This window comes from Sphingomonas trueperi, from assembly GCF_040545665.1.
Lineage (GTDB): Bacteria > Pseudomonadota > Alphaproteobacteria > Sphingomonadales > Sphingomonadaceae > Sphingomonas > Sphingomonas trueperi_B.
Window position 1 is genome coordinate 56144 of record NZ_JBEPMH010000006.1, and the last position, 52323, is coordinate 108466.

A 52323-nucleotide genomic window follows, 5' to 3' on the forward strand; every position below is an offset into this window, starting at 1 on the left:
TCGAAGACGATGTCGCCGCCCTTGCCGCCGTTGCCGCCGTCGGGACCGCCATATTCGATGAACTTTTCGCGGCGGAAGCTCACGGCACCGGGTCCGCCGGCACCCGAGCGGACGAAAATCTTGGCTTGATCGAGGAAATGCATCGCGGGCCCATATACGTTCGGCGCAATTTCGTCACCCCCGGCAGCACCCATGCCGGCAATGTGGCGAACGACATGACACTTTCCGGGTGGCATCGGCGTTCAGCACGGCTATACGCGACCGGATCGTTTCCGCCCGTTTTCCGTTACAGGGGCGCAAGGATCCAAGCTCTGAAGGACGTTCAGCGAACAGCATGAAATCGATCGATCGCTATATGGCGCGGCTGATCGCGGTGCCGCTGATCTCCACCCTGATCATCTCCGCGATGCTGCTCGTGCTCGATCGCATGCTGCGGCTGTTCGAGTTCGTCGCGACCGAGGGCGGTCCGGTGAGCGTGGTGTGGCGCATGCTCGCCAACCTGCTGCCGGAATATCTCGGACTCGGCATCCCGATCGGCCTGATGCTCGGCGTGCTGCTCGCCTTCCGCCGGCTCGCCACCTCGTCCGAGCTCGACGTGCTGCGCGCGGTGGGCGTCAGCTACACCCGCCTGCTGCGCGTGCCCTATATGTATGCGATCGTGCTGGCGGCGGCAAACTTCGCGATCGTCGGCTTCATCCAGCCGACCTCGCGCTACAATTACGAGCAGCTCCGCTTCGAGCTGCGCTCGGGCGCGCTGGGCGCCTCGATCAAGGTCGGCGAATTCACCAGCTTCGGCTCGAAGATGACGCTGCGGATCGAGTCGAGCCAGGATGAGGGCCGCGACCTGCGCGGCATCTTCGTGGAGATGACCAACAAGGACGGCACGCCGCTGGCGGTGACCGCGCAGAAGGGCCAGTTCCTCCGCTCGGACGATCCCGACACGATCATCTTCCGGCTGACCAACGGCACGCTCGTCCATTACGACAAGAGCTCGCCGGTGCCGCGGGTGCTGACCTTCACCACCCATAACCTGCCGATCCCGCTTCCCAAGTACGAGCAGTTCCGCAAGCGCGGCGACAGCAATATCGAGCGCACATTGCCCGAGCTGGCAGTGATCGGTCGCAATCGCTCGGCGAACGAGATCGATCGCGAGACCAGCCGTTCGGCCTTCCACTACCGCATGGCGGAAGTGACGACGATGTTCCTGCTGCCGATGCTGGCGGTGGCGCTGGCGATCCCGCCCAAGCGCTCCACCTCGATGCTCGGCGTGTTCCTGTCGATCCTGATGATCGTCACCTATCACAAGGTGAACGAATATGCGCAGGGCGTTGGCAGCCTGGGGCTGATCGATCCGATCATCGCGCTATGGGTGCCGTTCTCGATCTTCGCAGGGCTGACCTTCTGGATGTACTATACCGTCGCCTATGTGCCCGGCGGACAGCCGATCGGCGCGCTGGAACGCGTCTTCGCCAAGACCGCCAAGCTGATCGGCCGGCTGCTGCCCGGCGCCAAGCGACGGCGCCGCAAGGCGGAGGCGGCGCGATGAGCCTGCGCGGCCTGTTCCCCTCGCCCACCGTGTCGCTGTACATGGCGCGGCTGTTCGTGTTCCGCACCTTTGCGCTGCTCGGCGCGCTGGTGCTGGTGCTGACCTCTCTCGACCTGCTGACCGAGAGCGCGAACATCCTCGCCCATCCCGGCAACGGCAATGCAGAGATCCTGCGCTATGTGACGCTGCGCGTGCCGCAGATCATCTCGACCTTCCTGCCCTATTCGGTGCTCGGCGGCGCGATCTTCACGCTCGCCCAGCTCAACCAGAACAGCGAGATCATCGCGCTCAAGTCGGGCGGGCTCTCGGCCCACCAGGTGCTGGCGCCGCTGATGCTGTCGGGCCTTGTGGTCGCCGGCCTGTCCTTCGTGTTCAATGACCGCATCGTCAGCCGCGCCACCTCGACGCTCGAGCAGTGGAAAAAGGTGGAATATGCGCCGCTCCCGATCGATCGCGGCGACCGCGCCAATGTGTGGGTGCAGGCGAGCGGCAATCTGATCAACGTCCAGCAGATCAAGGGCAAGGGCGAGGCCGCGCAGCTGTACGACATCACCGTCTACCAGCGCGACAAGGGCTCGCTCGCCTCGATCCTCACCGCCAAGCACGGCGTGCGCGCGGGCGACGGCTGGCGCGTCGATGGGGTCAAGCGTTTCGACGTGGCAAGCGCTACGCTGACCCCGGTCGGTGACACGATCATCGGCCAGGGCGTGCGACCGGACCAGTTCACCCTCGCCCATGTCGATCCCAACTCGAGCTCGTTTGGCGAACTCAGCGTCGCGATCGGCGAACTGAAGGCCGCCGGCCGCCCGACCAAGGCGCTGGAAGGCTCGCTGTGGCACAAGCTCTCCGGCCCGCTCTCGGCCTTCCTGATGCCGCTCCTCGGTGGCGTCTCCGCGTTCGGCCTGGCGCGTTCGGGCAAGCTGTTCGTCCGCGTGGTGATCGGCATGGCGCTGGGCTTCCTCTATTTCGTCGCCGACAATTTCGCGCTGGCGATGGGCAATCTGGGCGCCTACCCGCCCTTCCTCGCCGCCTGGGCGCCGTTCCTGCTGTTCCTGATGATCGGCGAAGCGGTACTGCTGCGGACCGAGGAATAGGCTATCCACACGGCGACACCCGCCTGAGGCCTTTCGCGATGGTCCTACGCACCGCCTTCTTCCTCGCCGCCACCATGCTGGCCCCCACCGTCGCCCGGGCTGCGCCGGAGCAGCTCTACCAGGGCACCGTGGGCGCGGCGCGCGTGGTGATGACGCTGAGCGAGGACAAGGCCGAGGTGTTCGGCCAGTATTTCTATCTCAGCGCGCGGCTCGACATCGATCTGTCGGGCAGCGTCCGCGGCCAGACGTTCGACCTCGAATCGCGGGTGACCGGCGACAAGCTGCACCTCACCCGCAGCGGCGCCACGCTCGGCGGCACGCTAACCACCGCCAAGGCGAAGCGCCTGCCGGTCAGCCTCCGCCCGGCGGGCGCGCCGGAGAACCTGCCCGCCGACCTCCCGCCCAAGCTGAGCGCCTATGAGCGCTGGCACCTCACCGGCCTCAAGCTCACCGCGCAGGAGGCGGAGACGATCGGCGGCAAGACGATCCGCTGGTATCGCGAGCCGCTGTCCGGCATCCGCCTGTTTCGCATCGAGAGCGGCTATGCCGCGCCGGCGCTGGCGGCGGTCAACCACGCGCTCGCCCGCAACCAGTGGCAGGACGTCTCCGCCTGGTTCGCCTGCACCGGCTATGAGGGCGGCCCCGGCACCGATGTCTCGGAGGCGCAGAAGCCCTGGCTGGGCGCGAACCACATGAGCTACATCTGGAATGCCAGCTGGAGCTGCGCCGGCACCGCGCATCCGGACTTCGCCACCGCCGGCCACAGTTTCGACATGCGCACGGGCCGCGAACTCCAGCTCGACGCTTTGCTCCACTTTGGACAGACACCGGTTCCCGCGGAAGAGAGCGACGCCTGGTACGCCTATCGCAGCAAGCGCTTCGCGCCCGGCGTGGTGACGCTGCTCAAGCGCTACCATCCCGAGGAAATGGCCAAGCCGTCCGAGGGCGACGAGGACGGCTGCGACTACTCGGATCCGGAGGTGTGGGACTTCCCCGGCTGGGCGCTCTCCGAAAAGGGCCTGTGGCTCGGCGCCTATTTCGCCCGGGTGCAGCGCGCCTGCGATGCGCCGGACTGGGCGGTCCTGCCCTGGTCCGCGCTGGGGCTGAAGCCGGGCGAGCGACCCTAGCGCTGCTCAGCGGTGCGTCTTCGCCCAATCGAGCGCGCCCTGCAGCGTCGTCACCCAGACCTCGCTGCGATGCTGTGCCAGCCAGGCGAGGAAGGCGCGGTGCTCGGCGTCGGGCACGGCCTGATAGTCCCCACCGACGCCGTGGAACAGGAACACCGCCCAGCCGCCGCCCTGCTCGGCCTCGCGGGCATAGGCGATCATCTTCGCCGCCGTCGCGCCCTCGCCGAAGCCCCGCGCGGGCACATGCATCGGATCCGCCCTGGCGACATGGGCGCGGGCGTCCGCCGGCGTGTCGACCACGCCGCGGACATAGGTGACGATGCCGGCCTTGCGCAGGCCCTCCAGATAGTCCGTGCCGCCCGCCAGGCTCTGCCCGCACGGCGTCGCGAAGCCGTGGCGGTCCTTGCCGTCGAGCGCGCGGAGCAGCACGTTCTGCTGGGCGATCTCGCGGAGCATGCTGGCAACAGTGTACGCCTCGCTCACATAGCGCGGATCGGCGGGATAGACGTCGTGCGTGCAGGGGTGGAAGACGGTGTGGTTGGCGAGCTCGTGCCCGCCTTTCGCCGCCGCGCGCCAGCGATCGACATCGGCCTCTTTCACATTGGCGAGGAAGAAGCTGCCCTTCAGCCCGGCGGCGTCGAGCGCGGGGATGGCGTGATCGAGCTGCGAGTCGAGCGCGTCGTCATAGGTCAGCACCACTGCGGCCTTGGCGCCGTTCGGCCATCGCGTCTGCGCTGCCGCCGGCAGTACCACCCATGCGCACAGCGCCACCGCTGCGAAAAGCTGTCGCATCACCCTCTCCTCCGGTCCTGCCACCAGCCTAGCCGGGGCCCACACTCACGCAAGGGACAATGCCTGAAAAGAAAAGGGCCGGCGCACCGCCCGGTGCCCGGCCCTCGTTCGTCGCCCGCGCCGATCAGCGCTGGCGCATCGTGCCCTGTGCCAGCTTCACCACCAACCCCGAGAGCGTCGGGTAATTGGCCTTGTGATAGACCGAGTCGGTGGAAAGTGCCGCGACGAGCCGGCGATGCGCCGTGCCGAGCGAATGATACGGCACCGCCGGCAGCAGATGGTGCAGCGCGTGGTAGCGCAGGCCCACCGGCGCCCAGAGATACGGCAGCAAGCCCGGCTCCGGCACGTTGACGCTGTCGAGATACTGGGCGGTGACGGTCAGCGGCTCGCCTTCGTTCTCCCAGAGGTGCGCGACCAGCGTGCGGACCTGGTTGATCACCGCCGAGCAGGCGACGATCGCGATGTAGGCGAGGAAGGCGCGCAGCGGCAGGATGCCCGCGACGGTGATGCCGATCAGCGTGATCGCGAACAGGCTGGCGCCCAGCTCCTGCCAGAACCACTGGCGGCGGAACTCACCCTCGGGCGCGCGACGCTCGAACTTCGGGTTGATCTGCAGCCCCGAATAGCGCGCCACGACGAGGCGGCGCAGCTTCTGCGAAAAGAGCGACAGCGGCGACAGCACCGCGAAGCGGAGCAGCAGCCCGATCGGCATCAGCACCGAGACGAGCAGGAACAGCGGCAGCGTCCACGGCTTCATCAGCGCGAGCGGAAGATATTCCGGATCCTGGTCCGTGCCATAGCGGGTACGGGCGTGGTGGATCGTGTGGATACCCTCGTACATGAACGAGGGCAGCAGCAGCGGCACGCCGACGAACGCGTTCCACGCGGTGCGGAAGCCCGGCAGCAGCGAATGCTTGAGATGGGTGATCTCGTGGATGAACAGCTCGGCGCGGTACAGCGCCAGCACCGCGACGATGCCGCCGATCACCGCCACCCAGGGCGAGGCCGCGAACATCGCGGTGGCCATGCCGGCATAGCCGATCGCTGCGGACAGGAAGCAGTCGGTCCAGTACATCGCCTTGTTGGGCGTGTGGAGATCGCGGGTCAGCTCCGCGGCGGCGCGCAGCATCGCGCGGTCATCGGGTACGCCCGAGAGCCGGATGCGCGCGATCGTCGCCGAGATTTCGGCGTCCGGGGCGTCCGGATGATCGAAGGCTAGCGATTGGGTCATGGGTACTGCCATTGGCCTTAGATAGTGGCTACAAGGTGGCATTACAGGGCCCGTAAAGGGCAAGGCGCTGCACTGCCGCGTATAGCTTGACAGGCGCCTCCCGACGCAAGACTGCATTGCGCCACATCAAGTTTTTCTGGGGATACTCCACGTGGCAAGCGCCGATCTCACGGTCCGGCCCGTTTCGGGCAAGGCGGATACCAAGGCTTTCATCGAACTCGCCTACCGCCTGAACGGCGACGATCCCAATTGGGTCGCCCCGCTCCGCGACGAAGTGGCGGGCACGATCGATCCGAAGAAGAACGGCTGGTTCAGCCATGCCGAAGGCCAGCTGTTCCTCGCCGAGCGCCGCGGCAAGGTGGTCGGCCGCATCTCCGCGCATATCGATACGCTGGCGCTGCAGATGCCGCCCGAGCAGGGCTTCGGCCCCGGCACCGGCTTCTGGGGCCTGTTCGAGGCGGAGGACCAGGAGGTCGCCGCCGCGGTGATCGCCCAGGCCGAGGACTGGCTGCGCGCCAAGGGCATGAGCAAGGCGCTGGGCCCGGTGAGCCTGTCGATCTGGGAAGAGCCCGGCCTGCTGGTGAAGGGCCATGACCATTCGCCGACGGTGCTGATGGGCCACCATCCGGCGCGCTACCAGGGCTGGATCGAAGCGCAGGGCTACGGCCCGGCCAAGAAGATCGTCACCTATGAGCTGGACATCAGCAAGGAATTCCCGCCGATCGTGCAGCGCATCGTCGCCGCCGGCGAGAAGAATGCCCGCATCCGCATCCGCGAGGTCAACAAGGCCAAGTTCGCCGAGGAAGCGGCGATCATTCTCGCCATCCTCAACGATGCCTGGGGGGACAATTGGGGCTTCGTGCCGCTCACCCAGCCCGAGGTGGACGATGTCGGCAAGAAGCTGAAGCCGCTGGTGTTCAACGATCTGATCCGCATTGCCGAATATGACGGCGAGCCGGTCGCCTTCATGGTCACCCTGCCCGACCTCAACGAACCGCTGAAGCCGCTCAAGGGATCGCTGCTGCCCTTCGGCTGGGCCAAGCTGCTGCTGTGGCTGCGCAAGCCCAAGGCGCGGACGATGCGCGTGCCGCTGATGGGGGTGGTGAAGCGGCTGCAGAGCTCGCGCATGGCGAGCCAGCTGGCCTTCATGATGATCGAATATATCCGCCGCGCGTCGGTCGCCAATTACGGCGCGAGCCGGGGCGAGATCGGCTGGATCCTCGACGACAATCAGGGGATGATCGCCATCGCCGATGCGATCGAAAGCAAGATCAACCGCGAATATCTGATCTACCAGAAGGCGTTGTAATCACGACGGCGGCAGCGGGCGGTCCTCCCGCCCGCTGCCGGCCGACGGCTCAGCGGGTCGCCAGCGGGTCGATGCCGGTGTCCTTGATCCACTGATCACGCGTCTTGCACTGGCGCTTGGGTGCGATGCGGGTGCCGGTCGGCGCCTCGGACTGTACGCACACCCGGACCGACCCGGCTTCCGTCTTCGCCGCGCTTTCGACGCGCTTTTCCTTGTCCGATGCGGCGTTGGCCGGAACGGCGGCGACCGCGACCAGGGCGCAAGCGCCGAACAGGGTGGCGCCGATGCGAGCGGTACGAGCGAAGTTGGTCATGTCTCTTCTCCTGAAAAAGGCGTGCGGGATCGTTCCGCCGCACGCGATGCGGGGGTTGGTACGCGTCTTGAAATGTCAGAGGTGGTTGCGGGCGATCAGTATTCGCGGAAGGGATCGTTGCCTTCGCGGATCCAGGCCTCGCGGGTCTTGCATTGCTTGATCTTCTTGTCCGAGCCGTCGGCCGCCTTGCGCTCGACGCACCAGACGAGACGTCGGGCGATCGGGTCCAGCGAGCGAAGGTCCTTCTTCGCGGCCGCCTTGGTCTGCTCGGGCTCCGAGGCAGCCTGGGCCGATGCAGCCGCGGTCAGGGTGGTGGCGAGCAGCACGGCGGCCGGTATCAGGCCTAGGATTTTGGGTGTGCGAATTGCGCTCATGTCAGGTTCCTGTCTGCTTTAAGGGCCGACGCTCCTTCGCTTTCGCCGGTACCTCGAAGTATTGCAGGACCCGTGCCAGTTTTCATCGACACTTGTTTTCAATGACTTAGCATAATTCACCGAAGTGTCATGGTGCCATAATACGGCGCAACCAACCAAGGGTTGGCGCGAGATGCCAACACCGTCGCCACTTCAGAAAAAAGAAAGCCGAACGCGCCGGGCCTAGCGCAGCGTCACCCAGGTCGGCGCATGATCGCTGGCCTTTTCGCGGCCGCGATGGTCCTTGTCGACGCCCGCGCCGGTGAAGCGATCCGCCGCTTGCGGGCTGAGCAGCAGATGATCGATGCGGAAGCCCGCGTCGCGCTGCCAGGCGCCCGCCTGATAGTCCCAGAAGGTCCACACACCGCCCTTGGGGAAGCGGGTGCGCAGCGCATCGGTCCACCCCTGCGCGAGCAGCATGCGGTAGCGCTCGCGCGATTCCGGCTGCATCAGCGCGTCCTCGGCCATGGCGCGCACCGAGAAGGTGTCGTCGTCATTGGGGATGACGTTGAAGTCGCCCGCCAGGATCGCCGGCCGCTCCTCCGCGAGCAGCTGCGCCGCGCGGTCGTAGAGCCGGTCCATCCAGCGCAGCTTGTAGTCGAACTTCGGCCCGGGCTGCGGATTGCCGTTGGGCAGGTAGAGCCCGCCGACGATCAGGTCGCCGACCTCGGCCTCGATATAGCGGCTGTGCGCATCCTCGGGATCGCCCGCGAGGCCGCGCTGGCGCTCGATCGGCTGCTGGCCCTTGGCGAGGATGGCCACGCCGTTGAAGCCCTTCTGGCCGTGCCATACCGCGCCGTAGCCCGCCGCCTCGATCGCCGCGACCGGCAGCGTGTCGTCGGAGCTCTTCAGCTCCTGGAGGCAGACGATGTCCGGCTGCTGCTCGGTGAGATACTCGACCAGGCGATCGATCCGCGCCTTGATGCCGTTGACGTTGTAGCTGACGATTTTCAAAGGCTTGCGCTCAGATCGAGAAGCTGGTGCCGCAACCGCAACCGGATGCCGCATTGGGGTTGGTCACCGCGAAATGCGCGCCGCCGAGATTGTCGATGAAGTCCACCTGTGCGCCGCGGACCAGATCGAGGCTGACCGAGTCGACCACCAGCTTCACGCCATCCACCTCGGCGATGCTGTCATCAGATTCCACCCCCTCGGCGAGACCGAAACGGTATTGGAAGCCCGAACAGCCGCCGCCTTCCACCGAAAGCCGCAGAATGGCGGGCTTGGCCTGCTTGGCGGCGATCGCGGCGACGCGCGCCGCAGCGGCGGGCGTCAGCGCGATGGTGGGCTGGTCGATAGTCGTCGTCATGGGCGTCAGATAATGCGCCCATGCCCGTCCGGCAATGCGCTCAGCGCTGGCCGCGCGGACCGCCGACGCCGCCGGCAACCGGTGCCTGCGCGATATACTCGCCCGACTGGATGAACGGGATCGGATTGATCGCACGGCCGTCGAGACGGACCTCGTAATGGAGGTGAGTGCCGGTCGAACGGCCGGTCGAGCCCATCAGGCCGATGATCTGGCCGCGGCGGACGCGGGTGTTGTCCGCGACCAGAATCTTCGAGAGGTGGCCGTAGCGCGTTTCCATGCCATGGCCGTGGTTGATCTCGACCAGATTGCCATAGCCGCCTTGGCGACCGGCGTGCGAGACGATGCCGTCCGCGGTCGCGTAGATCGGGGTACCCATCTGGCCGGGGATGTCGACACCGGCATGCATCGCCGCAGTGCCGCGGAACGGATCCGAGCGGACGCCATAGTGCGAGGTGAAGCTGACATGCTGCACCGGCTGCATCGACGGGATCGAGATCGTGCTCGATTCGATCGAGTCGAGCTTCTTCCAGGTCTCGAACAGCGAGCGGAACTGCGCATCGGCATCGGCGGTGGTGGCTGCCGCAGCATCCTCGTCGCTCACCGGCTCGTACGGGCCGCCCATCGCGACGTTCACCTTGACGAAGCGGTTGGGCGCAAGGCCGAGATGCTGGATGCGCGCGGCGGCCTGGCGCACGCGCGCCTCGCCGACCTTCTGCGCCTGCGCGGCCAGCGCGACCTGACGCGCCTCGACCTTGCGCAGCGGGGCGACGATCTCGTCGGTCAGCGCGCTGGTCTGCTTCGGCGCCGCGGCGAGATCGGCCTCGAGCACCGAACGATCGGCCTTGCCCGATACGACCGCGTTCAGCACCGCCTGACGCTGCTCGATCTTGGCGGCCTGCAGCTTGGCGGCTTCCTTGGCGGCGGCGACTTCGGCGCGCATGCGGGAAACCTCGGCGCGCATCGCGGCGACCTGCGCCTCGGGCGAACCCGCAACCGGCGCGGTATAGGCGATCGCGCCGGCCATCGCCTGCGACATGCCATAGCCGGAGAAGAGCACGGTCAGCGTCGCGGCGCTGGCGAACAGCGCCTGCGAGCGGCCGCCGACACTGAAGCGGCGCAGCTTGCCGCCTTCGTGGAGAATCACATCGCGGGTGGTGAAGAAGTCCCGGAACTTGCGTGCGAAATCGTCGTTCTTGCGTTCAGACGGTACAGCCATGAGTCCCCGGCGCATTCATGGAAGCGAAGCCGGTGCGACCCGACATTCTACTTCAGGATGATGCGGACGGATTGGGCAGCCCCTGACCTCGCCGTCCCGCTTGGGGACTCTTTTGGAGGATAATCAGCCAGCGGCAAGCGCTTGGTAGTAATCCCGCGTCAAACCGGCTGCTTCGCGCGCCGAGTCGTTGAACGGCGGCTTAACGGCCCCCCGAAAGTGCGTGCGAACCAATGCGCGCCAGGTCGTTTCGGGTGTGCAATCGTCGGCCTTGCAGGCCGACTCAAACCACTCCGTACCAGCCCTTACGTGACGTACCTCATCGGTGACGATGCGCGTCAGAATCTTCGACGTGACGGCGTCGCCGACAGCGTCGAACCGTTCGATCGTGGCCGGCGTGACATCCAGTCCGCGGGCCTCCAGCACCATCGGCACCACGGCCAGACGCGCCTTGACATCGTGCGCCGTTTCGGTTGCCGCGTCCCACAGCCCGTCATGCGCGGGCAGCGCGCCATAGTGGCTGCCGAGGCTGCGCAGCCGCCGGTCGAGCAGCGCGAAATGCATCGCCTCGTCGGCGCCGACGCGCATCCAGTCGTCGGTGAAGCCGGTCGGGAATTGCGCGCCGAACCGGCCGATCAGGTCGAAGGCCAGGTCGATCGCGACGAATTCGATATGGGCAAGCGCATGGATCAGCGCGATCCGTCCGCGCTCGGAGCCGCCCTTGCCGCGCTTGGGCATGCGGTTGGGCGGCAGCAGCTCGGGCGCATCCGGCCGCGCGGGGCGATCGGGCATGGCGACGTCGAAGCGGAAGTCGAGCCGACCCAGCCGCCAGTCGCGCGCGGCGGCACGGGCCTTCATCACCTTGTCGGTCGGGTCGGCGGCGTCGAGCACCGCCCGCACCGCCGCCGCCACGCTTTGCCTGTCGCTCACCCGAGCGCCTTTGCCGCGTCGAGCACCTCGACGGCATGGCCGGGCACCTTCACCTTGCGCCACGCGCGGACCAGCTTGCCGCCTGCGTCGAACAGGAAGGTCGAGCGCTCGATGCCCATATATTTCTTGCCGTACATCGACTTCTCGACCCAGACGCCCAGCGCTTCCATTAGCGCGCCGTCTTCGTCGGTGGCGAGCGGCACGGTGAGGTCGTACTTGGCGGTGAACTTCTGGTGCTTGGCGGGCGGATCCTTGGAGATGCCGAGGATCTTCACGCCCAGCGCGATGAATTCCGGCATCAGCGCGGTGAAGTCCTGCGCCTCGCGGGTGCAGCCCGAGGTATCGTCCTTGGGGTAGAAATAGAGGATGAAGGGCGCGCCTGCGCCCCATGCCGGAAGCGCGAGTGCGCTGCCGTCCGCCGCCACCAGCGCGCTGTTGGGGAGCGCGTCGCCCTGCTCGATGCTCATCATCTGGTCTCCGTCAGTTGCCGGCCTGGATTGCGGCCCAGCAGTCGCGCACCTCCTGCCGCGTTGCATCCAGCGTCGCAACCACCGCTTCCCAATCGGGCAGGCCGAGCGCGCGGGCGATCAGCGCGCGGGTGCGCTCGCCCGGCGGCTGCGCATCGGGGGCGACCAGCCGCAGCGTCACCAGCAGCCGGGTGAGAAAGTCGTGCGCCGGGCGCAGCGCCGCGGGCATGGTCCCCTGCCCCACCAGTGCATCGATCGCCTTGCCGAGCTGCGGATCGAAGCCGGTGCGATGGCAGAGCTGCTGGACGTGCACCGCGAACTCCAGATCGACCAGCCCGCCGTCGAGCAGCTTGGCGTCGAGCGGGCCCGCCGGCGGCTTGTGCGCGGCCATGTCGGCGCGCATCTTGGCGGCATCGGCGAGGATGTCGCGTTCGGGCCGGGCGCCGTGGAGCACGCGGGTAATGATCGCCTGCACCTGCGCACGCGCCTCCGCCGAGCCGAACACCGGCCGCGCCCGGGTGAGCGCCATATGCTCCCACGTCCAGGCGTCCTTTTCCTGATAGTTCGCAAAGCCTTCGAGCGAGACCGACAGCGGCCCCTGCGTTCCGGAGGGCCGCAGTCGGGTGTCGACTTCGTAGAGCGGCCCGGCGGCGGTGGGCACCGACAGCGCCGCGGTCACCCGCTGGGCCAGCCGGTTATAATAGGTCACCGCGCCGAGCGGCCGCCGCCCGTCCGATTCCGCGGCATAGTCGCCGGTGAACAGGTAGATCAGGTCGAGGTCCGAGGCGTGGGTGAGCGCCCCGCCGCCCATCCGGCCGAGCGCCAGGATCACCAGCTCGCTGCCGGGCACATGGCCGTGCTGGCCGGCGAACTCCTCCACCGTCGCCGCCGCCAGCACCTCGATCGCGGCCTCGGCAACCCGCGCATAGCCGGCCGAGACATCGAGCGGATCGCTCGCCCCCGCGACGATCTGCGCGCCGAGGGCAAAGCGCTTCTCGTTGACGATGCGGCGGACATGTTCGAGCCGCCACTGATAGTCCGCGCCGCGCTCCTCGGCGGCCATCGCCGCCATCAGCTCGGGCACGTCACCGACTGGTGCCAGCGCGCTGGCGTCGATCAACCCGTCGAGCAGCTCCGCCCGGCGTCCGAGCTGCTCGGCGAGCGTCGGCGCATGGCTGAGGATCGCGCTCAGCAGCCGGGTGAGCGCCGGTTGCGCCTCGAGCAGGCGGAAGATGTTGACCGCGCTCGGCAGCCGCTTGAGCATCGCGTCGAAGCGGGTGATCGCATGCTGCGGATCGGGCGCGCCGCCGAAGCCGCTCATCAAGGTCGGCAGCACCGCTTCCAGCGCGCTTTGCGCCGCCGGGCTGCGCAGTGCCGGATAGGTCGCGCTACGCCAGCCCTCCACCACGCGGCGGGCGATCTCGGGATCGGGGAAGCCGGCCTGGGCCAGCCGCTCGCCCAGCGTGTCGGGGTCGCTCGGAAGGCCGCTGCCGCCCGCCTCGGCCAGCGCGTCGTAGATGCGGCCGACCCGCTCGACATGCGGCTGGAGCAGCGCGACCAGCGCCGCGCCGTCGTCCAGCCCGTGCAGCCGCGCGACATGATCGAGCGCGACCGGGTCGCTGGGCAGCGTGTGGGTCTGGCGGTCGTCGATCATCTGCAGGCGATGCTCGATCGTGCGGAGCAGCACATAAGCCTCGTCGAGCGCCGCCGCCTCACCCGCATCGATCCGCCCCGCCGCAGCCAGCGCGGCGAGCGCATCGCGGGTGGCGGGCACGCGCAGCGCCGGGTCGCGGCCGCCATGGATCAGCTGGTGGATCTGCGCGAAGAACTCGACCTCGCGGATCCCGCCCCGGCCGCGCTTGAGATCGTAGCCGGGGCCGAAGCGCTGGCCCTGCTGATAATGGTCGCGGATGCGGCGCGAAATCTCCTGGATCTCGCGGATCGTGCCATAGTCGAGCGCGCGCCGCCACACGAAGGGGCGGATCGCATCGAGGAAGCTTTCCCCCAGCGCGCGATCGCCACCGGCAACGCGGGCGCGGATGAAGGCGGCGCGCTCCCAGGGCAGCGCCTGGCTTTCATAATAGCTGATCGCCGCCTCCACCGGCAGCGCGATCGGCGTCACCTCGGGCGAGGGGCGCAGCCGCAGGTCGACGCGCAGCACATAGCCGTCGCCGTCGCGCTGCTGGAGGATCTCCAGCACCCGCCGCGCGATCCGCACCGCCGCTTCCTCGGGCACCTCGCGCGGGCGGCACGGCAGCGTCGCGGGGTCGAAGATCAGGATCGGGTCGATGTCCGACGAATAGTTGAGCTCGCGGCTGCCCTGCTTGCCGAGCGCGATCGCGGCGAAGCCCCGCGGCACCGCATCGGGCGTGCGCTCGCGGATCGCGGCGCGGATAGCGCGGTCGAGCGCGTCGTCGGCGAAGTCGCTGAGCAGCCGCGTGGTGCGGCCGAAATCATAGGCGCCGGACAGGTCTCCGATCGCCGCGATCAGCGCGAGCCGCCGCCGCTGGATGCGCAGCGCCTGCGGCTCGGCCATGTCCCGGGTCGGGGCAGCCGAGACAGCGATCGGATCGGCAATGGCCGCGGCGGGATCGGCCGCGATGTCCCCCTCGCGCCCCAAGACGAGGCCAAGAAACGGGGAATGCTCGGCAATACGCGACAGCGCGGCGGAGAAGTCGGGATGAGTCACGGGGCAGCCTATCGTTCAAAAACCATATAACTGCGATGAACTGCAACTATCGCAGGCAACGAAACCGACCCATGGCCGTTGGGGGAGCGTGGTTCAGACGACTCCCTCCAAGGCCCAGGCGGCAGACACGGCGACTCCCTGTCGCATCGAGCCGCCGCGTGCGTGCGACGGGATCGGTCGGGCGATCGCCAACGCCTATGCGCGCGACCTCGGCTTGCCGCAGGATATGGCGGTGCTGCTCGCCAAGCTGAACGACCGCGATCCCCGCTGCCACTGGTAGGCGTCACCGCCCCCGCATGTCCCGGTGGGCGCTCGGCATGCGCACGGTCAGGCCATCCAGCGCGTCGGTAAGCAGGATCTGACAGGCGAGCCGGCTTGTCCGCACCGCGCCCATGGCCAGGTCGAGCATGTCCTCTTCCGCCTCGCTCGCAGGGGGCAAGCGATCGAAATCGGCAGGCGCGACGATCACATGGCAGGTCGAGCACGCCATCTGGCCCTCGCACGTCCCCTCCAGTGGCTGACCGGCATTCTGCGCCACTTCGAGCAGCCGCGCGCCGGGCGGCGCCTCCACTTCCTGCACTGCACCGCCCGTGGCCTCGAACCGCACCCGGATCATGCGGCCACCCGCTGGGCGTCGGCGGCGGCGCAGAGTCGGTCGAGTGCGGTCATCAATTCCTCCTCGGTGGTCATCCGGCCGAAGCCGATACGAATGCTGGAACGCGCCTGCGCGTCCGAAAGCCCCAGCGCGCGGAGCACATGGCTCGGCCGACCCGAGCCGCTGGCACAGGCTGAGCCGGCGGAAAAGGCGATGTCGCGCAGGTCGGACATCAGCCGGGCGACGTCGAGCCCGTCGCGGCGCAGGTTGAGGTTGCCGTGGTAGCGGTGGGTGGCGGAGCCGTTGAGGGTCCAGCCTGCAGTCCCCCTCCCGCCTGCGGGAGGGGCTAGGGGAGGGTGAGAGAGGGTCGCAGGCTGTGGCGTGGAAGAAAGAACCGCCACGTCGCACCCTCCCCCATCCCCTCCCGCAGGCGGAAGGGGGGGTAGTTGGAGGCGCTCCGCGGCTATCGCGGACAATCGCGCCACATGCGCTGCGTCCGCGTCGGCTCGGGCAGCCGCCACCTTCGCCGCAGCCCCGAACCCCGCACACAGCGCTGGCGACAGCGTCCCCGATCGCCCGAGCGTCTCCTGCCCGCCGCCATGGAGCAGCGGCGCGAGCGTCAGCCCATCGCGCACCCACAGCGCGCCGATGCCTTTCGGCCCGTGGATCTTGTGCGCGGAGATCGCCACCAGGTCGCACTTACGCGGGATCGGCACCCGGCCATAGCCCTGCACCGCGTCGCACAGGAACAGTGCGCCCGCTTCGTGGGCGATCTCGGCCAGCGCGGCGATCGGCTGGACCACGCCGATCTCGTTGTTGACCAACATCGCCGCGACCAGCCCCGTGCCCGTCAGGATCGCCGCCCGGGCGGCGTCCAGATCCACCAGACCGTCAGGACCAACCGGCAGCACCGTCGCCGGCCGCCCGGTCGCCGCCACGGTGTCCAGCACCGCCGCATGCTCGGTAGCGAGGGTGACGATCGGCCCGCTGGTGCCCTTGATCGCCCAGTTGAGCGCCTCGGTCGCGCCGCTGGTGAAGGCGAGGCTGCCGCCCGCCGGCAGCAGCGCCGCCACCTGCGCCCGCGCGACCTCCACCGCCGCCCGCGCCGCTCGGCCCGGCGCGTGGGGGGAATGCGGGTTGGCATGCTGGGATTCCAGCCAGGGCAGCATCGCGGCCAGTGCTTGCGGATCGAGCGGCGTGGTCGCCTGATAGTCGAGATAGATCATGCCGCCCGCGCCCGAGCGTCCTCGAAGGTGGCGCGCCAGAGGTCGGCGAAGCGATCGACATCGGCGTCGGTGGTGCTCCGCCCGAAGCTGACCCGCACCACTTCACGCAAGGCCGGTTCGGTCCAGCCCATCGCGGTCAGCACATGGCTGGGCCGCATGCTGCCCGAGGAGCAGGCGCTGCCCGCCGACACCGCGACACCGGCCAGATCGAAGCGGATCAGCTGCGCCGCCGAGGACACGCCCGGCATCCGATAGGCGCCGATCAGCGGACTGCGCGGGCTCTCCGCCCCGACGACTTCGCCGCCAGCCCCGAGGATCGCAGCCTCGAGCCTTGCGCGCAGCCGGGATATTTCCGCGAGATCTTCGGGCACTTCCACGGCGGCCGCATAGCCGAGCGCGCCCGGCAGGTTCTCGGTCCCGGCGCGATAACCCTTTTCCTGCCCGCCGGTCGGCAGCAGCACGCCCAGATCGCGCACCAGCAACGCGCCGATCCCCGGCGGCCCGCCGCGCTTGTGGGCGGAGACGGCGACCAGATCGGCATGGCGCAGCACCTCGGCATCGGCATGCGCCGGCATTTGCGCGGCGTCGACCAGCAGCAGGCCGCCCGCGCCGTGGACAATCTCCGAAATCGCTGCGATCGGCTGGCGCACCCCGGTCTCGCTGTTCGCCCATTGCACGCAGACCAGCGTCCGGCCCTCGCCCTGCAGCGCGGCGGCCAGGGCATCCAGGTTCAACAGGCCGCCTGCCGTCACCGGCAGCACGGCCACCCCCTCGCCCAGCCGCAGCACCGCGTCATGCTCCACCGCAGTGATCACCCGCCGCGCGGCGACGCTCCGCGCCATCGCAATGGCCAGCGATTCGCTCGCCCCGCTGGTCAGCAGCAGCTCGTGCGCCCAGCCATAGGCCGCGGCGATCCGCCGCCGCGCGTCCTCCAGCGCCGCCCGCGCCGCGCGCCCGTCGCCATGCGGCGAGGACGGGTTCGCCCAGCGCGTCATGCCCTCCATCACCGCCGCCACCGCTTCCGGCAGCATCGGGGTCGTCGCGGCGTGATCCAGATAGAGTCGAGCGGCCAATGGCGTTCCAATTGCGTGAAGGGACCCGCTGCCTATATAGCGACCATGTTCCTGCGCTCCACCGCGCATCTCCCTATTGAACAGGATCCGCCTTGCCCGAAGTCATTTTCCCCGGACCCGAAGGCCGCCTTGAGGGCCGCTTCGCTCCCGCCCCGCGCCCGCGCGCACCGGTTGCGATGATCCTCCACCCGCATCCCAATGCGGGCGGCACGATGAACAACCGCATCGTCCAGGATCTCTACAAGACCTTCCAGCGCCGGGGCTTCGCCACGCTGCGCTTCAATTTCCGCGGCGTCGGCAAGAGCCAGGGTACCTTCGACAACGGCATCGGCGAGCTGTCGGACGCCGCCAGCGCGCTCGACTGGGTGCAGAGCTTCCATCCCGAGGCCTCGTCCACCTGGGTCGCCGGCTTCGGCTTCGGCGCCTGGATCGGCATGCAGCTGCTGATGCGCCGTCCGGAAATCCGCGGCTTCATCTCGGTCGCGCCGCCGGCGAACATGTTCGACTTCACCTTCCTCGCGCCCTGCCCCAGCTCGGGCATCATCATCCAGGGCGAGCAGGACGAGGTGGTCACGCCGGGCGCGGTGCAGAAGCTGGTCGACAAGCTGCGCACCCAGAAGCACATCACCATCCACCACGACACCATCCCGGGCGCGAACCATTTCTTCGAGCACGAGATGGAGCAGCTGATGGGCTCGGTCGACCGCTATCTCGACATGCGGCTCGACCCCAACTGCCCGATCCGCTGAGGATCCTTGCGGCTCAGCGCGGCGCGAACGTCGCGCTGAGCCAGCGATCGACGACGGCGGTGGCGGGATAGTCCGCCTCGCCCAGTTGCCGGTTCATCGCGACATGGCCGCGCAGGCCCCGGCCCTCGAAGCCCTGCACCGCCACCTCCGATCCCTCCACGCGCAACGCCTTGGCCAGCGCTTCGGACTGGCGCGTGCCGTCCTCGCGCTGGACGTGCAGGATCAGGAACGACAGCACGTTCGGCCCCTTGGTGTGCGCGATCGGCGACAATGCGCGCTGCCGCGCGGGATCGGTGCCGAACGCCTCGGTATAGATCGGCCGCATGAACCGCCCGGCCTCGGCCATCTGCGCGGGCACGTCATAGGCCGCGCCGTCGAGCAGCACCACGCCGCGCAGCTGGTCGAGCATCAGGTCCTGCGCATGCATGTAGCGCGGATCGGTGGCGACCAGCGCGGCGAGATGCGCACCGGCGCTGTGCCCCATCAGCACCATGCGGCCCGGATCAAAGTGCAGGTCGCGCGCATGCGCCACCAGCCAGGCGAGCGCGGATGCCACGTCTTGCGCCTGCTGCTCCACCGTGGCGCCGGGCACCAGCCGATAGTCGATCGTGGCGAAGGCATAGCCCTTGCCGGTGAAATGCCGGATCTTGGCGTCTCCGGTCGCATTGTCCTTGGAGCCATGCTCCCAGCCGCCGCCATGGACGAAGACGATCAGCGGCGGCGCGCTGCGGGTGAGGACGGTCGGCGGGTAGTAGTCGAGCTTCTGCTCGGGCGCGGTGCCATAGGCGAGGTTGCGCTTCGGCGCGACGGCAGCGGGTGCCGCCGGCTCGACCTGCTGCCGGGCGAGCACGGGCGGGCCCGCGAGGAACAGTCCGGCTACCACCCACCCGATCGCGCGCATCCTGGCTCTCCTGCTGCGGGCGGCAGGATATCGCAGACGGCCAAGCGGGGGCGACTCGAAATAGGTCGCAAGTTGTAACGGGCGTCAGATCCTCCCCTGCAAGGGGAGGGGGACCGCGCCGAAGGCGTGGTGGAGGGGTGTCCCGGCGCAAGGCCTGGACGCCGCTACCAGCGTGGACACCCCTCCGTCATGCCTTCGGCATGCCACCTCCCCTTCCAGGGGAGGATCGAAACGTCACACCGTCCAGATCAGCACATTGGCCAGGATCACCAGCGCGCAGACCAGCATCAGCACGCCGCGTTGCCGGTCGCCGCGGCGGAGCACCGTCACCCCGCCCCAGGCGAGCGCCAGCACCGCCAGCATGGCGATGCCCATGGTCAGCGGATAGAGGCCGGACAGCCCGCTCAGGTCACCACCGCCCATACGGTCACGCCGGTGACGACGCAGACGCAGCAGCAGGCCGCGGCAGCCGCCAGCTTGGGATCGCTGCGATAGGCGATCCGCAGCGCGAACCAGAGGAAATGGCCGAGCGCGAGCGTGCCGATGCTGGCGACCTGGGCAATCGCCCCGCCGACCGGATTTCCGCGATCATTCCGTGCCCCCGAGCGTCCGCGCATAGTCCTCCTGGTCGACGTTGCCGCCCGAAACGATCACCAGCGTCCCGGGTTCCGCCGGAATCTTGCCGGCGAGCAGCGCGGCGATTCCCGCCGCCCCACCCGGCTCCACCACCAGGCGCAGCTTTGCCGCTGCCCAGCGCTGCGCCGTTCTGATCTCCCGCTCGCTCACCGCAATGCCGGTTGCACCACGCCGCGCAAGCACCTCGAAAGTAAGGGAAGAAACCCGCTGCGTCTGTAGCGAATCGCACGCCGTCGGCGGCGGATTGTCCCCGACCGGTTCGATCCAACCCGCTTCGAGACTCCGGCGCATGTCGTCCCAGCCCTCGGGCTCGACGGGGAAGATCTCCGCCTCGGGCAGCGCCAGCGCGATCCCGGCGGAGAGCCCGCCCCCGCCGCAGGGCACCAGCACCCGCGCCGGGGCTTCCAGCCCCGCCTCGGCCATCTGCCTGGCTGCCTCGATCCCGGCACTCCCCTGCCCCTCGATGATCCAGGTGTCGTCGAAGCTCGGCACCAGCGCCGCGCCGCGGGCATGGGCGAGCTGCTCGGCGATCTTCTCGCGGCTTTCGGTACGGCGATCATAGCGGACCACCTCCGCCCCCAGCGCCAGCGTCGCCTCCAGCTTCACCCTGGGCGCGTCCGCCGGCATGACGATCACCGCGGGAATCCCCAGCCGCTTCGCCGCCCAGGCGACGCCCTGCGCATGGTTGCCCGAGGAGAAGGCGACCACGCCCTTGTCGCGCACCCGTTCGTCCAGCGCGGTCAGCCGGTGCCACGCGCCGCGGATCTTGAACGCGCCGATCGGCTGCAGGCTTTCGGCCTTGAACGCGACGGGCACGCCGCGCACGTCCTGCACCAATAAAGGCGTCGGCGGGAGGATCGCCGCCACCTTCGCCGCGGCGTCACGTACCCCTGCGCGGGTAGGCTGTCGCAAAATCGTCACAGAGCATCCCTCGCCGTAGAAAAACGGACCCCAGAATCACTTTACATGGGGGACCGACGCGCATATGTGCGCTCCTCCGCTGCCCCATGGGACTTCCAACCGCAAGGCAGCTTTTCGTCAATGTTTGCCTCACGGCATTTGGAGGTCCCTTGAGTTGCACAAGCATCATCGCGCGCTGGGGTTAGCGACCACCCATCTCGGCACCACCCGTGTTGCCGAAATCGCTAAGCTTCGTCCGGTCCAGCCGGTAACGCTCGTCCGCCCGCACGCTGCATCGCGTGCCGCCCGCTTCTTCGCTGAGAAGTTTCCGGGCCGCTCGATGTATGCCGTGAAGGCCAACCCCTCGCCGGATCTGATCAAGATCCTGTGGGAGAGCGGAATCACGCATTTCGACGTCGCATCGATCGCCGAGGTTCGCCTCGTCGCCGGTGTCGCGCCGGAAGCAACCCTGTGCTTCATGCACCCGGTAAAGGCTGAGGAAGCCATCGCCGAGGCGTATTTCGAGTACGGCGTTCGCGTATTCAGCCTGGACAGCATGGAAGAGCTGGACAAGATCGTGCGTGCCACCAAGGGCGCCACCGATCTCACGCTGTGCGTACGCCTCCGCGTTTCGTCGGATCACTCGAAGCTCAGCCTTGCGTCGAAATTCGGCGTCGGCCCGGGCGAGAGCAAGGACCTGCTGATCGCGGTTCGCCAGGTCGCCGATGCCCTTGGCATCTGCTTCCATGTCGGCAGCCAGGCGATGTCGCCGGAAGCCTATGCCAATGCGATGGAGCGCGCCCGCGCCGCCATCGTCGAGGCGGGCGTCACCGTCGATGTCGTCGATGTCGGTGGCGGATTCCCGTCCAGCTATCCCGGCATGGAGCCGCCGCCGCTCGAGCGCTATTTCGCGACGATCCACCGCGCCTTCGAAAGCCTGCCGATTTCCTATTCGGCAGAATTGTGGGCCGAGCCGGGCCGTGCGCTGTGCGCCGAATACAGCTCGCTGGTCGTGCGCGTCGAGCGTCGTCGCGGCGACGAGCTGTACATCAACGACGGCGCGTACGGCGCGCTGTTCGATGCGGCGCATCTCGGCTGGCGCTTCCCGGTCCGCCTGCTGCGCGAGCCGGATTCGAACGCCAAGGACATGGGCTTCAGCTTCTATGGCCCCACCTGCGACGACATGGATCGCATGGCGGGACCGTTCGAGCTGCCGGCCGACATCCAGGCGGGCGACTATATCGAGATCGGCATGCTCGGCGCGTACGGCGCGGCGATGCGTACCGGCTTCAACGGCTTCACGGCCGGCGACACGGTGATCGTCGACGACGAGCCGATGGTCTCGCTCTACACCGGCGAAGACGAGGCGGCTGCCGCCGCGCCGTCGAACGTCGTCAAGCTGTAATCAGCACGTCTTATCCGACCTCGTCCCCCTCCCGCTTGCGGGAGGGGTCGGGGAAGGGCATGGCGTGTTCCTGCATTTGGAGCAGCCTCAAGGCTCTCCACTGACCCCTCCGTTTCGGCGAAGGGAGCTTTATGGGTTTCCGCGTCCCCTTTGAATGACGGCGGCCATGTGAAAATGGGAGTTCCCATGACCGACAGCCTCACCAAGACCGCGGCGGCCAACGCCCCGATCAACGACAACCGCAAGGCCGAGCTGCTTTCGAAGCAGGTCAAGCACATCGACATCAAGAGCTTCGACGCACGCCCGATCGTCGATGCGATGGCCGATATGAGCTTCACCAGCCGCGACCTCGGCCGCGCCACCAAGATCTACAACGACATGCTGGCCGACAAGGACTGCACGGTCTGCCTCGTGATCGCGGGCTCGACCTCGGCCGGCGGCTGCATGGACCTCTATGCGGACCTGGTGCGCAACAACATGGTCGACGTGATCGTCGCCACCGGCGCCACCATCGTCGACATGGATTTCTTCGAGGGCCTCGGCCACAAGCACTATCAGGCGCTCGAGATCCCCGACGACGACACGCTGCGCTCGCTCTACATCGACCGCATCTACGACACGTACATCGACGAGGAGCAGCTCCAGGACTGCGACTTCACGATCAACAAGATCGCGAACGAGCTGGAGCCGCGCGCCTATTCGAGCCGCGCCTTCATCCGCGAGATGGGCAAGTATCTGTCCGAGCACGGCAAAAAGGAAAACAGCCTGGTCAAGCTCGCCTATGAGCATGACGTGCCGATCTTCTGCCCGGCGTTCGTCGACAGCTCGGCCGGCTTCGGCCTCGTCAAGCACCAGGTCGACCAGATGAAGGCCGGCAAGCCGTACCTGATGATCGACGCGGTCGCGGACTTCCGCGAGCTGACCGAGATCAAGATCCAGGCGGGCACCACCGGCCTGCTGATGATCGGCGGCGGCGTGCCGAAGAACTTCATCCAGGACACCGTCGTCTGCGCCGAAATCCTCGGCCATGAGGACGTGGAAGTGCACAAGTATGCGGTGCAGATCACCGTCGCCGACGTGCGCGACGGCGCCTGCTCGTCCTCGACGCTGCAGGAAGCCGCCAGCTGGGGCAAGGTGAACACCGGCATCGAGCAGATGGTGTTCGCGGAAGCCGGTTCGGTGATGCCGCTGCTGGCCAGCGACGCCTACCACCGCGGCTACTGGAAGGACCGCGCCAAGCGCGGCTGGGCGAAGCTGTTCGCCTGAGCCTGAGCCGCACGGGGCGAGCCACGCTCGGCCCGAGGCGGCGAAGGCCGGCCGGCGCGGCAACGCCGCGTCCGACGTCGCGGGAGTTACTTCCGCGACGGCCCATCCGGAAAAACGAAACGGCCGGGGAGCGATCCCCGGCCGTTTTGCCGTTGGCGCTGTAAAAGAATGCGAACGGCGTTCGCACTTCCTAGCCCCTCCCCTTCAGGGGAGGGGTTGGGGTGGGGCAGTGTCTCACCGAGACCAACTTCTGGTCTGGAATCCCTCCACCCCCAACCCCTCCTCCAAGGAGGAGGGGCTTAATGTTCCACTATCCCTCCACCGCTTCCCGCGCTGCCGTGGTCATCGCCGTCAACTGCGCGAGCGTCTCGTCGAACCGCCCCTCCCGCTCGGCATCGCGGAGGAACTTCACCCGCTCGACCAGCACCTCGCTCGGCGTCGGCTGCTGCCCGAACAGCGCGATCACCTCGTCGGCGAAGTCGTCGAGCGGCTGGTAACCGGGCCGCTGGCTCTGCCCCGGGGTGAGCTCGGTCTGCACCGCGGGCGGCGCCAGCTCGATCACTTCGACCTTGCCGTCCAGCACCGCGCGCAGCGACACGGTGTAGCTGTGCATCGCTGCCTTGGTGGCGTTGTAGGTCGGCGTCGTCACCAGCGGCACGAAGGCAAGTCCCGAGGTGACGTTGACGATTGCCGCGTCGGGCGTCGCCGCGAGATGCTCGACCAGCGCGTCGATCAGCCGGATCGGGCCGAGCAGATTGGTCGCGATCGTCGCCTCGGCATCGGCGAGGTCGCGCTTCGCATCCAGCGCCTCGAACCGCATAATCCCGGCATTGTTGACCAGGACGTTGACGTCGGGATGCGCGGCGAGCAACCGGCCGGCAAAGTCCGCCACGCCCTCGGCACTTTCCACGTCGAGCGTCAGCGCGTGCATGTTGCCCCGGCCCTCGCAGGCCGCCTCCAGCACGTCGAGCCGACGACCGGCGACGATCACGGTATTGCCGGCGTCGTGGAACCGGTGCGCAAGCGCCTCGCCGATTCCGGAGCCGCCGCCGGTGATCAGGATCGTGTTGCCCTTGGTCTTCATCATTGCCTCCGGAGCTGAATTGCTGGCAGCGATGTACGCCGCTAGGCTCCCAACGAAAGAAGGCACCCAAAAGATTTATACGCACCCGAAAGAGAGTGACCCGATGCCCGCTGCAGCTCCCCATGCCGACTATCCGGAGATGGACCCGCGCGTCGAAGCGCTGGTCACCGAGGTGATCGGCCGCGTCGCCGACAAATGGACGATGCTGATCCTCGAAACGCTGACCGAGCAGGGCGAGTTGCGCTTCACCCAGATCGGCAAAGCGGTGCCCGGCATCAGCCAGAAGATGCTCACCCAGACGCTGCGCCAGATGGAGCGCGACGGGCTGGTGATCCGCACCATCCACCCCGTGATCCCGCCACGGGTCGACTATCGCCTCACCGACCTGGGCGGGACGCTCGCCGAGGCGTTCTGCGGCGTGTGGATCTGGGCAGCGACCCATCTCGAGCGGATCGAGGCAGCGCGGGCCGCGTTCGACGCGCGCACCGCCAAGGACTAGCTCAGGGCTGCTGCTCCAGCCGCGCGACCATCCGGCGCACTGTATCGATCTGCAGCCCGTGGCGGAGCTGGAAGCCGAAGGGCTGACTATAGCCCCACCAGTCCCAGCATCCGTTCGGATTGACTTGCACGGTCAGCGGAATGTTCCCCAGGCTCGGCGAGCGATCCACCTGCGGATAGAGAAGGATGATCCGATTGGTGTCGGCCCAGCGGTTATAGCCGAGCTGCGCGTAGATCACGTCGCTGCCGCCCAGCGAATCGACACTCTGCACGCAACCGTGGAACACCACATGCACGCGGCAGCCACGCCGACGGCGGCAGTCCTCGGGTACATAGGCATAGCCCGTGCGCGCCATCGCCGCCAGGCCGCTGCCATAGCGGGTCTGGTCGAACGCGATCGGCCTGGCGGAGAGCGCTGACGCGGGGGCCGCCTTCAGCCCGTAGATATGATCGAGGATCTCGCGGGGCTGGTCATAGGGCTGGCCATGATCGAGGCAGCGCACGACATAGCTCGCATCCGTGGCCTCGCACCGCCCGCCCACCGTCGCGGAGACGAAGGCATGGCTCGCGGGCAGCGCATCGACATAGCGCAGCGCCGCGCCGGGCACCCGGGCGAGCCTGTAGAAATCGAAGACCGAGCGCATCACCGCCGGTACGACGATGCTGTCGTTGCTGCCGCTGAACAGATACACGCGCTGGCGGGCGATGTTGGCGACGGGGTCGATCACGGCGTCGCGTGCAAATCCGGTTACCGCGCGCCAGCTGTCGGCGGCAGACCAGGGCCGGCTCATACAGCTCGCGATCAACACCTGGGGCCCCTGCCACGCGAAGCGCGCGCCGCAATTATAGAGCCCGCCCGCCACCACGCCGACGCCCATCACCTCGCTCGACCAGGCGACCGAATATTGCACTGCCATGAAGCCGCCCGAGGAAAGTCCCGAGACGGAGACTTGGGTGCGATCCGCACCCAGCGCCGGCAGTTCCTGGGCGGTGACAACGGGCGCCCAGCACAAGGCAAGCAGCGAAAAGAGGACGGAAAAGGCACGCATCATTCACCCCACGGTGAGCATCATTATCCGCGCCGCGGCCGCTCCCCGGCGACCGCTGGACGCAGCTGCGACCTGCACTGCATGTACCATGATTCGCTGCATCCGCGAAGACAAAACCGGCCTTCCAGCGATCCCCTCGCCAGTCGCGCATGGCAACGCTATAGCGCCTGGCCGTCATCTCCTCTGTACGCCGTCATGACCAGGATCGCCCGATGCTTCGCTCGCTGCTCCCGCTGCTGTCGTTAACCATGGCGGTTCCCGCTAGCGCGCAAGATGAAGGCGCCGGACGACTGGCGACGCCCTCCTCGCCGACGCTGGTCGCACGCTATGGCGTCGATCCGCAGCAGGTGGGCGAACTGCGCCTCCCGCGCGGCAAGGGCCCCTTCCCCGTCGCGGTGCTGCTCCATGGCGGTTGCTGGGACGCGTCGCGGGGCGACCTGCGCGACACTGCGCCGCTTGCCGAGGCGCTGGCGGCGCGCGGGATCGCTACCTGGAACATCGAATATCGCCGTACCGGCACCGCCGGCGGCGGCTGGCCCAGCACTTTCGCGGATGTCGCCGCGGCGACCGACCATCTCGCGGTGCTGGCGCGGACCCAGCCGCTGGACCTCGCCCGTGTCGCCATGGTGGGACATGACGTCGGCGCGCAGCTCGCCTTGTGGCTCGCCGCCCGGCCGAAGCTCCACGACCCGATCGCCGGCACGATGGCGGTCCGGCCGGTAATGGCGGTCGCGATCGACGGGCCGGGTGCCGACGCGCAGCGCTGCGACGAGAGCGCCACCACCCGCTTCATGGGCGGCAAAGCTGAGGAGAAGCCCGCGGCCTATGCGCTCGCCAATCCGCAGGCGCATCTGCCGCTCGGCGTCCACCAGTTGATCGTCGTCGGCGCGCTGGGCGCGCAGATGGCGCCCTATGTCCAGGCGGCACTCGCCTCGGGCGACACGGTGGTGAAGCTCGCCCCCGGCGGCGCGGACCATCGCAACGTGATCATGCCCGGCACGCCGCAGGGGAAGCAGGTGGCGGACTTCATTGCGGCACAGGCGTTCGGGGAGTAGCGGGCCAATAGCCCCTTATCGCTAACCGCTCGCAACAATATCGCGAACGGTTTGCAATAATCAGCCGCCTGCCCCCAGCAGATCGTGCCGACGCAGCGCGTGGCGCAGCTGGTCATAGGTCAGCCCCAGCGCCTCGGCGGTGGCGCGCTGGTTGAAGCGGTGCTCGGCCAGCGCCTGCGACAGGAGCTGCTTTTCGAACCGCGAGACCCGCGTCTTGAAGTCGCCGCCCAGATCCGCCGGCGCCGGCGGCGCGGCGGCGGGCGCGGCCGCAGCCGGCGGCGCGGGTTCGGCAGGCTTTTCCACCGGGCTCATCGACGAGGCCATCGGTCGCGGCCGATAGGGCGAGGCGAAGGGATCGATCTCGATCCGGTCGATCGGGCCGCCGCGATCCCAGCGATAGACCGCGCGCTCCACCACGTTGCGCAGCTCGCGGACATTGCCCGGCCAGTCGTAGGACAGCAGCGCATCGAGCGCGTGCGGCCCCCAGCCCGGCCAGTCCCGCCAGCCCAGTTCGGAGGCCATGCGCCGTCCGTAGAACTCCGCCAGCACCTCCACGTCACCACCCCGGTGACGCAGCGGCGGCAATGTCACCACCTCGAAACTCAGGCGGTCGAGCAGGTCGGCGCGGAAGGTGCCCTTGTCCACCCGCCCCGGCAGATGCTCGTTGGTCGCCGCGACGATGCGCACGTCCACCCGCACCGGTCGAGAGGAGCCGATCCGGTTGATCTCGCCATATTCCACCGCGCGCAGCAGCCGCTCCTGCGCGCCCATCGAGAGCGTGCCGAGCTCGTCGAGGAACAGCGTGCCGCCATCGGCCTCCTCGAAGCGCCCGGTGCGCGCCTTGGTGGCGCCGGTGAAAGCGCCGGCCTCGTGTCCGAACAGTTCGGCCTCGATCAGCGTCTCGGGCAGCGCCGCGCAGTTCATCGTGACCAGCGGCTGGTCCCAGCGCGGGCTGAGGCGGTGGAGACGCTCGGCGACCAGCTCCTTGCCGGTGCCGCGCTCGCCGATCACCAGCACCGGGCGATCGAGTGCCGCCGCCCGGCTCGCCTGTTCCAGCGCGTCGAGAAAGGCCGAAGATTGGCCGATGACCTGCGTGATCCGTTCCATTCCCCCAAGCTTGGCGAATTTTCCTAACTGTTAGCAAGTGGATTTTGCGTAACTACTTTTGTAGTCGAAGCAGAAACGGCAGTTTTCCGCCATTTCCAAAAACTGGCACGCCTCCTGCAAAGATGGAGGCAAGCCCGATGACGGGCACCAACTTCAACCTACCAAGGTTCAGGAACACGATCATGACCAACCAGATCCACACCCTCCGCAACGCCTTCGTGGCGGTTTCCTTCGCCTTCCTCGCCAGCGTGGTTCTCACCGCCGGCGCGGTGGCCCCGGCGATCGCCTGAGGCGGGCACACGAGGTCTCCCCGGCACGACGTTCCCTCGCCGTGCCGGGGCCGCCGGAAGGGCCCCCATCCCTTCCGGCGGCACCCCCAAAGAACATACGAAGGAGCGCAATATCATGGGTATCTTCTCGCGAACCCGCGACATCATCGCCGCCAACGTTACCGACCTGCTCGACAAGGCCGAAGATCCGGCCAAGATGATCCGCATGATCATCCTCGAGATGGAGGAAACCCTGGTCGAGGTTCGCGCCAGCGCCGCCCGGACAATCGCCGATCAGAAGGAAATGCGCCGCCACATCGCGAAGCTCGAAAAGCTCCAGGAAAGCTGGACCGAGAAGGCCGAGCTGGCCCTGTCCAAGGACCGCGAGGACCTCGCCAAGGCCGCGCTGGTCGAACGCCAGAAGGCCGCCGACATGTGCGACCAGCTGCAGCAGGAAATTGCCGTGCTCGACGACGCGCTCCGCGCTTCGGAAGAGGACATCAACAAGCTGCAGAACAAGCTGCGCGAGGCCCGTGTTCGCCAGAATTCGGTCGTCGCCCGCCTGGAAAGCGCCAACAACCGCGCCCGCTTGCGGGAAATGACCAACGGGTCGAAGATGCAGGACGCTTTCTCGCGCTTCGACATCCTGGAACGCCGCGTCGATCTGGCCGAAGGCCGTGCCGATGCGATGGGCCTGGGCGGCAATCCGAAGACGCTCGAAGAGGAAATCGCCGAACTCCGCTCGTCGGAGAAGGTCGATGCCGAACTCGAGGCGCTGAAGGCCCGTCTCAACAAGGGAGCCTGACGCGTGAACGACTTCCTCATCCCGGTCTTCGTCTGTGCCATTCTCTTCCTCGGACTGCCCTGGATCGTCTTCCACTACGTAACCAAGTGGAAGCAGGCCGGGACCATCACCCGGGAAGACGAGAACCTTCTCGACGACCTCTACCGCACGGCGCGGATGCTCGAAGACCGGCTGATGACGGTCGAGCGCATCATCGCCGCCGACAACCCCGACTATCGGCCGCACTTGGCGCAGCGCGCTGAGCCGGCCCCCTACGATCCTTCACGGAGGAACTGAGATGTCCGCTCGCACCAAATTCTATCTCGATCGCCAGAACCGCAAGTTCATGGGCGTCTGCGCCGGCCTGGCGGATTACACCGGGATCGACGTGACCTGGGTGCGAGTGGCCACCGTGCTGCTCACCGTCGCCACGGGCTGGGTCGCACTGGGCTATTTCGTGATCGCCTGGCTCGCCAACCCCAAGCCGGTGGGCCTGTACGACACGCCGGAGGACGAGCGCTTCTGGCAGGGTGTCCGGTCGAGCCCCAAGCGCTCGACCGCCGAGGTCCGCTCGAAGTTCCGCGACATCGATCGCCGGCTCGCCGACATCGAGATGTTCTACACCAGCCGCAACACCCGGCTGGCCGACGAGATCGACAGCCTGCGCTGAGGCGCAGGCAACAGGGAGGCAGGACGATGAACTGGGGTGGTCCCGAATTCGTGATCGCGCTGGTGGCGATCTCCACGCTGGGCTGGCTGGCCAATAACTGGATCCGCGCCAAGCATGGCTATTCGATCAGCGACGATAACGGCGAGAATATCCACAAGATCGACCCCGACGCCAACCGCAAGATCGACCTGCTCGCAGCCGAGAACGAACGGCTCGCAGGCCAGATCAGCCGGCTGGAAGACCGGATTTCGGTGCTCGAGCGGATCGCGACCGATCCCGCCGAGCGCACCGCCCGCGCCATCGACGCGCTGCGCTGAGACTGAGGAGACGACCGATGATCGAAGTAGCGCTCGCACCATTCATGCCCTGGATCATCCTCTCGGGCATCTCGCTGGGGTTCTTCGGGATCGCCGCGGGGATTTTCAGCCACTGGCTGCGCATCAAGCACGGCTATCCGCTGGAAAATGCCTGGGGCAAGTCGGTCTACCCGCAGCGCAATGACGAGATGGTCGAGCGGATCAAGCTGCTCAGTCAGGAAAACGGCCAGCTGCGCGCCGGGCTCAGCGCGGTGAAGGACCGGCTCGCCAATGTCGAGCGCATCGTGACCGACGGCGCGCACCAGCTAGATCGCGAGATCGACGCGCTCCGCAACCGCTCGAACTGAAAGGAACGCAGGCCATGCTTTCCCCCCTTCTCATCCCGATCCTCGGCATCAGCTGCGGCCTTGTAGCGATCATCGGCGGCGTCTTCTTCCGCCCGCTGTTCAAGCTGTGGGAGCGCCGGATGGAGATCGATGCCCAGATGACCGCGGAAAAGGCAGCCCAATACGCCGCCCAGACTGCACGGCTGGAGCAGCGGGTCCAGGTGCTCGAACGGATCATCACCGATCGCGGCATGGGCCTTGCCGACGAAATCGAAAAGCTGCGGGATGCCCCGCTGAACTGAACCGGGCCTTCCGGCCTTACCTGAAGCAAGGAAATTTCGATGATCATCATGCTCGCAGTGCTTGCCGCACTGTGCGGGGGAGCTATTGCCCTCGCTGAAAGCCGCGATCGCCCCCGCCGCCGCGCCCTCCGCGCTGCCCAGGCATCGCAAGCAGGGAACTGAGGCGCCGCGCGCGCCGGTTAGGGGAGTAAGGTGCAATGAACCCGTTCGAAATGGTCGTGGCCATCATCATCGTGATCACGATCGGCAAGGTCCTGCAGGCACGCTATGGCGTCGCGAAGGGCCGGGACGGCCGGCTGGAAGGGCTTGCCAGCCGTGATCCCGCCGAGAAGTTCGAGGCGGACCGCCTGCGCGACGAGATCCGCAGCCTCAAGGAGCGCGTTCAGGTGCTCGAGCGCGTCATCACCGACAATGAAAACAGCCTGCGGCTCGACCACGAGATCGAGAAGCTGCGCGACAAGAACCGGATCTGAGCCATGTTTCTGGGAGCGAACCCCATGACCATCGACCCGCAAACCACCCTCACCCTTGCCGTCTCCGGCCTGGCCGGGCTGGGCATGATCACCGCCGCGGCGCTGTCCGGCTGGCGGGGCTGGCTGGCGCTGAAGCACCGCGAGCTGGTCGAACTCCGCCGGCCCGAGCCGACCGCCGCGACGATGCCCAGCCCCGCCTCGCGGATCGAGCTGGCCGACCTCAAGGAACGCATCCGCAAGCTGGAAGCGATCGCCGCCGGGGTGGACCTGTGAGCCAGGCGACCCCGCCGGTGGCGGAGAGCCAGCCCGCCCCGGCGCCGGCGCGGGCACCCCGCCCCCGGCTCGGCCTGCGGTACGACGCGCCGACGGCCAAGTAACCACGAGGCTGGAAAAGCGCGCGCTACCCCGCTAGCGCGGGGGCCATGACCAGCCTCGACGATCTCCAGGAAGAATACGGGTTTCTCGACGCCGACGATCGCTATCGCCTGCTGATCGATCTCGGCAAGGCGCTCGAGCCGATGCCCGACCCGCTCAAGACCGATGCGACGCTGGTGCGCGGCTGCTCGGCCTCGGTGTGGGTCTATCCCACGCGGACCGACGACGGGCGGCTCCACTTCCTGGCGGATTCGAACGCGGCGATTACCAAGGGCATCATCGCGCTGGTGCTGCTGACCGTGCAGGACCGCAGCCCCGCCGAGATCCTGGCGACCGACATCGAAGGCGCGCTGGCGCCGTTCGACCTGAAGAACCAGCTCAGCTCGAACCGCACCCAGGGCATCCCCAACATGATCGCGCTGATCCGCGAAACGGCGGGGCGATACGCTTGAGCCCGCGCGAGGAATTCCGCGCCCTGCAAGCTGTCATCCCGGCGGAAGCCGGGATCCATTGGGGGCTGCGTGTCCGCTCTTGCTAACACCGAGTGGCGAATGGATCCCGGCTTCCGCCGGGATGACGAACAAGAGGTGCGGTGATCCTGCCGACACGTCACCCGGGAGGGGAGCCCTCAGGAAATCCCCAGCTCGCGGCCGAGCTCTTCCAGGTCCGCGCCCTTCTTCACGATCAGCCATTCGCGCGCCTGCGCGCCGTTGACCACGGTCACCGCGCCACCGGGGCATACCCCCAGGCACTTGGTCTCGACCACGCCGACGTCCGCCTTGCGCCCCTTGCCCAGGCCGAATTCCTTGCGCAGCGCCTTGGCGAGCGAGGTCTTGCCCTTGGGGCCAAAGCCGCCGCCGAGCTTCTTCGAGCATTTCCCGCAGACCAGCACCGCATTGCCCCAGTTGGAGGCGACCAACTGGCTCATTGCGGCTTCCACTGGCGCCGGTCCTCGGCGGTCTTGAGCACGTCGTACGCCGCCTGGATCGCCTGGAACTGCCTGGCGGCAGCGGCATCGTTGGGGCGTACGTCCGGGTGATATTCCTTGGCGAGCCGACGCCAGGCGCCGCGCACCGCCTCGAAGCTTGCATCCACTTCGAGCTCGAGCACTTCCAGCGCCTTCATCTCGTCGCGCGAGCGGCTGCCGTCGCCGGGGCCCGCCCAGCTATTGGTCGCCGAATGGGCATAGCCGTTTGCCGTGCGCCGCTCGTTGGCCTCGCGCTGCGCCGCCTCTTCCGCGGTCAGCCCGGCGAAATAGTCCCAGTTGCGGTTATATTCCGCGGCATGTTCCTCGCAGAAATACCAGCGGTCCGGGTTGTTGGGGGACTTGGGGGCAGGCCGGTCGCCCGGCTTTTCGCAGCCGTCGCGGTCGCACAGCCGCACGCGCGCGGCCTCGCGTTCCGAGCCATACTCGCGCCAGCGGGGAAAGCCCCAGTCCATCGATCGCGTGTGTCGCGCCATAACTCGCCCAAATAGGCATGGGCCCGGCCAAAGGCCAGAGCCCGCCGCACCGCAGCAGCTGCCAGAAACCAAAATGCCAGAGGGTCTGTAAGCCGGGTTCTGTCCACCCCCGAAAGGGATAGGCGACCATTCCTCTAGGCGACGGATCGCTCCGCCGCTCCAGCAACCAACCCGGACGACGCGCCGGAACGAGGCGCATGTGCCGTCCCTATTCGGTCTTGCTCCCGGTGGGGTTTACCAAGCCGCTTCCGTTACCGGTTGCGCGGTGCGCTCTTGCCGCACCCTTTCACCCTTGCCCTTACCCCGGCGAACCGGGGCAGTGGGCGGTCTGCTCTCTGTGGCACTTTCCCTGGGGTCACCCCCGGCGGGCATTACCCGCCACCGTCGTTCCGTGGAGCCCGGACTTTCCTCCCCTCGCATCGCTGCGAGCGGCGGCCGCCCGACCCTCTGGCGCGGTCTGCTCTAGCGGCTTCGCGCCGGGGCGCAAGCGGTTCAGCGCTCCGATGCCGCGGGCGCGCTTTGCGGGGGTGTCGAACCGCCGCTGGTCACCGCCGCGGTTTCCGCACCGGGGGCCTGCGCAGCAGCCTGTGGTGCCGCATCAGCGCGCTGCGCAGCAGCCTGCTCGGATGCGGCAACGTCACGTGCCTTCGCCTGCGATGCCGCATCTTGCGTTTCGGCACGCGCGTCCTGCGCCTTCTTGGCGCTATCCTGATCCTTTGCCTGGTCCTTGGCCTTGTCGGCAGCCTGGGCACGCTGCTCCTCCGGCTCTTCGCTCGGCTGGACCTTCACCGGCGCCATCGCGGTACCCCAGGCCTGTACGTCGATTCGCCACTGGGTGCTGGTCGTCCCGCCGGCGAGCGCGGCACGGCGATAATCTGCGGCGACGCTGACCACCTTATCGGCACCGGCAACGCGGGCAACGCGGTGCAGCTCCGCAGTCGCTTCGGCAGCCGTAGGTGCATTCATGATCCCGATGCCGGGCCCTTTCGCGTCACCGCGAACGAAGCTGGTCAGGCGGACATGCACCGGGCCCAGCGGGGCCATTGCAGCGCGAATCGTGTTGCTCACCGTTCGTACCTCCGGTGCGCACCCAATCAAATTCCGCTTAGAATTCCGTAACCAAACATGGTTACCGGCTATCGATTCGCTCAATCTTCCCCTTGCGGACGCGGCAGCAGCAGCGCGAGCAGGATGCAGCGGCACTCCATGTCGATCTCGCCGTCGATCATCTCGGGGCGGAAGCGCCGCTGGAAGGCCGTGACTGCCGCGACCGGATCGGTCACGTCATAGCCGAACCGCTCCAGCGCCAGCATGAAGCCGCCTTCGGGCCAGCCGGGATCGACCAGGTTGCGCGTCGGCCGCGGCAGCGCCAGCCGCAGGCGGGCGAGCGCATGCCAGTTGAACAGCTCACCGGGATCCTGCTTGCGCGCCGGCGCCACGTCAGAATGGCCGACCACGTTGCCGCGGGTGATGCCGTGGCGCTCCTTGATGTCCGCGACCAGCGGGATCAGCGCGCTCATCTGCTCGGGGGTGAACGGGCGATAGCCGAATTCATGGCCTGGATTGACGATCTCGATGCCGATCGAGGCCGAGTTGACGTCGTCGATCCCGCGCCAGTGCGCGCGGCCGGCGTGCCAGGCGCGCTTGGCCTCATCGACCAGCCGGAAGATGCGGCCATCCTCCTCGATGAGATAATGCGCCGAGACCTGTGCCTCTGGGTCGCGCAGCCGCGCCAGCGCCGCCTCGCCGCTCTCCATACCCGTGTAATGGAGCACGATCATCGAGACGGGGGAGAGGCGCTCGCCGAAATTGGGCGAAGGCGCGTCGATTATGTCGAGGCCGCTGGTCATGCATTCTTCTACTGCGCGCATCGGCGCTGACAATCCGCCCGGCTCAACCGCCCGTCTCAACCTGCTGCCGCAAGCGGCGCGGGTTCGGCGTCGGCGGTGCGGTAGAAGCCGCGAAAGGCCTCGCTGGGGGTGAAATGCTCGGTCAACCCGATTACCGTTTCCCCTGCGCCGAGCACCAGCAGCCCGCCCGGCTGGATCGCGGTCGCCAGCCGATCGAACACCTGACGGCGCAGCGGCAGCGAGAAATAGAGCATGACGTTGCGGCACAGGATGATGTCGAACTTGCCCGGGGGCGGCACGTCGGCGGTGAGGTTCTGCTGGCGGAACTGGACGCGGCGGACCAGATCCTGCCGCGCGACCCAGTCGCCGCCCTCGGTATCGAACCACTGGACCATCCGCCGCACGGGGAGCCCGCGCTGGATCTCGAACTGCGAATAGCGCCCTGCCCGCGCCCGTGCCAGCGCTGCGGGCGAGACGTCCGTGGCAACGATCTCGGGCGGCATCGGGAAGGCATCGGCCTTCTCGTCGAACAGCATCGCCAGCGACAGCGGCTCCTGGCCCGTCGAGCAGCCGGCCGACCAGATGCGCAGCCGGCGGTTGCCGATCGTCGCCTGCGCCGCCACCGCGGCCGCCGCGATCTGATCGAGCACCGCCACGTCGCGGAAGAAGCTGGTTTCCTGGTTGAGCAGCACGTCCACCACCTGATCCGCCAGCTCCCCCGAACGTGCGCCGAGCAATTGCCCGACCAGCGCGTCGAGACTCGGCAAGCCCCGCTCGCGCAGCACCGGCTTCAGCGCCGTCTCGATCCGCCACGCCCGGTTGGCGGCGATCTGCTGGCCGGTGCGCTGCTCGAGCAGCGACCCGATCAGCTGCATCGCCCCGCCGCTTGGCGCCATATGTTCGATCATCGCGCCCCTCCCCTGCCGATCAGTCGGCCTATTTCTTCCGGCGGCAGCACCGCGCTCGCCCGCCCGGCGGCCGCCACCGCCCCGGGCATGCCCCACACGACCGAAGTCGCCTGGTCCTGCACCAGCACCTTGGCACCGACCTCGACCATCCGCCCGGCGCCTTCGCACCCATCGCGGCCCATCCCGCTCAGCACCACGCCCAGCGCGCGTGCGCCGAACACCTCGGCGATGCTGTCGAACATCGGGTCGACCGAGGGCATGCAGCCGCTGCGCGCCCATTCGGTGCTCAGCCGGATCGCCGCGCCCTCGGAGGTACGCACCACCTTCATGTGCGCGTCGCCCGGCGCGATCACGATCCGGCCGGGGCGGATCCGCATCCGGTCGGTCGCGACATCGCACGGCCGGCTGCCCAGCACGGCGAGCTGGGTGGCGAAATAGCTCATGAAGCTGGGCGGCAGATGCTGGGTGACCAGGATCGGCAGCTGGAAGCTCGCCGGTATCTGGCGGAAGAACTGGCTCAGCGCGTGGATGCCGCCGGTCGAGGCGCCGATCGCGACGATCTGGAAGGCATCGAGCTGTACGCTCGCGCTCGCCGGCCGCGGCGCGGGGACGGGCGGACAGGCGGCTACGGCCTCGCCGGGCATGTCGAACAGCTTGGCGAGCCGCTCCTCCAGCACCTCGGCGAAGCGACCGCCGAACGCGCCGACGCCTGGCTTCACCAGCGTATCGGCAGCGCCCAGCGCTAGTGCCTGCAGCGTCGTCGCCGCGCCTTCGTCGGCCGAGGAGGATACGATCAGCACCTTCGCCCCCTTGCCCGCGGCGACCACGTCCGGCAGTGCGGTGAGTCCGTCGATCCCGGGCATGGCGATGTCGAGCAGGATGATGTCGACCGTCTCGCGCGACAGATAGTCGAGCGCCGCCCGCGCCTCGCTCAGTGCCGCCGCCACCCGGAAGCGCTGCGTGCCTTCGATCATCCGGCTCAGCACCGAGCGTGCGACGACCGAATCGTCGACGATCAGCACGCGCCCCGTGGCGGGGACATGCGCTGGATCGACCGGCAGCGGGGAAGACTGGCTCGTCACGCGGGCACGCTCCGACGGGAGGAGGTCAGGCGACGCCGACGATCTGCAGCTTGCTTTCCAGCGTCTCGCGATCGAACGGCTTCATCACATATTCGTCCGCCCCGGCTTCGATTGCCGCGCGGATATAGGCCATGCCGTTCTCGGTGGTGCAGAACACCACCTTGGGGCGCTTCTCCAGCCCCGAATTCTTGAGCGCGCGCAGGAAATCCATGCCGCTCATCACCGGCATGTTCCAGTCGAGCAGCACCACGTCGGGCGTGGCGGCCAGGCAGGAATCGAGCGCCTCGCGCCCGTCACCGGCCTCGCGGACTTCGAAATCGAGGGTTTCGAGAATGTGCCGGGCGACTTTCCGGATCACTTTCGAATCGTCCACGACGAGGCACGTCTTCATGGGTCCCTGATCCCCTGGCAGGTGTCTTTGAAATTCCACTTTACGTGCAAAGGTGTAAGCTTCGCGTTAATCCGCGTTCACGAAAGCAGCGCCGATGCGGGGACCAACGCGGCGAGGTCGACGACCAGGATCGGCTCGCCGTCGCGCTCGACCAGCCCGCGCGCCGCATTCCGCCAATTCCCCTCCAGCGCAATGCCGCCGGCGAGCGGGCGCAGCTCGAAGGGCTCGACATCCTCCAGCGTGTCGACCAGCATCGCATAATGATGCCCGTCGATCGCGGTGATCACCGCGCGCCGAGCGAGCGTGCAGCCGTTCAGCCCCAGCGCGGCCTCCGTATCGACGACGGTGACGACGCGGCTGCGCAGCGCCGCCAGCCCGCGCACCGCCTTGGCCGCGCGCGGCACCGCGGTCACCTCGCCGATGTCGACCACCGATTCGACCTGGTCGGAATCGATCGCGACGGTACGCCCCGCCACCTCGGCGATCAGATAGAGCTGCTCGGCCATCAGCACCCTCCCCGTGCGCCGACCCGCGCTTCGAGCGCGAAGAGCAGCCCCGCGCGATCATAGCGATAGACGCTGTCGTCACCGGGCTCGGCCTGGCGCTTGCGGCGCAGGCGGACCACCGGTGCGGCGACCGGCCCCGGCTCGGCCGCATCGGCGGCGAGCACCACCGCCGGGATCTCGCCCGGCGCGAGGCTCGCGGCGACGCGATAGCCGGCGGTCTCCAGCAGCGGGCGGACGAAGGTCGCCAGCCAGCCGTCCTTGTCGCCGGCGAGCAGACAGAGCGGCGCGTCCTCGGCGGCGACGCGGTCGACATGCATGTCGAACACCCACAACACGTCGAGCACCTCGATCTGCTCGCCCTCGACCAGCGCCACCCCCATCGCCGCGCCCGGCGAGCGCGCCGGAGCGATCTCGGCGGGCAAGGTCACGATCTCGATCGCCTCGTCGATCGCATAGGCGACCTCGGCGTCCTCGTCCTTGAGCCGCAGCACGCTCAGCCGCTCGCGGCCGTCGAGCTGCCCCTGCATCGCCAGCGGCACGATCCGCCCGTCGATCGCCAGGCGGTGGCTTCCCGCCGCCAGCTGCACCTGCGACGCCGACACCTTTTCCACGCGATCGACCGCCGCCAGCGGCACCGCGCGGCGCACCCCATCGAGATCGTCGAACAGCAGGGCCGGCAGCCCTGGCGCTGCGGCTTCCTCGATCACGTCGCCGAATGCGGCGCTGAGGTCGCGGCTGAAATCGAGGCCGCCCACCCGCGCCATCCCCGCCGTATCGAGCAGCAGCATCGGCAGGCCGGAGTCGGGCAGCGTCTGCCCGGCATAGATTCCGGTCGCCATCACCGCGGGCGAGGCGGGCTTGATCACCAGCTCCTCATTGTCGTGCACCGCGTCGACGGCGAGCGCATAGCTCCCCGTCCCCGCGCCGACGATCACGAGCATGCGCGGCCCGCGCTGTTCGCGGTCGGGGCACAATTCCAGCAGATGCCCCAGGTCGAGCAGCGGCATCCGCCGCTCGCGCACCGTCGCGATCGGGGTGCCGCCCAGTTGGTCGATCCGAATCGCCTCGCCGCGCTCGCTGACGATTTCCTCGATCGACTGGCGCGGGATGGCGAAGCGCTGCTTGCCGGCGCCGACGATGATCGCCGAGATGATCGACAGCGTCAGCGGCACATGGATGGCGATGCGCAGGCCCTTGCCGGGGACATTGTCCAGCTCCACCCGACCGCCGATCTGGTCGATGCTCGCCTTGACCACGTCCATCCCGACGCCGCGGCCGCTGACCTCGGATACCGTGTCCTTGCTCGACAGTCCGGGGTGGAACATCAGCTCGAGCTTCGCCGCGTCGCTCAGCGCGTGCAGGTCGCGCTCGCTGCGGATGCCGCCCAGCGCGAGCTTCTGGATCAACCGGTCGACATTCACCCCGCGCCCGTCATCGGCGATCTCGATGATGATCTGGTTGCCCGATTGCCGCGCCGAGACGCACAGCCGGCCGACGTCGCGCTTGCCCGCGGCGCGGCGCTCGGCCGGCGCCTCGATGCCATGGTCGATCGCGTTGCGGATGATGTGAACCAGCGGATCGCGCATCACCTCGATCATCTCGCGGTCGAGCTCGACGTCCGATCCCTCGATCTGCAGCGCCACCGACTTGCCCAGCCCGGCCGCTGTATCGCGCACCATGCGCGGCAGCGGCGAGAATAGCGCGTCGATCTTCTGCATGCGGGTGCGCGTGACCGTGTCGCGCATCTCGCCGACGGTCAGCGAGAGCCGCTCCAGCGCCGCCTCCACCGCCGGATCGATCTCGCCGACGCGCAGCCGCCGGGCGAGCTCGTTGCGCGCCAGCACCATCTCGGACATGCCGCTCATCATCCGATCGAGCAGGTCGACGCCCAGTCGGACGCTGCGCGAGGGCGCCCGCTGCGCCACCAGCGTCGGCAGCACGATCTCCTCCGATCCTTCGGCGAGCGCCGCGATCAGCAATTCCTCGCCGCTGTCGTCGAGCGCGGCGCCGGCATCGATCGCCTCGACGATCTCGCCGATCCGGTCGACCACCGCGAGCACGGCATTGACGAGCGCGCGATCGGGCACCCGCGCGCCATCGCGCACCTGCGCCAGCACGTCCTCGGCGGCGTGCGCGAGGCGCTCCAGCCGCGGCAGGTCGAGAAAGCCGCAGCTTCCCTTCACGGTGTGGACGAAACGGAAGATCGCATCGAGCCGCGCCCGGTCGTCGGGGTGCGACTCCCAGGCGACGATCTCGCCCGAAAGCGCCTCGAGCGTCTCGCGCGTCTCGGCGATGAAGTCCTGCAGCAGGTCGTCCATGGGGCCCCGGTGGAAATTTCCAACGGCCACCATGGCGGTCGAGGGTTAATTCCGGGTTAGCCGCCGCGCGCCACCCATCGACCTTTTCCGATGCATCTTGCAGAGCGCCGATGCATCGGCTAAAACCGATGCATGAATGAGGAAGATGCTCTTGCCGCGCTGGCGGCGCTCGCCCACCCGACCCGGCTGGCGACCTTCCGGTTGCTGGTGCGCCACGCTCCGGACGGACTGCACACCGGCGCACTGGCGGAGGCGATCGGCCTGCCGCAGAGCACCTTTTCCACCCATCTCGGCGTGCTCGCCCGCGCGAAGCTGGTGACGGCCGAGAAGCAGGGCCGCCATTTCGTGCAGCACGCCGACCTCGCCCGGCTGCGCGCGCTGATGGTGTTCCTCGCCCGCGACTGTTGCCAAGCCCGCGCCGAATTATGTGCACCGCTCCTTGAAGAACTCACCTGCTGCTGAGGGAAGCCCCATGGCCATGGACGTCATCATCTATCACAATCCTGAATGCGGCACCTCGCGCAACGCACTGGCGATGATCCGCAACGCCGGCATCGAGCCGCATGTCATCGAGTATCTGAAGACCCCGCCCGCCCGCGCGCTGCTCGTGCAGCTGCTCGACCGCGCCGGGCTCGCGCCGCGCGAACTGCTGCGCGAAAAGGGCACGCCCTATGCCGAACTGGGGCTCGACGATCCGGCGCTCGAAGACGCCGCGCTGCTCGACGCGATGGAGGCGCACCCGGTCCTGATCAACCGTCCCCTGGTGGTGACCCCGCTGGGCGTGGCGCTGTGCCGCCCCTCCGAGCGGGTGCTGGAGCTGCTGCCGAACGCACAGCAAGGCGCGTTCGCCAAGGAAGACGGCGAGCAGGTGGTCGACGCCGACGGTCGGCGGATCGGCTGATGGGGACCTTCGAACGCTATCTCTCGCTCTGGGTGGCGCTGTGCATCGTCGTCGGCATCGCGCTCGGCCAGTTGCTGCCCGGTCCGTTTGCCGCGATCGCGCGCGCGGAGTTCGCCCAGGTCAACCTCGTCGTCGCCGGACTGATCTGGCTGATGATCGTGCCGATGCTGCTCAAGATCGACTTCGCCGCGCTGGGGTCGGTGCGGCAGCACTGGAAGGGCGTCGCGGTCACGCTGTTCGTCAACTGGGCGGTGAAGCCCTTTTCGATGGCGCTGCTCGGCACCTTCTTCCTCGCCCACCTGTTCGCGCCGCTGCTGCCCGCTTCACAGATCGGCAGCTATATCGCCGGACTGATCCTGCTCGCCGCCGCGCCGTGCACCGCGATGGTGTTCGTCTGGTCCAACCTGTGCGACGGCGAGCCCAATTACACGCTTTCCCAAGTCGCGCTCAACGACGTGCTGATGGTGTTCCTGTTCGCGCCGCTGGTCGGGCTGCTGCTCGGCGTCGCCTCGGTCAGCGTGCCTTGGGCGACGCTGCTTCTGTCGGTGCTGCTCTACATCGTCGTGCCGGTGATCGCCGCCCAGCTGCTGCGGCGTGCGGTGCTGGCACGCGGCGGCCGGCCCGAGCTCGACCGGCTGCTCAGGACGCTCGCGCCGCTGTCGCTGGTCGCGCTGCTGGCGACGCTGGTGCTGCTGTTCGGCTTCCAGGGGGCGGCGATCCTCGCCCAGCCGCTGGTGATCGCGCTGATCGCGGTGCCGATCCTCGTCCAGGTCTATCTGAACGCCGGCATCGCCTATTGGCTGTCGCGCCGGCTCGGCGTCGCCTGGTGCGTGGCGGCGCCGGCGGCGCTGATCGGTGCGTCGAACTTCTTCGAGCTGGCGGTGGCAGCGGCGATTTCGCTGTTCGGGCTGCGCTCGGGCGCGGCGCTCGCCACCGTGGTCGGCGTGCTGGTCGAAGTGCCGGTGATGCTCTCGGTGGTCGCGATCGTGCAGCGCACGCGCGGCTGGTACGAGCGGCGCTAGGCCCCGCTCAGCCTATCGGGAAGGACGCCCCGAACAGCAGCACTTCGGACTCGGGCGGGCTGACCTGCAGCTCGCCGCCATGCTGGACGACCAGCTCGTGCGCGAGGAACGCTGCCGCCGCGCGCGGCGTGATCGGCGTTTCCTCGCGGCCGCCGGCGAGCGCGCCGCGCAGTTCGGGGTCGAGCACGATGCGCGGGCCGTCGGCGCGGATCACGATCTCGATCGCGCCGTCGGTGGTCTCGGCGCCGATGTCGAGCTGGCCGCCGCGGACCAGCGCATCGCCGCCGATCAGCGCGAGGTTGAGCAGCACCTTGATCGCCTGCTTGGCCATCACCGGCTCCTCGACCATCCAGCCGATCTTCACGCGGTGATTGTCGCCGAACAGCCCTTCCAGCGCGGCCTGCGCCTCGCGCGTGTCCACCGTCTCGCCGAATCCGCCCGCGGCGCCGAACGCCAGGCGGAAGAACTTCAGCTTGTTGGCGCTCGCCCGCGCGCTCTCCGCCAGCAGTTCCAGACAGCGGGCGCGCATTTCCGGATCATGTTCGTCGGCAAGCAGTTCCAGGCCGTTGTTGAGCGCACCAACGGGGCTCAGCAAGTCGTGGCACAGGCGCGAACAAAGCAGACTCGCGAATTCGGTAGGGCTGATATTCAAGTTTTGAGGCTCCAGCTGTGAATCCCCTTTGGCGCAGCGGATGGGAAGCTGCAAGCATCGTGGCAGCATCCACGCGCGATCGGTGGCAGATGTGGGACGGCCGGGGATTGCGCGCTGCGGTCGCGATGAAACGCACCGAAATAGCTGCGCTTGCTGGCGGGGTAGAAAATCATCGGGGGCACGCGGCCCCTATGCTTGGTGTGGGCGGCCCGGCGGGGCGGATGCGTCCCGCCGGGTCCCGCGTCAGACCCTGCGGCCGGTGAACAGCTGGATCAGGCCGATCACGAGCGCGATCACGAGCAGGATGTGGATGATCCCGCCGGCGATGTGGAACGAGAAGCCCAGCAGCCACAGGATGACGAGGATTACGACGAGCGTCCAAAGCATTGTATCTCTCCCTGAAATTCGGACCGGTTAACGTGAGGAGAGGCAGGATCGTTCCGGCTGTGCGTCGCAAGCGCAGACTTTTCAGATGCTTCGGTCTGCTCTAGCGCCGAATGCGACCCTGCAAGGAGCACGCACCATGGCCCGACCCCTGACGATCGATTTCGTGTCCGACGTGGTCTGCCCCTGGTGCGTGATCGGGCTGAAGGGGCTGGAGGAAGCGCTCGCCCGCGCGGGCGACGCGGTGACCGCCGAGATCCGCTTCCATCCCTTCGAGCTCAATCCGGGCATGGCGCCCGAGGGCGAGAACATCGTCGAGCATATCGGCCGCAAATATGGCGCGACGCCCGAGCAATCCGCCGGCACCCGCGCGATGATCCGCGAGCGCGCCGCAGCCCTCGGCTTCACCATGGCGATGGGCGACGAGTCCCGCATCTACAACACCTTCGACGCGCACCGGCTGCTCCATTGGGCCGGGCTGGCGGGAGACCAGCGTGCGCTCAAGATGGCGCTGTTCACCGCCTATTTCACCGAGGGGAAGAATGCCGGCGACCGCGCCGTGCTGATCGCCGCCGCCGAACAGGCCGGGCTCGATCCCGCGGAAGCCGCACGCGTGCTCGACGAGGGGCGTTATGCCGAGGAGGTCCGCGCCGAGGAAGCGCTGTGGCAGTCGCGCGGCATCCAGTCGGTGCCCGCCATCGTCATCGACCAGCGCTATCTGATCTCGGGCGGACAGCCGCCGGAGGCCTTCGAGCAGGCGTTACGCCAGATCGCGGCAGAGGCGCGCTAACACGTACATGCAGGCTTTGTTACGGAATCGAATTGTTTTTGGCGAAAGTCGCATGCTAGCGGGTGCAACCTAGAGTTGAGGGTCGATAACAGTGCTTCAGGCGGCAACAACGGATCCGGAGGCGCTGCCTCCGCACTGGGTCGAGGTCGCCGAGCATCCGGACTTCGGCAGGGCGGCGCGTTGCTTTGCCGCCAACATCCTCGCCGTGGCGGAGTCCGATCGCACGCTGGCCGCGGTGTTCAAGGATGCCGGCCATTACGTCACGGCGATGTCGGCGGCCTATCTCGACACCCGCGGCGGCCTCACGCTCACCCTGCTCCGGCAGATCTGCGCCGCCACCGGGCTGCTGACCGCCAATCGCGCCGCCGCGCTGATCGACTTCATGCAGCATATCGGCGTGCTCGCCCCCGCCGCCGACAACGGCTATCGGACGACACCGGCCTTCCAGCGCGCCTGGTGCCGGCACATCCAGGCGGCGCTGGAACCCGCCGCGATGCTCGATCCGGCGCTGGCCAGCGTTGCGGAAGCGCTGGAAGATCCTGCGCGCTACCAGCACTTCCTCAGCGTCCAGGCGAGCCGGCTTTATGCGCTGGCGAGCGGGCCCGACCCTTTTCCCAGCCTCCGCGCGTCGTTCCTGCATCCACTGGCGGGCTGTGCGATCCTGCACACGCTGGCGCTGACCTGCACCGACGCGGCGTTCGTGCCGATCGAGGGCGCGAGCGTCCCGCTCGCCGAGCTGTCGCGGCGGTTCGGCGTGTCGCAACCCCATGTCCGCCGCCTGCTCAAGCGGGCCGAGGCAAACCGCTTCCTGCTGCATGTCGGCCCCAGCCGGCGCGCCTTCCACCCCGAGGGTTTCCCGACGATCCGCTACCATTATGCCGCGCATCTCAGCGAGATGATCGAGTGCGGGCGGCTGGTGCTGGCGGCGGAGGAAGGCGTACCGGCACTGGCGTAACCCCATCCTCCTCCGCCAGGGGGAGGATATGGCTCTTCCGGACCTAGACGAGGATCAGCGGCTCGTCCGTAAACCGCTCCCACACGCCCGCCTGCCCGGCCCGCCAACAGGTGACGTCCTCGCCGCCCAGAATCACCCACAGCTTGCCGTCCGGCGCCGCCATTGCTGCGTCCGTGCGCGACGGGCTAGCGTCCCCGCTCGGGTGCGAGTGCCAATAGCCGAGTAGCGCCGGCCCGCCCGCCCGCTCCGCCCGCAGCGCGGCGAACAGCGCGGCGGGGTCAATCTCGAAGCGGATCTCGGGTGCATCGGAAACGTTTGCGCACTCCGTGAACTGGTCGATCCCGTCCCCTGCCCCCAGCAACAGCCCGCACGCTTCCCGCGGCGCCGCTGCCGCCGACGCTTTTTTCATACCGGTCAGTATAGATCTTGAAATCGTAACGCCCATGCCCATTTCCGGTAAAACATGAATCAGGGGGTTTCCATCTTAGAAGCGCGGATCGCGGACGAGGCGCATGGCTGGCGGCTCGACCGTGCCTTGACCGATGCGCTGCCGACGCTCTCGCGCGAACGCGTGAAGGCGCTGATCTCCTCCGGCGCGGTCACCGGCCCCGACGGCAACCTCGCCCGCGACCCCGCCCGCAAGGCAACCGGCGGCGCGGTGTTCCAAGTCGTCGTGCCCGATCCCACGCCCGCGCACAACGAGGCGCAGGACATTCCGCTCAACGTGGTGTTCGAGGACGAGCATCTGATCGTGATCGACAAGCCGGCGGGCCTCGTCGTCCATCCGGCGGCGGGCAATCTCGACGGCACGCTGGTCAACGCGCTGCTCCACCACTGCGCCGGCCAGCTTTCGGGCATCGGCGGCGTGGCGCGGCCGGGCATCGTCCACCGGATCGACAAGGACACCTCGGGGCTGATGGTCGCGGCCAAGACCGATCGGGCGCATGTCGGCCTTGCCGCGCAGTTCAAGGCGCACAGCATCGATCGGCGCTACCAGGCGATCGCCGGCGGCCGCGTGCTTGCCGCATCGGGCACGGTGAACGCGCCGCTCGCCCGCTCGCCGAGCAACCGCAAGAAGATCGCGGTGTGCGCGCCGGGTCATGGCAAGCATGCGATCACCCATTGGAAACGATTGAACCAGCTTCGCGATGCGACGTTGATAGAATGCAGGCTGGAGACCGGACGTACCCACCAGGTACGCGTGCACATGGCGTCGATCGGCCACCCGCTGGTGGGTGATCCTCTATATGGAAGTATGCGTTCCACCCACCGCGGACTTCTGGCAACCTTGGGTTTCCAGCGCCAGGCCTTGCATGCGGCACGTCTCGGGTTCATCCACCCGATCAAAAGTAACGCTTTGGCGTTCGATAGCGTAATGCCTGCAGACATGCAGGAACTGTTCAACCAGCTTCTCGTATGAGTGTTGGGCGCCCGAGTCCCCCCGTTTGGACCGGCACCCGTTGGAAAGGGAGAAACGATCATGGCTAGCGGCAGCAACGTCCCCGCGACGATTCCGGCGCTCGGCGGCGAGGCGAGCCTCAATCGCTATCTGGCCGAGATCAAGAAATTTCCGATCCTGAGCCCCGAGCAGGAATACATGCTCGCCAAGCGCTTCCAGGAGCATGGCGACACCGATGCGGCGGCGCAGCTGGTCACCTCGCACCTTCGCCTCGTGGCGAAGATCGCGATGGGCTATCGCGGCTATGGCCTGCCCGTCTCGGAGCTGATCTCCGAAGGCAATATCGGCCTGATGCAGGGCGTGAAGAAATTCGAGCCCGATCGCGGCTTCCGCCTCGCCACCTATGCGATGTGGTGGATCCGTGCCTCGATCCAGGAATTCATCCTGCGCTCGTGGAGCCTGGTGAAGATGGGCACCACCGCCGCGCAGAAGAAGCTGTTCTTCAACCTGCGCCGGATGAAGGCCAAGCTCGACGCGTTCGAGGATGGCGATCTCTCCCCCGAGAACCTCGCCAAGATCGCCACCGATCTGGGCGTGACCGAGGAAGAGGTCACCTCGATGAATCGCCGCATGGCGATGGGCGGGGATACCTCGCTCAACGTGCCGATGCGCGAGGATGGCGAAAGCCAGTGGCAGGATTGGCTGGCCGACGAAGGCCCGCTGCAGGACGAATCGGTCGCCGACGCGCAGGAGGCGGACGTCCGCCACGACATGCTCGTCTCGGCGATGGAAGACCTCAACGAGCGCGAGAAGCACATCCTCACCGAGCGTCGCCTGACCGACGATCCCAAGACGCTCGAGGAGTTGAGCCAGGTCTATGGCGTGTCGCGCGAGCGAGTCCGCCAGATCGAGGTGCGCGCGTTCGAGAAGCTGCAGAAGGCGATGATGCGTCTCGCGGGCGATCGCCGCCTGCTCGCCACCCACTGATCGGGTACGCGGTTCCTGCCAGGTGATTGCAGGAACCGCCCCGGCTGGGGCATGGCGGGTGCGTGAGCAAGAATCGCGCCCGAACCTCCTCCGCCCGCCGTTCCGCCGCCCGCCCGCGCAAGCCCTGGTGGCGCCGGCTGATCGTGCTGGGGGTCCAGTTCGTTCTCGGCTTCGTGCTGCTGTCGCTGTTGATGGTGACGGTCTATCGCTTCGTGCCGCCGCCGATCACCTGGACGATGATCGGCGACGTGTTCGCCGGACACGGCGTCACCAAGGACTGGATGCCGCTTCGCCAGATCGACCCGAGCATGGCGCGCGCGGTGATCGCGGCCGAGGATGCGCGCTTCTGCCAGCATAACGGCTTCGACTTCGCGGCGATCGAGAAGGCCTATCAGCGGAACGCCCAGGGCAATCACAAGATTCGCGGCGGCTCGACGATCAGCCAGCAGACCGCCAAGAACGTGTTCCTGTGGCAGGGCGGCGGCTATTTCCGGAAGGGCCTGGAAGCCTATTTCACGGTGCTGATCGAGAATATCTGGGGCAAGCGGCGGATCATGGAGGTATACCTCAACGTCGCCGAGACCGGCATCGGTACCTATGGCGTCAACGCCGGCGCTATGCGCTACTTCCACCACGATGCGTCGCAGCTCTCGGACCGCGAGGCGGCACTGATCGCCGCGGTGCTGCCGCTGCCCAAGAAGCGCGCGGCGATCGACCCGCGCGGGTTCACCCGCAAGTACGGCAACAAGATCAACGCGCGGATCAACGTGGTGGCGGGCAACGGGCTGGATCGCTGCCTGAAGTGAGCGCCCTATAAATTGTCATCCCGGCGAAAGCCGGGATCCATTCGCCACTCGGAATCAGCATGAGCCGCAGCGGTGAAGCCAATGGATCCCGGCTTCCGCCGGGATGACGGCTGTTTGGTGGAAGCTTACTTCGCCGCGTCCTTCGCAGCGTCGCCAACGTCCTTCGCGGCCGAACCGACGTCCTTGGCCACGCTGGTCACCGCGTCCGTCTTGGCGTTCTCGCGGGCATTCTGGTTGAACAGGTAGAAGCCGCCGATGATCACCGCGATCAGCACCGCGAGCCCGATCAGCGCCATGCCGGCACCGCCGCCGCTGCGGCGCTCGATCACCGTGGTGTGGGTCGCGCGGTCGGTCGCCACGCCATCTTCGACAATACGGTCCGCCATGTCGTCTCTCCTCGATTGTGTCTGGCGACAGCAACCGAGGGGACGACGCTAGGTTCCCGTAAGACCTTGTCTCAGAACGGGAGCTTGAAGCCCGGCGGCAGCGGCAGGCCGCTGGTCATCTTGCTCATCGCTTCCGACGAAGCCGCATCGGCCTTCACCCGCGCATCGTTGAACGCGGCGACCAACAGGTCCTCCAGCATCGCCTTCTCGGCGACGTTGACCAGCGAGTCGTCGATCGCGATGCCGATGATCCGGCCCTTGGCGCTGGCCGTCACCTTGACGAGCCCGCCGCCCGACACGCCCTCGACCTCGACCGAATCGAGGCTCGCCTGCGCCTTGGTGAGTTCGGCCTGCACATTCTGCGCCATGGCCATGATGTCTTCGAGACTCTTCATCCGTCACTCCCGGTCTTGGTCCAGCCGATCAACTCGGCATCAGGAAAAGCGGCAATCGCGGCGGCGACGATCGGCGAGGCGAGCACTGCCTCGCGCTCGGCCGCCTGCCTGGCCGCCTGTTCCTCGCGCAGCGTCATCGCGGTGGCGCCGTCGACGAGGGTAATCTTCCAGTGCACGCCGGTGCTGTCCTTGAGCGCACCGCCCAGCTCGCGCACGAAATCCTGCGGCAGCGGCCGCGCCGCGCCGAAATCGATCTCGCTGCCCTCGAACCGCACCGGCCGCATGTAATCGCGGACGAACATCGCGAGCTGGAGCCGGCGATGCTCCTCCAGATGCTCGGCGAGCTCGGTGAGGTTGGTCGGCAGCACCGGCCCGGTTTCCTGCACGGTCGCAGGTGCAGGCGCGGTCGGCTCTGCGGCCACCGCAGCGGGGGCGCCCGATGGCACCGCGATGCTGCCGCTCAGGATCTGCTTCGCGAGGTCGCCCGGATCGGGCAGCTGCGCGGCGTGGATCACCCGCAGCAGCGCCATCTCGGTCGCCTCGATCGGCAGCGCCGCCTTGGCGACCTCGTCATGCCCGCGCAGCAGCAGCTGCCACAGCCGGTGGAGCGCCGGGAAGGACAGCCGGCTCGCCCAGCCCTCCATCGCCTCGCGCTCCTCGGTCGACTGGCCGGAGAGGCGGTGCGTGCCGAGCTTGACCAGGGTCACGCCGTGGACGGTCTCGAGCAGCGCGCGCAGCACCGCCAGCGGATCGACGCCCAGATCATATTGCGCGCGCAGGCCGGCAAGCGCCTGCTGCGCCTGGCCTTCGACCAATGTGCCGAACAGCGCGCGATTGGCGCCGCGATCGGACAGGCCGAGCATCTGGCGCACGGCTTCCGCCTTCACGCCCTCGCCTTCCAGACCCGCATGCGCGATCGCCTGGTCGAGGATCGAGAGCCCGTCGCGCGCCGAGCCTTCCGCCGCGCGGGCGACCAGCGCCAGCGCCTCGGGCTCCGCCTCGACCCGCTCGGCCTCGCACACCCGCGCGAAATGCTCGGCGAGCAGCTCGGCCGGGATGCGGCGCAGGTCGAAGCGCTGGCAGCGCGACAGCACCGTCACCGGCACCTTGTTCACTTCCGTCGTGGCGAACAGGAACTTCACATGCCCCGGCGGCTCCTCCAGCGTCTTCAACAGCGCGTTGAACGCGTTCTTCGACAGCATGTGGACTTCGTCGATGATGTAGATCTTGTAGCGCGCCGAGACCGCGGCATAGCGCGACGCCTCGATGATCTCGCGGACGTCGTCGACGCCGGTATGGCTGGCGGCGTCCATTTCGATCACGTCGATATGGCGCCCCTCGGCGATCGCGCGGCAGGGCTCGCAGACACCGCAGGGATCGATCGACGGGCCGCCCTGCCCGTCCGGGCCGATACAGTTGAGCGCCTTGGCGATCAGCCGGGCGGTCGAGGTCTTGCCCACCCCGCGCACGCCGGTCAGCAGGAAGGCGTGGGCGAGCCGGTCGCGCCGAATCGCGTTGCCCAGCGTGGTGACCATCGCATCCTGCCCGATCAGCGCGCTGAACGTCTGCGGCCGGTATTTGCGGGCGAGCACGCGATACGCTTCGCCGCGCGCGGGCTGCGGGGGTTCGTCGAGGCCAAGCAGGGAATCGGACATCACGAACCTATCTAGGGACCCGCACTCGATTTGTCGAAGCGGCAGGCACGATCGGTTGTGGATAGCGATGTGAGATGGGTGGGAGCCGGAACGACCCGGGACGAAATCGTTACGGCTGCTTCCTTCCGGACCTGACCGGGTTGGCGACGATCCCGTCCGCCCGACTCCCGCGGCGCATATGGGGGAAGCGCGCGCGGGAGGCAAGTCCCGTCAGGACTTCTCGCGAAGTTAGTGGGTCAGCTCCGCCAGTCGCGCGAGAATGCCGCCCACCAGCGCGCCGATCGCCAGCAGCGCCATCATGGTTGCCACGCAGGGGCCGAACCCGGTCTGATGGTCGTCGAAACGGTCGAGTCGCATAAAAGCCTCCGTATGACAGGAGCTTGTCACGCGGAGGCTTCCATGAATATACGTAGCCTTCCGTAACCGGAAGGCGCGTCTCAGCGCTCCCGGCTGAGATCGTCCACTTCGCCCATGATCGTGTCGAGCGCGGTGCGGCCGTCCTCGTTGAGCGAGGTCGAGCGGCGCGAGGGCAACTGCCCCTCGGACATCAGCGCTTCGAGCGCGACGCGGCCGCGGGCGACGCGGCTCTTGATCGTGCCGACCGCCACCTGGCAGATTTCGGCTGCTTCTTCGTACGCGAAGCCACCGGCGCCGACCAGAATCAGCGCCTCGCGCTGCGGCTGCGGCAGATGAAGCAGGGCGCGCTGCATGTCCGCCAGCTCGACGTGGCGATCCTGGCTCGCCGGGGCCGCCAGCAGGCGATCGGCGACCAGATCGTCCCATTCGCCCTTGAAGCGCGCGCGGCGCATCTGGCTGAGATAGAGGTTGCGCAGGATGATGAAGGTCCAGGCGCGCATGTTGGTGCCGGCCTGGAAGCGCTTGCGCGCGGCCCAGGCCTTGAGCAGGGTTTCCTGCACCAGATCGTCGGCGAGGTCGCGGCTGCCCGACAGCGAGCGACCGAAGGCGCGCAGATGCGGGATGACCTGGGCCAGCTGCGTCTTGAATTCGGGATCCGACAGCGAAACATGTTCCACCGGGGCCGCAGTCGCGCCCGGTTCGTCGTGATCCGTGTGGGTAGCTTCGGTCATGCAATCCCGATCGTTAGCGCGCTGGGCGTCGCGGTTCGTTGTCAAGCTGGGGTCGGACGGCTTGATGTCAAGCATCTCGCTGTGCAGCATTTGCCGTCAAACCAACAAGATAACAGCAAAAATCACAATGACCAGCAGCGTGCCGATGATCAGCACGTAGCGCGTCACTCCGGGGGTCGTGCCGGCGCGGGCGCGATCCGTGGAGAGGTGGGCGGGTTCGTCTTGCTCAGCCATGAAATGCTAAACACCCAAGAACCGTTTTAGGTCCGTACCGGGTGGAACCCGCCCCTATTTTCCGTTCATGCGGGGACGGTTGCCTCGTCGAAGAACAGCGCCTGGCTGATCGTCGCCTTCACCGTTTCGCGCTGGAACGGCTTGGTGATCAGGAAGGTCGGCTCCGGGCGTTCGCCGGTGAGCAGACGCTCGGGGAAGGCGGTGATGAAGATCACCGGCACCGCGAATTCGGCGAGGATGTCCTTCACCGCATCGATGCCCGAGCTGTCGTCGGCCAGCTGGATGTCGGCGAGCACTAGGCCCGGACGATCTTCCATCGCCAGCGCAACCGCTTCGTCGCGGGTGACGGCGACGCCGGTCACGTCATGGCCGAGGTCGCGGACGATCTGCTCGAGATCCATCGCGATCAGCGGCTCGTCCTCGATGATCATCACGCGGGTGCGCGTCTGGCGCTCGATCTCGGCAACCGCCTCGGTCACCAGTTCGCTGACGCGCGCCGGCTGCTCGCCGATCAGATAGGCGGCGTCCTCGGGCGGGAAGCCTTCCACCGTCGTCAGCAGCAGCGCCTGGCGCGACAGCGGGGTGAGCCGGGCGAGCCGCTTTCGCGCGATCGCCTCGGCATCATTGCCCTGCTCGACCGCGTCGATGCTGTCGTCCCAC

General features: G+C 67.8%; 67 protein-coding genes and 2 other RNA genes (2 of these 69 only partly in view). 27 read left to right on the plus strand and 42 right to left on the minus strand.

Annotated elements, in window-relative coordinates; genetic code table 11:
• Positions 1–143 carry the 5' end (the start) of a GTPase ObgE gene (obgE, locus tag ABIC65_RS17800; protein ID WP_354310481.1) on the minus strand. The gene continues 913 nt to the left of window position 1, outside the view, so 143 of the gene's 1056 nt are visible here — the first part of the coding sequence; the start codon lies at positions 141–143; the stop codon falls past the left edge of the window.
• A 191-nt stretch (positions 144–334) separates the two neighbouring features.
• Here obgE and lptF point away from each other — a divergent pair, with 191 nt between their 5' ends.
• From lptF to ABIC65_RS17815, 3 genes are read left to right on the plus strand one after another with little or no spacing between them, the layout of a single operon-like run.
• Positions 335–1546 (plus strand): LPS export ABC transporter permease LptF, encoded by a 1212-nt coding sequence (gene lptF / locus ABIC65_RS17805; RefSeq protein WP_354310482.1) that lies wholly within the window; start codon positions 335–337, stop codon positions 1544–1546.
• Complete coding sequence (gene lptG, locus ABIC65_RS17810) at positions 1543–2640, plus strand: LPS export ABC transporter permease LptG (RefSeq protein WP_354310484.1); 1098 nt, start codon at positions 1543–1545, stop codon at positions 2638–2640. The genes lptF and lptG overlap by 4 nt, the downstream gene beginning before the upstream one ends.
• A gap of 38 nt (positions 2641–2678) precedes the next feature.
• Entirely contained in the window at positions 2679–3767 is a 1089-nt protein-coding gene (locus ABIC65_RS17815) for a hypothetical protein (RefSeq protein ID WP_354310485.1), read from the plus strand.
• 6 nt (positions 3768–3773) lie between these two features.
• On the opposite strand, the gene ABIC65_RS17820 is transcribed toward ABIC65_RS17815, so the two are convergent.
• A complete protein-coding gene (locus ABIC65_RS17820) occupies positions 3774–4559 on the minus strand; it encodes a polysaccharide deacetylase family protein (RefSeq protein WP_354310486.1) in 786 nt (261 codons plus the stop codon).
• 124 nt (positions 4560–4683) lie between these two features.
• Entirely contained in the window at positions 4684–5790 is a 1107-nt protein-coding gene (locus ABIC65_RS17825; RefSeq protein WP_354310487.1) for a fatty acid desaturase family protein, read from the minus strand.
• Positions 5791–5941: 151 nt separating this feature from the next.
• Between ABIC65_RS17825 and ABIC65_RS17830 the strand changes: the two genes are divergently transcribed.
• A complete protein-coding gene (locus tag ABIC65_RS17830; protein WP_354310489.1) occupies positions 5942–7099 on the plus strand; it encodes an N-acetyltransferase in 1158 nt (385 codons plus the stop codon).
• A gap of 49 nt (positions 7100–7148) precedes the next feature.
• Here the strand turns inward: ABIC65_RS17830 and ABIC65_RS17835 are convergent, their stop codons facing one another.
• The 8 genes from ABIC65_RS17835 to ABIC65_RS17870 all read right to left on the minus strand — a co-directional run bounded on the left by ABIC65_RS17835 (position 7149) and on the right by ABIC65_RS17870 (position 14433).
• Positions 7149–7412, minus strand: coding sequence for a hypothetical protein (locus tag ABIC65_RS17835; protein ID WP_354310491.1), 264 nt, complete (start codon positions 7410–7412; stop codon positions 7149–7151).
• Positions 7413–7507: 95 nt separating this feature from the next.
• Positions 7508–7786 carry a hypothetical protein gene (locus ABIC65_RS17840; RefSeq protein WP_354310493.1) on the minus strand — a complete coding sequence of 93 codons (279 nt, stop codon included), beginning with the start codon at positions 7784–7786 and terminating at the stop codon, positions 7508–7510.
• 222 nt (positions 7787–8008) lie between these two features.
• A complete protein-coding gene (gene xth / locus ABIC65_RS17845) occupies positions 8009–8779 on the minus strand; it encodes an exodeoxyribonuclease III (RefSeq protein ID WP_354310494.1) in 771 nt (256 codons plus the stop codon).
• 10 nt (positions 8780–8789) lie between these two features.
• Positions 8790–9134 (minus strand): iron-sulfur cluster insertion protein ErpA, encoded by a 345-nt coding sequence (erpA, locus tag ABIC65_RS17850; protein WP_354310495.1) that lies wholly within the window; start codon positions 9132–9134, stop codon positions 8790–8792.
• Positions 9135–9174: 40 nt separating this feature from the next.
• The gene (locus ABIC65_RS17855; protein WP_354310497.1) at positions 9175–10350 is read right to left on the minus strand and encodes a M23 family metallopeptidase; all 1176 of its coding nucleotides are present in this window, start codon (positions 10348–10350) and stop codon (positions 9175–9177) included.
• Positions 10351–10473: 123 nt separating this feature from the next.
• Positions 10474–11277, minus strand: coding sequence for a ferritin-like domain-containing protein (locus ABIC65_RS17860; protein WP_354310499.1), 804 nt, complete (start codon positions 11275–11277; stop codon positions 10474–10476).
• Positions 11274–11747, minus strand: coding sequence for a peroxiredoxin (locus tag ABIC65_RS17865; protein WP_354310500.1), 474 nt, complete (start codon positions 11745–11747; stop codon positions 11274–11276). The genes ABIC65_RS17860 and ABIC65_RS17865 overlap by 4 nt, the downstream gene beginning before the upstream one ends.
• Before the next feature lie 10 nt (positions 11748–11757).
• Positions 11758–14433 (minus strand): bifunctional [glutamine synthetase] adenylyltransferase/[glutamine synthetase]-adenylyl-L-tyrosine phosphorylase, encoded by a 2676-nt coding sequence (locus tag ABIC65_RS17870; RefSeq protein ID WP_354310502.1) that lies wholly within the window; start codon positions 14431–14433, stop codon positions 11758–11760.
• Between the two features lie 88 nt (positions 14434–14521).
• On the opposite strand from ABIC65_RS17870, the gene ABIC65_RS17875 reads away from it, so the two are divergent.
• On the plus strand, positions 14522–14713 hold the full coding sequence (locus ABIC65_RS17875) for a hypothetical protein (protein WP_354310504.1): 192 nt from the start codon (positions 14522–14524) through the stop codon (positions 14711–14713).
• 3 nt (positions 14714–14716) lie between these two features.
• Here ABIC65_RS17875 and ABIC65_RS17880 read toward each other — a convergent pair whose 3' ends face one another.
• The 3 genes from ABIC65_RS17880 to ABIC65_RS17890 are packed head-to-tail and all read right to left on the minus strand — an operon-like array spanning position 14717 to position 17327.
• Positions 14717–15049, minus strand: coding sequence for a 2Fe-2S iron-sulfur cluster-binding protein (locus ABIC65_RS17880; RefSeq protein ID WP_354310506.1), 333 nt, complete (start codon positions 15047–15049; stop codon positions 14717–14719).
• Positions 15046–16254, minus strand: a complete 1209-nt coding sequence (locus ABIC65_RS17885; protein ID WP_354310507.1) for a cysteine desulfurase family protein — start codon at positions 16252–16254, stop codon at positions 15046–15048. Before ABIC65_RS17885 ends, ABIC65_RS17880 begins: the two co-directional genes overlap by 4 nt.
• A complete protein-coding gene (locus tag ABIC65_RS17890) occupies positions 16251–17327 on the minus strand; it encodes a cysteine desulfurase family protein (protein ID WP_354310509.1) in 1077 nt (358 codons plus the stop codon). The genes ABIC65_RS17885 and ABIC65_RS17890 overlap by 4 nt, the downstream gene beginning before the upstream one ends.
• A 92-nt stretch (positions 17328–17419) precedes the next feature.
• Here ABIC65_RS17890 and ABIC65_RS17895 point away from each other — a divergent pair, with 92 nt between their 5' ends.
• Complete coding sequence (locus tag ABIC65_RS17895) at positions 17420–18076, plus strand: alpha/beta hydrolase (RefSeq protein ID WP_264609245.1); 657 nt, start codon at positions 17420–17422, stop codon at positions 18074–18076.
• Between the two features lie 13 nt (positions 18077–18089).
• Here ABIC65_RS17895 and ABIC65_RS17900 read toward each other — a convergent pair whose 3' ends face one another.
• The 4 genes from ABIC65_RS17900 to ABIC65_RS17915 all read right to left on the minus strand — a co-directional run bounded on the left by ABIC65_RS17900 (position 18090) and on the right by ABIC65_RS17915 (position 20534).
• Complete coding sequence (locus ABIC65_RS17900; RefSeq protein WP_354310511.1) at positions 18090–18977, minus strand: alpha/beta hydrolase; 888 nt, start codon at positions 18975–18977, stop codon at positions 18090–18092.
• A 234-nt stretch (positions 18978–19211) separates the two neighbouring features.
• Entirely contained in the window at positions 19212–19400 is a 189-nt protein-coding gene (locus ABIC65_RS17905; RefSeq protein ID WP_354310513.1) for a hypothetical protein, read from the minus strand.
• A complete protein-coding gene (locus ABIC65_RS17910) occupies positions 19382–19594 on the minus strand; it encodes a hypothetical protein (protein ID WP_354310515.1) in 213 nt (70 codons plus the stop codon). Before ABIC65_RS17910 ends, ABIC65_RS17905 begins: the two co-directional genes overlap by 19 nt.
• On the minus strand, positions 19566–20534 hold the full coding sequence (locus ABIC65_RS17915) for a threonine ammonia-lyase (protein WP_354310517.1): 969 nt from the start codon (positions 20532–20534) through the stop codon (positions 19566–19568). The genes ABIC65_RS17910 and ABIC65_RS17915 overlap by 29 nt, the downstream gene beginning before the upstream one ends.
• Before the next feature lie 154 nt (positions 20535–20688).
• On the opposite strand from ABIC65_RS17915, the gene ABIC65_RS17920 reads away from it, so the two are divergent.
• Positions 20689–21918 carry a type III PLP-dependent enzyme gene (locus ABIC65_RS17920; RefSeq protein WP_354310518.1) on the plus strand — a complete coding sequence of 410 codons (1230 nt, stop codon included), beginning with the start codon at positions 20689–20691 and terminating at the stop codon, positions 21916–21918.
• A 186-nt stretch (positions 21919–22104) separates the two neighbouring features.
• Positions 22105–23184, plus strand: a complete 1080-nt coding sequence (locus ABIC65_RS17925; RefSeq protein ID WP_354310520.1) for a 1,9-bis(guanidino)-5-aza-nonane synthase — start codon at positions 22105–22107, stop codon at positions 23182–23184.
• Positions 23185–23494: 310 nt separating this feature from the next.
• On the opposite strand, the gene ABIC65_RS17930 is transcribed toward ABIC65_RS17925, so the two are convergent.
• Positions 23495–24268 carry an SDR family oxidoreductase gene (locus ABIC65_RS17930; protein WP_354310876.1) on the minus strand — a complete coding sequence of 258 codons (774 nt, stop codon included), beginning with the start codon at positions 24266–24268 and terminating at the stop codon, positions 23495–23497.
• 103 nt (positions 24269–24371) lie between these two features.
• Between ABIC65_RS17930 and ABIC65_RS17935 the strand changes: the two genes are divergently transcribed.
• The gene (locus ABIC65_RS17935) at positions 24372–24767 is read left to right on the plus strand and encodes a winged helix-turn-helix transcriptional regulator (RefSeq protein WP_354310522.1); all 396 of its coding nucleotides are present in this window, start codon (positions 24372–24374) and stop codon (positions 24765–24767) included.
• 1 nt (position 24768) lies between these two features.
• Here the strand turns inward: ABIC65_RS17935 and ABIC65_RS17940 are convergent, their stop codons facing one another.
• Positions 24769–25818, minus strand: a complete 1050-nt coding sequence (locus ABIC65_RS17940) for an extracellular catalytic domain type 2 short-chain-length polyhydroxyalkanoate depolymerase (protein ID WP_354310524.1) — start codon at positions 25816–25818, stop codon at positions 24769–24771.
• A gap of 209 nt (positions 25819–26027) precedes the next feature.
• Here ABIC65_RS17940 and ABIC65_RS17945 point away from each other — a divergent pair, with 209 nt between their 5' ends.
• The gene (locus ABIC65_RS17945; RefSeq protein WP_354310526.1) at positions 26028–26870 is read left to right on the plus strand and encodes an alpha/beta hydrolase family protein; all 843 of its coding nucleotides are present in this window, start codon (positions 26028–26030) and stop codon (positions 26868–26870) included.
• A 60-nt stretch (positions 26871–26930) separates the two neighbouring features.
• Here the strand turns inward: ABIC65_RS17945 and pspF are convergent, their stop codons facing one another.
• Positions 26931–27977: a phage shock protein operon transcriptional activator gene (pspF, locus tag ABIC65_RS17950; RefSeq protein WP_354310528.1), complete on the minus strand. Its 1047-nt coding sequence runs from the start codon at positions 27975–27977 to the stop codon at positions 26931–26933.
• A gap of 405 nt (positions 27978–28382) precedes the next feature.
• On the opposite strand from pspF, the gene pspA reads away from it, so the two are divergent.
• The 9 genes from pspA (at position 28383) to ABIC65_RS17995 (ending at position 31945) form a co-directional block, all read left to right on the plus strand.
• Positions 28383–29051, plus strand: a complete 669-nt coding sequence (gene pspA / locus ABIC65_RS17955) for a phage shock protein PspA (protein ID WP_121078195.1) — start codon at positions 28383–28385, stop codon at positions 29049–29051.
• A gap of 3 nt (positions 29052–29054) precedes the next feature.
• Positions 29055–29327, plus strand: coding sequence for an envelope stress response membrane protein PspB (gene pspB, locus ABIC65_RS17960; protein WP_354310530.1), 273 nt, complete (start codon positions 29055–29057; stop codon positions 29325–29327).
• A gap of 1 nt (position 29328) precedes the next feature.
• Entirely contained in the window at positions 29329–29700 is a 372-nt protein-coding gene (gene pspC, locus ABIC65_RS17965) for an envelope stress response membrane protein PspC (RefSeq protein ID WP_294253757.1), read from the plus strand.
• Positions 29701–29726: 26 nt separating this feature from the next.
• Entirely contained in the window at positions 29727–30017 is a 291-nt protein-coding gene (locus tag ABIC65_RS17970) for a hypothetical protein (RefSeq protein ID WP_354310532.1), read from the plus strand.
• A 17-nt stretch (positions 30018–30034) separates the two neighbouring features.
• On the plus strand, positions 30035–30364 hold the full coding sequence (locus ABIC65_RS17975) for a hypothetical protein (protein WP_354310534.1): 330 nt from the start codon (positions 30035–30037) through the stop codon (positions 30362–30364).
• A gap of 14 nt (positions 30365–30378) precedes the next feature.
• Entirely contained in the window at positions 30379–30645 is a 267-nt protein-coding gene (locus tag ABIC65_RS17980; protein WP_354310535.1) for a hypothetical protein, read from the plus strand.
• 197 nt (positions 30646–30842) lie between these two features.
• The gene (locus tag ABIC65_RS17985) at positions 30843–31118 is read left to right on the plus strand and encodes a hypothetical protein (RefSeq protein WP_354310537.1); all 276 of its coding nucleotides are present in this window, start codon (positions 30843–30845) and stop codon (positions 31116–31118) included.
• Between the two features lie 24 nt (positions 31119–31142).
• Positions 31143–31391: a hypothetical protein gene (locus ABIC65_RS17990; protein ID WP_354310539.1), complete on the plus strand. Its 249-nt coding sequence runs from the start codon at positions 31143–31145 to the stop codon at positions 31389–31391.
• A 149-nt stretch (positions 31392–31540) separates the two neighbouring features.
• On the plus strand, positions 31541–31945 hold the full coding sequence (locus ABIC65_RS17995) for a SufE family protein (RefSeq protein ID WP_121078211.1): 405 nt from the start codon (positions 31541–31543) through the stop codon (positions 31943–31945).
• Between the two features lie 176 nt (positions 31946–32121).
• On the opposite strand, the gene ABIC65_RS18000 is transcribed toward ABIC65_RS17995, so the two are convergent.
• The 10 genes from ABIC65_RS18000 to ABIC65_RS18045 all read right to left on the minus strand — a co-directional run bounded on the left by ABIC65_RS18000 (position 32122) and on the right by ABIC65_RS18045 (position 40009).
• Complete coding sequence (locus ABIC65_RS18000) at positions 32122–32421, minus strand: (2Fe-2S) ferredoxin domain-containing protein (protein ID WP_354310540.1); 300 nt, start codon at positions 32419–32421, stop codon at positions 32122–32124.
• Positions 32418–32954, minus strand: coding sequence for a J domain-containing protein (locus ABIC65_RS18005; RefSeq protein WP_354310542.1), 537 nt, complete (start codon positions 32952–32954; stop codon positions 32418–32420). Before ABIC65_RS18005 ends, ABIC65_RS18000 begins: the two co-directional genes overlap by 4 nt.
• A gap of 72 nt (positions 32955–33026) precedes the next feature.
• An RNA gene (rnpB, locus tag ABIC65_RS18010) (RNase P RNA component class A) lies at positions 33027–33405 on the minus strand.
• A 41-nt stretch (positions 33406–33446) separates the two neighbouring features.
• Entirely contained in the window at positions 33447–34022 is a 576-nt protein-coding gene (locus tag ABIC65_RS18015) for a hypothetical protein (protein WP_354310543.1), read from the minus strand.
• A gap of 80 nt (positions 34023–34102) precedes the next feature.
• Positions 34103–34804, minus strand: coding sequence for an N-acetylmuramoyl-L-alanine amidase (locus tag ABIC65_RS18020; protein WP_354310545.1), 702 nt, complete (start codon positions 34802–34804; stop codon positions 34103–34105).
• A 56-nt stretch (positions 34805–34860) separates the two neighbouring features.
• A complete protein-coding gene (locus tag ABIC65_RS18025) occupies positions 34861–35712 on the minus strand; it encodes a CheR family methyltransferase (protein ID WP_354310546.1) in 852 nt (283 codons plus the stop codon).
• Complete coding sequence (gene cheB, locus ABIC65_RS18030) at positions 35709–36794, minus strand: chemotaxis-specific protein-glutamate methyltransferase CheB (protein WP_354310548.1); 1086 nt, start codon at positions 36792–36794, stop codon at positions 35709–35711. Before cheB ends, ABIC65_RS18025 begins: the two co-directional genes overlap by 4 nt.
• 25 nt (positions 36795–36819) lie before the next feature.
• Positions 36820–37185 (minus strand): response regulator, encoded by a 366-nt coding sequence (locus tag ABIC65_RS18035; RefSeq protein ID WP_125977372.1) that lies wholly within the window; start codon positions 37183–37185, stop codon positions 36820–36822.
• Between the two features lie 77 nt (positions 37186–37262).
• Entirely contained in the window at positions 37263–37691 is a 429-nt protein-coding gene (locus tag ABIC65_RS18040; RefSeq protein WP_354310550.1) for a chemotaxis protein CheW, read from the minus strand.
• Entirely contained in the window at positions 37691–40009 is a 2319-nt protein-coding gene (locus ABIC65_RS18045) for a chemotaxis protein CheA (RefSeq protein ID WP_354310552.1), read from the minus strand. The genes ABIC65_RS18040 and ABIC65_RS18045 overlap by 1 nt, the downstream gene beginning before the upstream one ends.
• 132 nt (positions 40010–40141) lie before the next feature.
• On the opposite strand from ABIC65_RS18045, the gene ABIC65_RS18050 reads away from it, so the two are divergent.
• The 3 genes from ABIC65_RS18050 to arsB are packed head-to-tail and all read left to right on the plus strand — an operon-like array spanning position 40142 to position 41932.
• A complete protein-coding gene (locus ABIC65_RS18050) occupies positions 40142–40471 on the plus strand; it encodes an ArsR/SmtB family transcription factor (protein WP_354310554.1) in 330 nt (109 codons plus the stop codon).
• A 10-nt stretch (positions 40472–40481) separates the two neighbouring features.
• Positions 40482–40910 carry an arsenate reductase (glutaredoxin) gene (arsC, locus tag ABIC65_RS18055; protein WP_354310556.1) on the plus strand — a complete coding sequence of 143 codons (429 nt, stop codon included), beginning with the start codon at positions 40482–40484 and terminating at the stop codon, positions 40908–40910.
• Complete coding sequence (gene arsB / locus ABIC65_RS18060; protein ID WP_354310557.1) at positions 40910–41932, plus strand: ACR3 family arsenite efflux transporter; 1023 nt, start codon at positions 40910–40912, stop codon at positions 41930–41932. The genes arsC and arsB overlap by 1 nt, the downstream gene beginning before the upstream one ends.
• Positions 41933–41939: 7 nt before the next feature.
• On the opposite strand, the gene ABIC65_RS18065 is transcribed toward arsB, so the two are convergent.
• Positions 41940–42584 carry a histidine phosphotransferase family protein gene (locus ABIC65_RS18065; RefSeq protein ID WP_354310559.1) on the minus strand — a complete coding sequence of 215 codons (645 nt, stop codon included), beginning with the start codon at positions 42582–42584 and terminating at the stop codon, positions 41940–41942.
• A gap of 243 nt (positions 42585–42827) precedes the next feature.
• The gene (locus ABIC65_RS18070; protein ID WP_121078233.1) at positions 42828–42971 is read right to left on the minus strand and encodes a lmo0937 family membrane protein; all 144 of its coding nucleotides are present in this window, start codon (positions 42969–42971) and stop codon (positions 42828–42830) included.
• Positions 42972–43107: 136 nt separating this feature from the next.
• Here ABIC65_RS18070 and ABIC65_RS18075 point away from each other — a divergent pair, with 136 nt between their 5' ends.
• Together ABIC65_RS18075 and ABIC65_RS18080 are read left to right on the plus strand one after the other, a co-directional pair.
• Positions 43108–43758: a DsbA family oxidoreductase gene (locus ABIC65_RS18075; protein WP_354310560.1), complete on the plus strand. Its 651-nt coding sequence runs from the start codon at positions 43108–43110 to the stop codon at positions 43756–43758.
• 91 nt (positions 43759–43849) lie between these two features.
• Complete coding sequence (locus ABIC65_RS18080) at positions 43850–44713, plus strand: hypothetical protein (protein WP_354310561.1); 864 nt, start codon at positions 43850–43852, stop codon at positions 44711–44713.
• Positions 44714–44756: 43 nt separating this feature from the next.
• Here ABIC65_RS18080 and ABIC65_RS18085 read toward each other — a convergent pair whose 3' ends face one another.
• Positions 44757–45122 (minus strand): M67 family metallopeptidase, encoded by a 366-nt coding sequence (locus tag ABIC65_RS18085; protein ID WP_354310562.1) that lies wholly within the window; start codon positions 45120–45122, stop codon positions 44757–44759.
• A gap of 54 nt (positions 45123–45176) precedes the next feature.
• Here ABIC65_RS18085 and ABIC65_RS18090 point away from each other — a divergent pair, with 54 nt between their 5' ends.
• From ABIC65_RS18090 to mtgA, 3 genes are all read left to right on the plus strand, one after another.
• On the plus strand, positions 45177–46133 hold the full coding sequence (locus ABIC65_RS18090) for an RluA family pseudouridine synthase (RefSeq protein ID WP_354310563.1): 957 nt from the start codon (positions 45177–45179) through the stop codon (positions 46131–46133).
• Between the two features lie 60 nt (positions 46134–46193).
• On the plus strand, positions 46194–47099 hold the full coding sequence (gene rpoH / locus ABIC65_RS18095; protein WP_093297535.1) for an RNA polymerase sigma factor RpoH: 906 nt from the start codon (positions 46194–46196) through the stop codon (positions 47097–47099).
• Between the two features lie 62 nt (positions 47100–47161).
• On the plus strand, positions 47162–47905 hold the full coding sequence (mtgA, locus tag ABIC65_RS18100) for a monofunctional biosynthetic peptidoglycan transglycosylase (RefSeq protein ID WP_436286747.1): 744 nt from the start codon (positions 47162–47164) through the stop codon (positions 47903–47905).
• Between the two features lie 125 nt (positions 47906–48030).
• Here mtgA and ABIC65_RS18105 read toward each other — a convergent pair whose 3' ends face one another.
• From ABIC65_RS18105 to ABIC65_RS18140, 8 genes are all read right to left on the minus strand, one after another.
• The gene (locus ABIC65_RS18105; RefSeq protein WP_354310564.1) at positions 48031–48291 is read right to left on the minus strand and encodes a hypothetical protein; all 261 of its coding nucleotides are present in this window, start codon (positions 48289–48291) and stop codon (positions 48031–48033) included.
• A gap of 71 nt (positions 48292–48362) precedes the next feature.
• On the minus strand, positions 48363–48686 hold the full coding sequence (locus ABIC65_RS18110) for a YbaB/EbfC family nucleoid-associated protein (RefSeq protein WP_066720420.1): 324 nt from the start codon (positions 48684–48686) through the stop codon (positions 48363–48365).
• On the minus strand, positions 48683–50341 hold the full coding sequence (locus tag ABIC65_RS18115; protein WP_354310565.1) for a DNA polymerase III subunit gamma/tau: 1659 nt from the start codon (positions 50339–50341) through the stop codon (positions 48683–48685). The genes ABIC65_RS18110 and ABIC65_RS18115 overlap by 4 nt, the downstream gene beginning before the upstream one ends.
• A 74-nt stretch (positions 50342–50415) precedes the next feature.
• An RNA gene (gene ffs / locus ABIC65_RS18120) (signal recognition particle sRNA small type) lies at positions 50416–50513 on the minus strand.
• Positions 50514–50569: 56 nt separating this feature from the next.
• A complete protein-coding gene (locus ABIC65_RS18125) occupies positions 50570–50698 on the minus strand; it encodes a hypothetical protein (RefSeq protein WP_354310566.1) in 129 nt (42 codons plus the stop codon).
• An 80-nt stretch (positions 50699–50778) separates the two neighbouring features.
• Positions 50779–51429, minus strand: a complete 651-nt coding sequence (locus ABIC65_RS18130; protein ID WP_093297544.1) for a sigma-70 family RNA polymerase sigma factor — start codon at positions 51427–51429, stop codon at positions 50779–50781.
• A gap of 96 nt (positions 51430–51525) precedes the next feature.
• Positions 51526–51663: a hypothetical protein gene (locus tag ABIC65_RS18135; protein WP_164521758.1), complete on the minus strand. Its 138-nt coding sequence runs from the start codon at positions 51661–51663 to the stop codon at positions 51526–51528.
• A 65-nt stretch (positions 51664–51728) separates the two neighbouring features.
• Positions 51729–52323, minus strand: the 3' portion of a protein-coding gene (locus ABIC65_RS18140; protein ID WP_354310567.1) for a response regulator. Its footprint extends 203 nt past the window's final position; 595 of the gene's 798 nt are visible here — the last part of the coding sequence; its start codon lies beyond the right edge, outside the window; the stop codon is at positions 51729–51731.

Coding starts and splice junctions, on each gene's coding strand:
- rpoH (WP_093297535.1), top strand. CDS start 46,194: ATGGCTAGCGGCAGCAACGTCCCCGCGACGATTCCGGCGCTCGGCGGC.
- ABIC65_RS17930 (WP_354310876.1), bottom strand. CDS start 24,268: ATGAAGACCAAGGGCAACACGATCCTGATCACCGGCGGCGGCTCCGGA.
- ABIC65_RS17925 (WP_354310520.1), top strand. CDS start 22,105: ATGACCGACAGCCTCACCAAGACCGCGGCGGCCAACGCCCCGATCAAC.
- ABIC65_RS17885 (WP_354310507.1), bottom strand. CDS start 16,254: ATGATCTATCTCGACTATCAGGCGACCACGCCGCTCGATCCGCAAGCA.
- ABIC65_RS17880 (WP_354310506.1), bottom strand. CDS start 15,049: ATGATCCGGGTGCGGTTCGAGGCCACGGGCGGTGCAGTGCAGGAAGTG.
- ABIC65_RS17900 (WP_354310511.1), bottom strand. CDS start 18,977: ATGCGCGCGATCGGGTGGGTGGTAGCCGGACTGTTCCTCGCGGGCCCG.
- ABIC65_RS17995 (WP_121078211.1), top strand. CDS start 31,541: ATGACCAGCCTCGACGATCTCCAGGAAGAATACGGGTTTCTCGACGCC.
- ABIC65_RS18135 (WP_164521758.1), bottom strand. CDS start 51,663: ATGGCTGAGCAAGACGAACCCGCCCACCTCTCCACGGATCGCGCCCGC.
- ABIC65_RS17980 (WP_354310535.1), top strand. CDS start 30,379: ATGCTTTCCCCCCTTCTCATCCCGATCCTCGGCATCAGCTGCGGCCTT.
- ABIC65_RS18125 (WP_354310566.1), bottom strand. CDS start 50,698: ATGCGACTCGACCGTTTCGACGACCATCAGACCGGGTTCGGCCCCTGC.
- ABIC65_RS17985 (WP_354310537.1), top strand. CDS start 30,843: ATGAACCCGTTCGAAATGGTCGTGGCCATCATCATCGTGATCACGATC.
- ABIC65_RS17935 (WP_354310522.1), top strand. CDS start 24,372: ATGCCCGCTGCAGCTCCCCATGCCGACTATCCGGAGATGGACCCGCGC.
- ABIC65_RS17970 (WP_354310532.1), top strand. CDS start 29,727: ATGAACTGGGGTGGTCCCGAATTCGTGATCGCGCTGGTGGCGATCTCC.
- erpA (WP_354310495.1), bottom strand. CDS start 9,134: ATGACGACGACTATCGACCAGCCCACCATCGCGCTGACGCCCGCCGCT.
- pspA (WP_121078195.1), top strand. CDS start 28,383: ATGGGTATCTTCTCGCGAACCCGCGACATCATCGCCGCCAACGTTACC.
- ABIC65_RS18085 (WP_354310562.1), bottom strand. CDS start 45,122: ATGAAAAAAGCGTCGGCGGCAGCGGCGCCGCGGGAAGCGTGCGGGCTG.
- ABIC65_RS18005 (WP_354310542.1), bottom strand. CDS start 32,954: ATGGCGCGACACACGCGATCGATGGACTGGGGCTTTCCCCGCTGGCGC.
- ABIC65_RS18020 (WP_354310545.1), bottom strand. CDS start 34,804: ATGACCAGCGGCCTCGACATAATCGACGCGCCTTCGCCCAATTTCGGC.
- ABIC65_RS17825 (WP_354310487.1), bottom strand. CDS start 5,790: ATGACCCAATCGCTAGCCTTCGATCATCCGGACGCCCCGGACGCCGAA.
- ABIC65_RS18090 (WP_354310563.1), top strand. CDS start 45,177: ATGAATCAGGGGGTTTCCATCTTAGAAGCGCGGATCGCGGACGAGGCG.
- ABIC65_RS17835 (WP_354310491.1), bottom strand. CDS start 7,412: ATGACCAACTTCGCTCGTACCGCTCGCATCGGCGCCACCCTGTTCGGC.
- ABIC65_RS18110 (WP_066720420.1), bottom strand. CDS start 48,686: ATGAAGAGTCTCGAAGACATCATGGCCATGGCGCAGAATGTGCAGGCC.
- ABIC65_RS18115 (WP_354310565.1), bottom strand. CDS start 50,341: ATGTCCGATTCCCTGCTTGGCCTCGACGAACCCCCGCAGCCCGCGCGC.
- arsC (WP_354310556.1), top strand. CDS start 40,482: ATGGCCATGGACGTCATCATCTATCACAATCCTGAATGCGGCACCTCG.
- ABIC65_RS18130 (WP_093297544.1), bottom strand. CDS start 51,429: ATGACCGAAGCTACCCACACGGATCACGACGAACCGGGCGCGACTGCG.
- ABIC65_RS18045 (WP_354310552.1), bottom strand. CDS start 40,009: ATGGACGACCTGCTGCAGGACTTCATCGCCGAGACGCGCGAGACGCTC.
- ABIC65_RS17990 (WP_354310539.1), top strand. CDS start 31,143: ATGACCATCGACCCGCAAACCACCCTCACCCTTGCCGTCTCCGGCCTG.
- ABIC65_RS17905 (WP_354310513.1), bottom strand. CDS start 19,400: ATGGGCGGTGGTGACCTGAGCGGGCTGTCCGGCCTCTATCCGCTGACC.
- ABIC65_RS17820 (WP_354310486.1), bottom strand. CDS start 4,559: ATGCGACAGCTTTTCGCAGCGGTGGCGCTGTGCGCATGGGTGGTACTG.
- ABIC65_RS18040 (WP_354310550.1), bottom strand. CDS start 37,691: ATGGCCGAGCAGCTCTATCTGATCGCCGAGGTGGCGGGGCGTACCGTC.
- ABIC65_RS17815 (WP_354310485.1), top strand. CDS start 2,679: ATGGTCCTACGCACCGCCTTCTTCCTCGCCGCCACCATGCTGGCCCCC.
- ABIC65_RS18105 (WP_354310564.1), bottom strand. CDS start 48,291: ATGGCGGACCGTATTGTCGAAGATGGCGTGGCGACCGACCGCGCGACC.
- ABIC65_RS17940 (WP_354310524.1), bottom strand. CDS start 25,818: ATGATGCGTGCCTTTTCCGTCCTCTTTTCGCTGCTTGCCTTGTGCTGG.
- ABIC65_RS17865 (WP_354310500.1), bottom strand. CDS start 11,747: ATGATGAGCATCGAGCAGGGCGACGCGCTCCCCAACAGCGCGCTGGTG.
- ABIC65_RS17945 (WP_354310526.1), top strand. CDS start 26,028: ATGCTTCGCTCGCTGCTCCCGCTGCTGTCGTTAACCATGGCGGTTCCC.
- lptF (WP_354310482.1), top strand. CDS start 335: ATGAAATCGATCGATCGCTATATGGCGCGGCTGATCGCGGTGCCGCTG.
- lptG (WP_354310484.1), top strand. CDS start 1,543: ATGAGCCTGCGCGGCCTGTTCCCCTCGCCCACCGTGTCGCTGTACATG.
- ABIC65_RS17975 (WP_354310534.1), top strand. CDS start 30,035: ATGATCGAAGTAGCGCTCGCACCATTCATGCCCTGGATCATCCTCTCG.
- pspC (WP_294253757.1), top strand. CDS start 29,329: ATGTCCGCTCGCACCAAATTCTATCTCGATCGCCAGAACCGCAAGTTC.
- ABIC65_RS18070 (WP_121078233.1), bottom strand. CDS start 42,971: ATGCTTTGGACGCTCGTCGTAATCCTCGTCATCCTGTGGCTGCTGGGC.
- ABIC65_RS18000 (WP_354310540.1), bottom strand. CDS start 32,421: ATGAGCCAGTTGGTCGCCTCCAACTGGGGCAATGCGGTGCTGGTCTGC.
- ABIC65_RS17840 (WP_354310493.1), bottom strand. CDS start 7,786: ATGAGCGCAATTCGCACACCCAAAATCCTAGGCCTGATACCGGCCGCC.
- ABIC65_RS18050 (WP_354310554.1), top strand. CDS start 40,142: ATGAATGAGGAAGATGCTCTTGCCGCGCTGGCGGCGCTCGCCCACCCG.
- ABIC65_RS18075 (WP_354310560.1), top strand. CDS start 43,108: ATGGCCCGACCCCTGACGATCGATTTCGTGTCCGACGTGGTCTGCCCC.
- arsB (WP_354310557.1), top strand. CDS start 40,910: ATGGGGACCTTCGAACGCTATCTCTCGCTCTGGGTGGCGCTGTGCATC.
- pspF (WP_354310528.1), bottom strand. CDS start 27,977: ATGGAACGGATCACGCAGGTCATCGGCCAATCTTCGGCCTTTCTCGAC.
- ABIC65_RS17910 (WP_354310515.1), bottom strand. CDS start 19,594: ATGCGCGGACGCTCGGGGGCACGGAATGATCGCGGAAATCCGGTCGGC.
- ABIC65_RS17855 (WP_354310497.1), bottom strand. CDS start 10,350: ATGGCTGTACCGTCTGAACGCAAGAACGACGATTTCGCACGCAAGTTC.
- ABIC65_RS18025 (WP_354310546.1), bottom strand. CDS start 35,712: ATGATCGAACATATGGCGCCAAGCGGCGGGGCGATGCAGCTGATCGGG.
- ABIC65_RS18035 (WP_125977372.1), bottom strand. CDS start 37,185: ATGAAGACGTGCCTCGTCGTGGACGATTCGAAAGTGATCCGGAAAGTC.